General features: G+C 65.0%; 52 protein-coding genes and 1 pseudogene (2 of these 53 only partly in view). 30 read left to right on the forward strand and 23 right to left on the reverse strand.

Annotated features, from left to right (window positions below; all coding sequences use genetic code 11):
- The 6 genes and pseudogenes from ACNJYB_RS11915 to ACNJYB_RS11940 form a co-directional block, all read right to left on the reverse strand.
- Nucleotides 1-931, reverse strand: partial view of a gamma-glutamyltransferase family protein gene (locus tag ACNJYB_RS11915; RefSeq protein ID WP_439374136.1) — the 5' portion only. The gene continues 875 nt to the left of window position 1, outside the view; 931 of the gene's 1806 nt are visible here — the first part of the coding sequence; the start codon lies at nt 929-931; its stop codon lies off the left edge, out of view.
- 87 nt (nt 932-1018) lie between these two features.
- Complete coding sequence (locus ACNJYB_RS11920; RefSeq protein ID WP_439374137.1) at nt 1019-2008, reverse strand: ABC transporter ATP-binding protein; 990 nt, start codon at nt 2006-2008, stop codon at nt 1019-1021.
- On the reverse strand, nt 2005-2991 hold the full coding sequence (locus tag ACNJYB_RS11925) for an ABC transporter ATP-binding protein (RefSeq protein ID WP_439374138.1): 987 nt from the start codon (nt 2989-2991) through the stop codon (nt 2005-2007). The genes ACNJYB_RS11920 and ACNJYB_RS11925 overlap by 4 nt, the downstream gene beginning before the upstream one ends.
- Nucleotides 2992-3004: 13 nt before the next feature.
- Nucleotides 3005-3967 (reverse strand): ABC transporter permease, encoded by a 963-nt coding sequence (locus ACNJYB_RS11930; RefSeq protein WP_439374139.1) that lies wholly within the window; start codon nt 3965-3967, stop codon nt 3005-3007.
- Between the two features lies 1 nt (nt 3968).
- Nucleotides 3969-4949, reverse strand: a complete 981-nt coding sequence (locus ACNJYB_RS11935) for an ABC transporter permease (RefSeq protein ID WP_439374140.1) — start codon at nt 4947-4949, stop codon at nt 3969-3971.
- A gap of 100 nt (nt 4950-5049) precedes the next feature.
- Nucleotides 5050-6647, reverse strand: a pseudogene (locus ACNJYB_RS11940) (ABC transporter substrate-binding protein).
- Nucleotides 6648-7043: 396 nt separating this feature from the next.
- Here ACNJYB_RS11940 and ACNJYB_RS11945 point away from each other — a divergent pair.
- The 6 genes from ACNJYB_RS11945 to ACNJYB_RS11970 all read left to right on the forward strand — a co-directional run bounded on the left by ACNJYB_RS11945 (nt 7044) and on the right by ACNJYB_RS11970 (nt 14771).
- Nucleotides 7044-7301: a DUF6489 family protein gene (locus ACNJYB_RS11945; RefSeq protein ID WP_018648137.1), complete on the forward strand. Its 258-nt coding sequence runs from the start codon at nt 7044-7046 to the stop codon at nt 7299-7301.
- The gene (locus ACNJYB_RS11950; protein ID WP_439374141.1) at nt 7301-8101 is read left to right on the forward strand and encodes an esterase/lipase family protein; all 801 of its coding nucleotides are present in this window, start codon (nt 7301-7303) and stop codon (nt 8099-8101) included. Before ACNJYB_RS11945 ends, ACNJYB_RS11950 begins: the two co-directional genes overlap by 1 nt.
- Nucleotides 8102-8146: 45 nt before the next feature.
- Complete coding sequence (locus ACNJYB_RS11955; protein ID WP_439374142.1) at nt 8147-9697, forward strand: WS/DGAT/MGAT family O-acyltransferase; 1551 nt, start codon at nt 8147-8149, stop codon at nt 9695-9697.
- Between the two features lie 10 nt (nt 9698-9707).
- Nucleotides 9708-10703: an alpha/beta fold hydrolase gene (locus ACNJYB_RS11960; protein WP_439374143.1), complete on the forward strand. Its 996-nt coding sequence runs from the start codon at nt 9708-9710 to the stop codon at nt 10701-10703.
- A gap of 129 nt (nt 10704-10832) precedes the next feature.
- The gene (locus ACNJYB_RS11965; RefSeq protein ID WP_439374144.1) at nt 10833-14066 is read left to right on the forward strand and encodes a bifunctional cytochrome P450/NADPH--P450 reductase; all 3234 of its coding nucleotides are present in this window, start codon (nt 10833-10835) and stop codon (nt 14064-14066) included.
- Nucleotides 14067-14096: 30 nt separating this feature from the next.
- A complete protein-coding gene (locus ACNJYB_RS11970) occupies nt 14097-14771 on the forward strand; it encodes a spermidine synthase (RefSeq protein WP_439375537.1) in 675 nt (224 codons plus the stop codon).
- A gap of 9 nt (nt 14772-14780) precedes the next feature.
- Here the strand turns inward: ACNJYB_RS11970 and ACNJYB_RS11975 are convergent, their stop codons facing one another.
- Nucleotides 14781-15695, reverse strand: coding sequence for an alpha/beta fold hydrolase (locus tag ACNJYB_RS11975; protein ID WP_439374145.1), 915 nt, complete (start codon nt 15693-15695; stop codon nt 14781-14783).
- Between the two features lie 161 nt (nt 15696-15856).
- Between ACNJYB_RS11975 and ACNJYB_RS11980 the strand changes: the two genes are divergently transcribed.
- The 16 genes from ACNJYB_RS11980 (at nt 15857) to ACNJYB_RS12055 (ending at nt 30213) form a co-directional block, all read left to right on the forward strand.
- Nucleotides 15857-16240, forward strand: coding sequence for a hypothetical protein (locus tag ACNJYB_RS11980; RefSeq protein WP_439374146.1), 384 nt, complete (start codon nt 15857-15859; stop codon nt 16238-16240).
- A complete protein-coding gene (locus ACNJYB_RS11985; protein ID WP_439374147.1) occupies nt 16237-17319 on the forward strand; it encodes a PHA/PHB synthase family protein in 1083 nt (360 codons plus the stop codon). The genes ACNJYB_RS11980 and ACNJYB_RS11985 overlap by 4 nt, the downstream gene beginning before the upstream one ends.
- Entirely contained in the window at nt 17316-17909 is a 594-nt protein-coding gene (locus tag ACNJYB_RS11990; protein ID WP_439374148.1) for a GNAT family N-acetyltransferase, read from the forward strand. Before ACNJYB_RS11985 ends, ACNJYB_RS11990 begins: the two co-directional genes overlap by 4 nt.
- A 217-nt stretch (nt 17910-18126) precedes the next feature.
- Nucleotides 18127-18582: a phasin gene (locus ACNJYB_RS11995; RefSeq protein ID WP_183245594.1), complete on the forward strand. Its 456-nt coding sequence runs from the start codon at nt 18127-18129 to the stop codon at nt 18580-18582.
- A gap of 202 nt (nt 18583-18784) precedes the next feature.
- Nucleotides 18785-20071 (forward strand): DUF445 domain-containing protein, encoded by a 1287-nt coding sequence (locus tag ACNJYB_RS12000; RefSeq protein ID WP_439374149.1) that lies wholly within the window; start codon nt 18785-18787, stop codon nt 20069-20071.
- Between the two features lie 187 nt (nt 20072-20258).
- Nucleotides 20259-21029 (forward strand): lipase family alpha/beta hydrolase, encoded by a 771-nt coding sequence (locus ACNJYB_RS12005; protein ID WP_439374150.1) that lies wholly within the window; start codon nt 20259-20261, stop codon nt 21027-21029.
- A 229-nt stretch (nt 21030-21258) separates the two neighbouring features.
- Nucleotides 21259-22125, forward strand: coding sequence for a phenylacetic acid degradation operon negative regulatory protein PaaX (paaX, locus tag ACNJYB_RS12010; protein WP_439374151.1), 867 nt, complete (start codon nt 21259-21261; stop codon nt 22123-22125).
- Nucleotides 22126-22201: 76 nt separating this feature from the next.
- Entirely contained in the window at nt 22202-23194 is a 993-nt protein-coding gene (paaA, locus tag ACNJYB_RS12015; RefSeq protein ID WP_439374152.1) for a 1,2-phenylacetyl-CoA epoxidase subunit PaaA, read from the forward strand.
- 10 nt (nt 23195-23204) lie between these two features.
- Nucleotides 23205-23492 carry a 1,2-phenylacetyl-CoA epoxidase subunit PaaB gene (paaB, locus tag ACNJYB_RS12020; RefSeq protein ID WP_008136594.1) on the forward strand — a complete coding sequence of 96 codons (288 nt, stop codon included), beginning with the start codon at nt 23205-23207 and terminating at the stop codon, nt 23490-23492.
- Nucleotides 23492-24268 carry a 1,2-phenylacetyl-CoA epoxidase subunit PaaC gene (paaC, locus tag ACNJYB_RS12025; RefSeq protein ID WP_439374153.1) on the forward strand — a complete coding sequence of 259 codons (777 nt, stop codon included), beginning with the start codon at nt 23492-23494 and terminating at the stop codon, nt 24266-24268. Before paaB ends, paaC begins: the two co-directional genes overlap by 1 nt.
- Nucleotides 24262-24765 (forward strand): 1,2-phenylacetyl-CoA epoxidase subunit PaaD, encoded by a 504-nt coding sequence (gene paaD, locus ACNJYB_RS12030; RefSeq protein ID WP_439374154.1) that lies wholly within the window; start codon nt 24262-24264, stop codon nt 24763-24765. The genes paaC and paaD overlap by 7 nt, the downstream gene beginning before the upstream one ends.
- Nucleotides 24766-24903: 138 nt before the next feature.
- Nucleotides 24904-25986 (forward strand): 1,2-phenylacetyl-CoA epoxidase subunit PaaE, encoded by a 1083-nt coding sequence (paaE, locus tag ACNJYB_RS12035; RefSeq protein WP_439374155.1) that lies wholly within the window; start codon nt 24904-24906, stop codon nt 25984-25986.
- 51 nt (nt 25987-26037) lie between these two features.
- Nucleotides 26038-26487 carry a hydroxyphenylacetyl-CoA thioesterase PaaI gene (gene paaI, locus ACNJYB_RS12040; protein WP_439374156.1) on the forward strand — a complete coding sequence of 150 codons (450 nt, stop codon included), beginning with the start codon at nt 26038-26040 and terminating at the stop codon, nt 26485-26487.
- 41 nt (nt 26488-26528) lie between these two features.
- On the forward strand, nt 26529-27860 hold the full coding sequence (gene paaK / locus ACNJYB_RS12045; RefSeq protein WP_439374157.1) for a phenylacetate--CoA ligase PaaK: 1332 nt from the start codon (nt 26529-26531) through the stop codon (nt 27858-27860).
- 179 nt (nt 27861-28039) lie between these two features.
- Nucleotides 28040-29044: a quinone oxidoreductase family protein gene (locus ACNJYB_RS12050; protein ID WP_439374158.1), complete on the forward strand. Its 1005-nt coding sequence runs from the start codon at nt 28040-28042 to the stop codon at nt 29042-29044.
- Between the two features lie 113 nt (nt 29045-29157).
- Nucleotides 29158-30213 (forward strand): YeeE/YedE family protein, encoded by a 1056-nt coding sequence (locus ACNJYB_RS12055; protein WP_439374159.1) that lies wholly within the window; start codon nt 29158-29160, stop codon nt 30211-30213.
- Here the strand turns inward: ACNJYB_RS12055 and ACNJYB_RS12060 are convergent.
- Complete coding sequence (locus ACNJYB_RS12060) at nt 30192-31106, reverse strand: DMT family transporter (protein ID WP_439374160.1); 915 nt, start codon at nt 31104-31106, stop codon at nt 30192-30194. The genes ACNJYB_RS12055 and ACNJYB_RS12060 overlap by 22 nt on opposite strands.
- Nucleotides 31107-31207: 101 nt before the next feature.
- Between ACNJYB_RS12060 and ACNJYB_RS12065 the strand changes: the two genes are divergently transcribed.
- Nucleotides 31208-32638: a PLP-dependent aminotransferase family protein gene (locus tag ACNJYB_RS12065; protein WP_439375538.1), complete on the forward strand. Its 1431-nt coding sequence runs from the start codon at nt 31208-31210 to the stop codon at nt 32636-32638.
- A gap of 9 nt (nt 32639-32647) precedes the next feature.
- Here ACNJYB_RS12065 and ACNJYB_RS12070 read toward each other — a convergent pair whose 3' ends face one another.
- The 5 genes from ACNJYB_RS12070 to ACNJYB_RS12090 are packed head-to-tail and all read right to left on the reverse strand — an operon-like array spanning nt 32648 to nt 37407.
- Nucleotides 32648-33871, reverse strand: coding sequence for a bifunctional alpha/beta hydrolase/OsmC family protein (locus tag ACNJYB_RS12070; protein ID WP_439374161.1), 1224 nt, complete (start codon nt 33869-33871; stop codon nt 32648-32650).
- Between the two features lie 25 nt (nt 33872-33896).
- Nucleotides 33897-34556 carry a sulfite oxidase-like oxidoreductase gene (locus ACNJYB_RS12075; protein ID WP_439374162.1) on the reverse strand — a complete coding sequence of 220 codons (660 nt, stop codon included), beginning with the start codon at nt 34554-34556 and terminating at the stop codon, nt 33897-33899.
- Nucleotides 34557-34559: 3 nt separating this feature from the next.
- The gene (locus ACNJYB_RS12080) at nt 34560-35882 is read right to left on the reverse strand and encodes an MFS transporter (RefSeq protein WP_439374163.1); all 1323 of its coding nucleotides are present in this window, start codon (nt 35880-35882) and stop codon (nt 34560-34562) included.
- 34 nt (nt 35883-35916) lie between these two features.
- Complete coding sequence (locus ACNJYB_RS12085) at nt 35917-37137, reverse strand: cytochrome P450 (RefSeq protein WP_439374164.1); 1221 nt, start codon at nt 37135-37137, stop codon at nt 35917-35919.
- Nucleotides 37138-37197: 60 nt separating this feature from the next.
- Nucleotides 37198-37407 (reverse strand): ferredoxin, encoded by a 210-nt coding sequence (locus ACNJYB_RS12090; protein ID WP_063691226.1) that lies wholly within the window; start codon nt 37405-37407, stop codon nt 37198-37200.
- 154 nt (nt 37408-37561) lie between these two features.
- Between ACNJYB_RS12090 and ACNJYB_RS12095 the strand changes: the two genes are divergently transcribed.
- Nucleotides 37562-38209 carry a TetR/AcrR family transcriptional regulator gene (locus ACNJYB_RS12095; RefSeq protein WP_439374165.1) on the forward strand — a complete coding sequence of 216 codons (648 nt, stop codon included), beginning with the start codon at nt 37562-37564 and terminating at the stop codon, nt 38207-38209.
- On the opposite strand, the gene ACNJYB_RS12100 is transcribed toward ACNJYB_RS12095, so the two are convergent.
- The 4 genes from ACNJYB_RS12100 to ACNJYB_RS12115 form a co-directional block, all read right to left on the reverse strand.
- Nucleotides 38206-38844 carry an aspartate/glutamate racemase family protein gene (locus tag ACNJYB_RS12100; RefSeq protein WP_439374166.1) on the reverse strand — a complete coding sequence of 213 codons (639 nt, stop codon included), beginning with the start codon at nt 38842-38844 and terminating at the stop codon, nt 38206-38208. The two genes, ACNJYB_RS12095 and ACNJYB_RS12100, sit on opposite strands and share 4 nt — an antisense overlap.
- Before the next feature lie 161 nt (nt 38845-39005).
- Entirely contained in the window at nt 39006-40016 is a 1011-nt protein-coding gene (locus ACNJYB_RS12105) for an amino acid ABC transporter substrate-binding protein (protein WP_439374167.1), read from the reverse strand.
- Nucleotides 40017-40028: 12 nt separating this feature from the next.
- Nucleotides 40029-41378 (reverse strand): aspartate aminotransferase family protein, encoded by a 1350-nt coding sequence (locus ACNJYB_RS12110; RefSeq protein ID WP_439374168.1) that lies wholly within the window; start codon nt 41376-41378, stop codon nt 40029-40031.
- Between the two features lie 3 nt (nt 41379-41381).
- A complete protein-coding gene (locus tag ACNJYB_RS12115; RefSeq protein ID WP_439374169.1) occupies nt 41382-42251 on the reverse strand; it encodes a MurR/RpiR family transcriptional regulator in 870 nt (289 codons plus the stop codon).
- 87 nt (nt 42252-42338) lie between these two features.
- Between ACNJYB_RS12115 and ACNJYB_RS12120 the strand changes: the two genes are divergently transcribed.
- Together ACNJYB_RS12120 and ACNJYB_RS12125 are read left to right on the forward strand one after the other, a co-directional pair.
- Nucleotides 42339-43523 carry an amino acid ABC transporter permease gene (locus tag ACNJYB_RS12120; protein WP_439374170.1) on the forward strand — a complete coding sequence of 395 codons (1185 nt, stop codon included), beginning with the start codon at nt 42339-42341 and terminating at the stop codon, nt 43521-43523.
- 2 nt (nt 43524-43525) lie between these two features.
- Complete coding sequence (locus ACNJYB_RS12125) at nt 43526-44632, forward strand: amino acid ABC transporter permease (RefSeq protein WP_439374171.1); 1107 nt, start codon at nt 43526-43528, stop codon at nt 44630-44632.
- Nucleotides 44633-44699: 67 nt separating this feature from the next.
- Here the strand turns inward: ACNJYB_RS12125 and ACNJYB_RS12130 are convergent, their stop codons facing one another.
- Together ACNJYB_RS12130 and ACNJYB_RS12135 are read right to left on the reverse strand one after the other, a co-directional pair.
- On the reverse strand, nt 44700-46118 hold the full coding sequence (locus tag ACNJYB_RS12130; protein WP_439374172.1) for an amidase: 1419 nt from the start codon (nt 46116-46118) through the stop codon (nt 44700-44702).
- 116 nt (nt 46119-46234) lie between these two features.
- On the reverse strand, nt 46235-47002 hold the full coding sequence (locus ACNJYB_RS12135) for an SDR family oxidoreductase (protein WP_439374173.1): 768 nt from the start codon (nt 47000-47002) through the stop codon (nt 46235-46237).
- Nucleotides 47003-47160: 158 nt separating this feature from the next.
- Here ACNJYB_RS12135 and ACNJYB_RS12140 point away from each other — a divergent pair, with 158 nt between their 5' ends.
- Entirely contained in the window at nt 47161-48234 is a 1074-nt protein-coding gene (locus tag ACNJYB_RS12140) for a tartrate dehydrogenase (RefSeq protein ID WP_439374174.1), read from the forward strand.
- 81 nt (nt 48235-48315) lie between these two features.
- On the opposite strand, the gene ACNJYB_RS12145 is transcribed toward ACNJYB_RS12140, so the two are convergent.
- The 4 genes from ACNJYB_RS12145 to ACNJYB_RS12160 are packed head-to-tail and all read right to left on the reverse strand — an operon-like array spanning nt 48316 to nt 52525.
- Nucleotides 48316-49389, reverse strand: a complete 1074-nt coding sequence (locus ACNJYB_RS12145) for a malate/lactate/ureidoglycolate dehydrogenase (protein ID WP_439374175.1) — start codon at nt 49387-49389, stop codon at nt 48316-48318.
- A 12-nt stretch (nt 49390-49401) separates the two neighbouring features.
- Nucleotides 49402-50313 (reverse strand): NAD(P)-dependent oxidoreductase, encoded by a 912-nt coding sequence (locus ACNJYB_RS12150; protein WP_439374176.1) that lies wholly within the window; start codon nt 50311-50313, stop codon nt 49402-49404.
- Between the two features lie 12 nt (nt 50314-50325).
- Nucleotides 50326-51576 carry a Zn-dependent hydrolase gene (locus tag ACNJYB_RS12155; protein ID WP_439374177.1) on the reverse strand — a complete coding sequence of 417 codons (1251 nt, stop codon included), beginning with the start codon at nt 51574-51576 and terminating at the stop codon, nt 50326-50328.
- A 31-nt stretch (nt 51577-51607) separates the two neighbouring features.
- Complete coding sequence (locus tag ACNJYB_RS12160; RefSeq protein ID WP_439374178.1) at nt 51608-52525, reverse strand: LysR family transcriptional regulator; 918 nt, start codon at nt 52523-52525, stop codon at nt 51608-51610.
- A 120-nt stretch (nt 52526-52645) separates the two neighbouring features.
- Between ACNJYB_RS12160 and ACNJYB_RS12165 the strand changes: the two genes are divergently transcribed.
- The 3 genes from ACNJYB_RS12165 to ACNJYB_RS12175 all read left to right on the forward strand — a co-directional run.
- The gene (locus ACNJYB_RS12165; protein ID WP_439374179.1) at nt 52646-53461 is read left to right on the forward strand and encodes a putative hydro-lyase; all 816 of its coding nucleotides are present in this window, start codon (nt 52646-52648) and stop codon (nt 53459-53461) included.
- Nucleotides 53462-53553: 92 nt separating this feature from the next.
- Nucleotides 53554-54798, forward strand: a complete 1245-nt coding sequence (locus ACNJYB_RS12170) for an ABC transporter substrate-binding protein (RefSeq protein ID WP_439374180.1) — start codon at nt 53554-53556, stop codon at nt 54796-54798.
- A 77-nt stretch (nt 54799-54875) separates the two neighbouring features.
- A protein-coding gene (locus tag ACNJYB_RS12175) for a branched-chain amino acid ABC transporter permease (protein ID WP_246583944.1) crosses the window boundary here: on the forward strand, nt 54876-55626 show its 5' portion. It continues 83 nt past the right edge of the window; 751 of the gene's 834 nt are visible here — the first part of the coding sequence; the start codon lies at nt 54876-54878; the stop codon falls past the right edge of the window.

Here is a 55626-nt window from a genome sequence, read left to right on the forward strand (position 1 = left end):
TCGGATCGAGCCCGTCGAGCGCAAAGCCCTTCAAGAGTGCGAGCTGCTGCAGCGTCACCGGCCCCTGGCTCCAGACGCCGGCCTTGCAGACGGTGTAGCGCCCGTAATCGTAGGTAAGAGGCGCCTCGACCGTCGGCAGCCAGCGTGCCATGTCATCGGCGGAGAGCACGCCGCGATGTGGCGAGCCGCTGACGTCCATCACCTCCTGGGTGCGGCAGAATTTGTCGATGGCTTCCGCGACGAAGCCTTGCGACCACGCCTTTCGCGCGCGCTCGATTTCGGCATCGCGGCCACCGCCGCCGCTTTCGGCTTCGCTCAGGATCCGCGTGTAGGTCGCAGCCAGCGTCGTGTTGGTGAAGAGCGTGCCGGGTTTCGGCACCTCGCCGTTGGGAAGATAGACCGCGGCCGAGGTCGGCCAGTGCTTGCGGAACAGCTGCTCGACGGTCTTGATCGTCGCGCAGGCGCGCTCGACCAGCGGATAGCCGGCGCGGGCGTAGGAGATCGCGGGCTCCAGCACGTCGCGCACGCGCATCGTGCCGTAGTCGCGCAGCAGCATCATCCAGGATTCGAACGTGCCGGGGACGCAGGCGGCGAGCAGGCCGGTGCCCGGCACCATGTCGAGCCCTTCGCACTTGTAATGCGCGATGGTGGCGCGTGCCGGCGCCGGGCCTTGGCCGCAGATCACCTCGGTGCGGCCGCGCTTGACGTCGTGCACGATGATCGGGACGTCGCCGCCGGGGCCGTTCAGATGCGGCTCGACCACCTGAAGCGTGAAGGCCGTCGCAACGCCGGCATCAAAGGCGTTGCCGCCCTTCTCCAATATGCCCATGCCGACCGCGGTCGCGATCCAGTGCGTGGTGGCGACGACGCCGAACGTGCCCTCGATCTCGGGCCTCGTCGTGAACGGATCGGGATTGATATTGCTGCCCATGGGACTTCACCACCTTAGTTCCGGCGCGCGCAATTGATCACAGGCGATGCCGCGCCGCCAATGCGCAGGCTGCATGGCACGCGCGCATCACGCCGGGACCGGCGCGGTGTTGACTGCGTGGCAGGCGACGCCGTCGATAAGTTCCGGAGTTTTCTTGCGGCAGAGATCGAACGCCAGCGGGCAGCGCGGATTGAAGGCGCAGCCGGCGGGCGGATTGATCGGGTTCGGGATCTCGCCCTTGACCGGGATGCGCTGGCGGCCGCTCATCGCGAGGTCAGGCACGGCCCCAAGCAGCATCTTGGTGTAGGGCATGCGCGGGCGGGAAAACAGCTCGCGTCCCTCCGCGATCTCGACGATGCGGCCGAGATACATCACGCCGACGCGGCTCGCCATGTGGCGCACCACGGCGAGGTTGTGGCTGATGAACATGTAGGTCAGGCCGAACTTGTCCTGGAGGTCGCGCATCAAATTGAGGATCTGGGCCTGCACGGAGACGTCGAGCGCCGAGGTCGGCTCGTCGCAGACGATGAATTCGGCGTCGGATGCGAGCGCGCGCGCAATTGCGATACGTTGGCGCTGGCCGCCGGAGAACTCGTGTGGAAATTTCAGCCGGTCATCCGGATGCAGGCCGACGAGGCTGAGCAGCTCGCCGACGCGGGCCTGGATGTCGCGCTCGCCCTGGATCAGGTCGAAGGCGCGGATCGGCTCGGAGATGATGGCATCGACGCGGAATCGCGGGTTCAGGCTCGCATAGGGGTCCTGGAAGATCATCTGGATGCGGCGGCGCAGCTTGCGCCGTGCCGGCGCCTGCCTGGGGTCGCCCATCGAGACGCCGTCGATCAGCACGTCGCCGGAGCTCGGTGGCAGAAGGCCGACCACCATGCGAGCGACCGTCGTCTTGCCCGAACCGGACTCGCCGACCAGCGCAAAGGTCTCGCCCTTCCGGATGTCGAAGGTGACGCCATCGACGGCCTTGAGGTATTCGAGATGGCCGCCTTCGAGCACGCGGTTGAGCCAGGGTTTTGAGACGTCGAAGACGCGGCGCAGATTTGTCGCCTGGACGAAGGGTGTGCTCATGCCGCGCTCTCCGCCGGCACAGTGTCATAGAGATGGCAGGCGACCGATTGTGCGCCGCGGGGCAGCGGCTCCGGCCGCTCGACACGGCAACGATCGAAGGCGAAAGCGCAGCGAGGGTTGAACGAGCAGCCGCGCGGAATCGCCGACAGGCGCGGCATCGAGCCCGGGATCTGCACCAGGCGCTTGTCCTCGCCGGCAAGCGTCGGGATCGCGCCCATCAGGCCCTTGGCGTAGGGGTGCAACGGGTTCTTCACGACGTCCTGCACCGGTCCGATCTCGGCGACGCGGCCGGCATACATCACCGCGACGCGGTCCGAGGTCTCGGCGATCACGCCCATGTCGTGCGTCACCAGCATCACGGCGGTGCCGTGGTCGCGGCCGAGCCGCTTGATCAGCGAGATGATCTGGGCCTGCACCGAGACGTCGAGCGCGGTGGTCGGCTCGTCCGCGATGATCAGCTCCGGCTCGGCGCAGATTGCGAGCGCGATCACCACGCGCTGGCGCATGCCGCCGGAGAATTCGTGGGGATAGCCGTCGATGCGCTTTTCCGGCGCAGGGATGCCGACCTCCGCGAGCAGGTCGATGGCGCGGCGGCGGGCAGCGGACTCGGAGAGATTAAGGTGGGTCCGGATCGTCTCGACGATCTGGTCGCCGACCTTGTACAGCGGATTGAGCGATGTCAGGGGATCCTGGAAGATCATGCCGATGCGCTTGCCGCGGACGCGGCGCATCCCCTCCGGGGGCAGATTGTCGATCCGCATTCCGGCGAGGCGGATTTCGCCGCCGGCGATGCGGCCGGGGGGATCGATCAGGCCGATCACCGCGAGGCCGGTGACGGACTTGCCGGCGCCGGATTCGCCGACCACCCCGAGCACCTCGCCCTTGGCAATGTCGAAGGACACGTCGTCGATGGCGCGCAGCGTGCCGCGGCGGGAGGCGAACTCGACCTTGAGATTGCGGACGGAGAGAACGGGTTCGGTCATAAACGCTGCATACTCATCGAAGTTTGGGGTTGAGCGCGTCGCGCAGCCAGTCGCCGAGCAGGTTGATCGACAGGATCAACGCCGCGAGTGCGATTCCGGGAAAGGCGACGATCCACCATTCGCCTGCGAACAGATAGCCGTTGCCGATGCGGATCAGCGTGCCAAGCGACGGCATGGTCTCTGGCATGCCCGAGCCGAGGAACGACAGCGTCGCCTCGGTGATGATGGCGAGCGCGAGATTGATGGTGGCGATCACGAGGATCGGCCCCGTGGTGTTCGGCAGCACATGGCGCAGCATGATCACGGGCGCGGGCAGGCCGATCAACTCCGCGGCGGCGACATAATCCTTGTTCTTCTCGACCAGGACAGAACCTCGCACCGTGCGCGCATACTGCACCCAAAAGCTCAGGCCGATCGCGAAGACCAGCACCGCCAGCATGCTCATCTCGTCGAGCTTGTTACCGAAGACCGATTTGGCGATGCCGTTGATCAGAAGCGCGATCAGGATCGCCGGAAACGAAAGCTGCACGTCGGCGATCCGCATGATCAATCCATCGACTGCGCCGCCGAAATAGCCGGCCGTCAGCCCAAGCAGAATGCCGATCGCGCCTGACAAGACCACGCCGAGCACGCCGACCAGCAGCGAGATGCGCAGGCCGTAGAGGATCGCGGACAGCACATCGCGGCCCTGCTCGTCGGTACCGAGCAGGAACGGGCTTTGACCGTCGGCGGTCCAGAGCGGCGAGATGCGCGAATTCATCAGCTGGAGCTGCGCGGGGTCGAACGGATTCTGCACTGACAGTACCGAAGCGAAGATCGCGACCAGGAAGAACAGCAACGTCACCCCCGCCGCGATCATCGTGATCCTGGAGCGGCGGAACGAGTAGAACAGGTCGCTGTCGAGCGCGCGCCTGAACCAGCCAGGCGGCGCCGCAGGGCGCTTCTCGGGTGTGTGCGGAACGACGGCTTCGCTCATGTCAGTGTGCCCGGCTGACCGTCGAGCGCAGCCGCGGATCGACGATGGTGTAGAGGATATCAACCACGAGATTGATGGTGACGAAGATCAGGGACACCATCATCAAATAGGCTGCCATGATCGGGATGTCGACGTTCTGAACGGCTTGCACGAACAGCAGCCCCATGCCCGGCCACTGGAACACGGTCTCGGTGATGATCGCGAAAGCAATGACCGAGCCAAATTGCAGGCCGGCCACCGTGATCACGGGAACCAGCGTGTTGCGCAGGGCGTGACCGAAATGGATCGCACGTGTGGTCAGGCCACGGGCGCGGGCGAAACGGATGTAATCAGTCCGCATCACTTCCAGCATTTCGGCGCGGACGAGCCGCATGATCAGCGTCATCTGAAACAGGCCAAGCGTGATCGCGGGCATGATCAGCGCCTTCAATCCTGATAGCGTCAGCAGGCCCGTGGTCCACCAGCCGATATGCACGACGTCACCCCGCCCGAACGAGGGTAGCCAGCCGAGCGTCACCGAGAACAGGTAGATCATGAGGACGCCGATCAGGAAGGTCGGCAGCGAGATACCGATCAGCGAGACGGCCTGGAAGACATGCGCGAGCCAGCTGTCGCGTCGCAGCGCGGAATAGACGCCCATAAGGATGCCACTGAGCATCGCGAAGATCGTAGCAACGATGGCCAGCTCGAGTGTCGCCGGCATCCGCTCAATCAGCAGATTGGTGACGGGCAGGCGGAACTGGTAGGACACCCCGAACTTGAATTGTGCGGCGTTGCCGATATAGCGGCCGAACTGCACGAGCACGGGATCGTCGAGGCCGAGCGATTTGCGGATCGCGGCGCGTTCGGCGCCGGAAGTATCCATCCCGACCATCTGGTTCACGGGATCGCCGGCGAAGCGGAACATCGAGAACGCGATGATTCCGACGACGATCATGACGCCGATGGCTTGGATTGCCCGGCGTAGTGTGAAAGCGAGCATCTGGTCCTTTCACATCTCTACAGCAGCACGCATCATTGCGTTAGCTCGAATAGCAAGTCCCGGAAGCCAAGGCTTCCGGGACTTCACAAGTTGTCGACACTTACTCTTCCTGCTTGGTCGCCCAGTAGAGCCTGACCATGTTGTCCGCACCCTGGGTCAGCTTCACCTTCTTGGACACGCCCCAGGCGAGCGCCTGCTGGTGCAGCGGGACATAGGCCCAGTCCTTCATCGAGATCTCGAAAGCCTGCTTGATCAGCTGATCGCGTTTGGTCGCATCGGATTCCACGAGAATCTTGTCGGCGAGATCGTCGAACTGCTTGTTGCAATAGCCTGCGAGATTGGCCTCACCGCGGTTGGGATCCTTCGGGTCATCCCGGCAGCCCAGGATGTCGTGCAGCACATTCTGGGAATCGAGCGTATCCGGGGTCCAGCCCAGCATGAACAGCGAGGTCTTGTAGCCGCCAGGCTTGAGCACCTTGGCGAAATACTGGGCCTTGGGCTGCGCCAGCAGATCCACCTTGATGTTGATGCGGGCGAGCATCCCGACGATGGCCTGGCAGATCGCGGCGTCATTGACGTAGCGATCGTTCGGGCAGTCCATCGTCACCTCGAAACCATCAGCATAGCCGGCATCGGCCAGAAGCTTCTTGGCGGCGTCGGGATCGAACTTCGGTCGGGTGAAGTCTTTCGAGGGAAAGATCTCTGGTGCGACCATCAATGCGGACGGCGTGGACAATCCGCGCATAACGCGATTCTTGATCAGGTCGATGTCGATCGCCCGGTAGACGGCTTCGCGGACGCGAACGTCCTTGAACGGGTTCTTGCCCTTGACGTTGGAGTACAGCAGCTCATCACGCGCTTGATCCATGCCGACGAAGAGGGTGCGGAGCTCGGGTCCCGTCAGCACCGTGGCGTTGGGGCTTGCTTTGACACGCTCGATGTCCTGGACCGGAACCGGCTCGATCACGTCGACCTCGCCCGACAACAGCGCTGCGACACGCGTGGCCGGGTTCGCAATCGGCGTGAAGACGATCTCCTTCAGATTATGCTCCGGCTTGCGCCACCACTCCGGATTGGGCTTGAAGACGGTCTTCACGCCCGGCTGATGGCTCTCGATGATGAAAGGCCCGGTGCCGTTTTCATGGAGCGAGGCATAGCTCGGGTCGTAGCGGCGGCCGGCGTCGGTGCCACCGCATCGTTCGCCTCTGCCCATTTCTTGTCCATGATGTACCAGGTCGCCCACAACGCCGTCAGGATGGGATTGGGCGAAGTCAGGATGAAATCGACGGTGTAATCGTCGATCTTGACGACCTTGGCATCGGCCGGGACGCGGCTGAGGAAGTTTGAACCTTTTGCTCGCACGCGCTCGGCCGAGAACACCACGTCATCAGCGGTGAAGGGGTCACCGTTGTGAAATTTCACGCCTTTGCGCAGGTGAAAGCGCCAGCGCGTCGGCTCTGGCGTCTCCCAGCTTTCGGCGAGCGCCGGGATGATCTTCAGGTCCTTGCCGCGGGCGACAAGGCCCTCATAGACGTGGCCGAGATGCGCACTGGTGGTCGACTCGTTCAGCGTGTAGGGATCGAGCGACTTGAGCTCACCCTGGTTGGCGTAGCGCAGCGTCTGGCTCGACGCCGGCGACACCGCCAACGCAAGCGCACCGGCGAGCGTCGCCGCATATAGACTTCGTCCGACTGACATTCTTGACCCTCTTCACACGCCCCGACCGTCATTTTTGATTGTTCGGCGGGGCTGATCGATCCATGTTGCCCAGAGTTCACGACCCGTGCAAGCGCCATTCCAGCAAGGAACGCGCCAAGTTGCACCGCTGTGCAGCAATGCTGCCCGGCAATCTAGGGGAGGCTGGTGCGAACGACATTCGACTTTCGACCTGTGAAGTCGCCGGACGAAGGGAGATTGGCCCTGCCGTTCCACGGCATTTCAGCCCGTCCGCTACGGTCGCGGCCGGGCGATTTGATTGACCATACCCGTCGATTGCGGAAGCAGGTCCTAGCGGCTTCCCCTCAGGTCGCTTGCGTTGCACGCCGTGTCGCGGTGATACTGCCGGCAGGCTGCTCGAATCTCATCGGAGGGGACATGAAGGTTAACATCGAAATCGACTGCACGCCCCTCGAGGCCCGCCAGTTCTTCGGATTGCCCGATGTGGCGCCGATGCAGACGGCGGTGATGGACAAGCTGCAGCAGCAGGTCCTCAGCAATATCGAGAAGGTCTCCCCGGAATCGCTGATCCAGAGCTGGTTCACCTTCGATCCCAAGATCGCCGAGCGGTTTCAGGACATGTTCGTCACCATGGCTGGTCTCGGCAGCCCGCGCAGCAGCGACAAGAAGAAATAGTGCAGTCCGGGCGGGACGGCGAGGAGGATCCAGGCCGGCTTCGTCCGCCGGCTCTCGGCCTGCTGCTGGCCGAAGGCCGCGGACTGTTCGAGCTCAATGCGAGCCTGTTGCTCTCGCCGCTCCTGATGCGGGCGCCGAGGGGCGACGGCCATCCGGTGCTGGCATTGCCGGGCTTCCTCGCCAGCGACCTTTCGATGGTGCCGCTGCGGCGGTATCTCAACGAGCTCGGCTATGAGGCGCAGGCCTTGCGGATGGGCCGCAATCTCGGCGGGCTGGAGCGGATGCGGGATTCGCTGCGCGCCCGTCTCGCCGAAATCCATGCCGCGAGCGGGCGCAAGGTCAGTCTGGTCGGATGGAGCCTCGGCGGCGTCTATGCCCGCGATCTCGCGCTCCGGGCGCCCGACATGGTTCGATACGTCGTCACGCTCGGCAGTCCTTTTGCCAACGATGTGCGCGCGACCAATGCCACGCGGCTTTACGAGGCGCTGTCCGGCGAGCGGGTCGAGGACCTGGCGGAAGCGCGCCAAGCGATCGCCGGCGACCTGCCGGTGCCGGCGACGTCGATCTATTCGCGTGCCGACGGTATCGTGAACTGGCGGACATGCCTGCTCCGCCCCTCCGACCGTGCCGAGAACATCGAGGTGCACCTGGCGAGCCATATCGGGCTCGGTGTGAACCCCGCGGTGCTGTGGGCCGTGGCGGACCGCCTGGCGCAACCGGAGGGAGAGTTCTGGCCATTTGACCGCGTGGGGCCCTTTGCCATTGCATATGCCCCGCCGGAGCGGGCAGTATCGGCCTGACGAGAAGTGCCGCCAAGGCGCCCGTCGAATACTCGGGAGGGAACCATGGCTGACGGTAAGAAGCTGTCGTCGCTTGACGCGTCGTTTCTCTATCTGGAAACGCCGGAAATGCCGATGCATGTCGGGAGCATGGCGATCTTCCGCCTGCCCGACGATTACAAGGGCGACTTCTTCGAAGACTTCAAGGCGATGATCGTCTCGCGCCTGCACATCGCGCCGATCCTGAAGGCACGGCTGGAGAAGGCGCCGCTCGACATCGACCATCCCTCCTGGGTCGAGGACGACCAGTTCGACATCGATCGTCACATCTTCCGCGCCAGCCTGCCGCAGCCGCGCGACCGCGCCACGCTGGAGCGCATCGTCGGCTGGATGCATGCCAAGCTCTTGAACCGCGCCCGCCCGCTCTGGGAGTTCTACGTGTTCGAGGGCATGAAGGACAACGAGGTCGGGCTCTATTCCAAGATGCACCATGCCGCGATCGACGGCGGCGCCGGCGCGGCGCTGACCAACATGATCTACGACATCTCTCCGATCCCGCGGAAAGTCGAGCCGCCGACGGGAGGAACCAGGCCCGGCCAGGAGCCGCGCGACATCGCCGCGAACCTGCTAGATTCCTATCAGCAGCTGTTCAGCCAGCCGCTCGATGCTTCGCAGGCGGCGAAGAACCTGCAGCTGCCGCGCACCGGCAAGAGCGACATCGGCTCGATCCTGTTCGACAATGCGATGTACCAGATCGAGAGCGCGGTCCGTTTCGCCGGCAACATCCCGACCGTTCTCAAGAGCGTGTCAGACGTGCTCGGCAAGATCGCCGATCCGAAGTCGCGCGAGAGCCTTGCCAGCATGGTGTCGCCGCCGACCATGCTGAACAAGACGATCTCGTCGGAGCGGAGCTTTGCCGGCGTGTCGATCTCGCTGTCGCGGGCGAAGACGCTGGCCAAGCAGGCCGGCGGTAAGCTCAACGACGTCGTGCTCGCGCTCGCCTCCGGCGTGGTCCGGCGTTATCTCCTGCAATATGGCACCTTGCCGGCGAAATCCCTGACTGCTGCGGTGCCGATCTCGCTCCGCGAGGAGGGCAACACCGAGGCCAACAACCAGGTGTTCGGCATGATCTGCTCGATCGCGACCAACATCGAGGATCCCAAGGCGCGGCTCGAGGCGATCATCGCGCAATCGACCAAGTCCAAGGAAATGTCGCATCCGCTGCGCGCGCTGATGCCCCAGGTCTCCAACATCTCGATGTTGGGCGCGCCGATCATGGTGCAGATCCTGGCGCTGCTCTACAGCCGCTCGAATCTCTCCGACGTGCTGCCGCCGGCCGCGAACATCACGGTCTCCAACGTGCCCGGGCCGCGGCAGACGCTCTACGCCGCCGGTGCCGAGCTCTTGCACATCTTTCCGGTGTCGATCTCGACGCATGGGCAGGCGCTCAACATCACCGTGCAGAGCTATCGCGACCAGCTCGACTTCGGCTTCATCGTCGGCGCCAACATCATTCCGCACGTGCAGGTGATGTGCGACATGCTCCCGGAGGAGTTTGCCGCGCTGGAGGCGGCCTACATGCCGCCGTCGGCGGACATCAAGGGCGCTGCTGAGTAGGAATAGTGCGATGATTGAAATGCCTCCGCTCAAGTTCGCGACGACGAACGGAATCCGCATGGGCTATTACGAGGCTGGCCCGGCCGACGACAAGCCGCCGGTCGTGCTGTGCCACGGCTGGCCCGAGCTCGCCTTCTCCTGGCGCCACCAGATCAAGGCGCTGAGCGAAGCCGGCATCCGCGTGATCGCACCGGACCAGCGCGGCTATGGCGCGACCGACGGGCCCGAGCCGGTCGAGGACTACGACATGGAGCATCTGACCGGTGACCTCGTCGGGCTGCTCGATCACCTCAGCATCGACAAGGCGATCTTCGTCGGCCACGATTGGGGCGGCTTCGTCGTCTGGCAGATGCCGCTGCGCCATCCTTCGCGCGTCGCCGGCGTCGTCGGGGTCAACACCCCACATTGGGACCGCGCGCCGGTCGACCCGATCGCGCTGTTCCGCCAGCGCTTCGGCGACCACATGTACATCGTCCAGTTCCAGGATCCCGCGCGCGAGCCGGACAGGATTTTCGGCAGCCGCGTCGAAGAGACCTTCGATGCCTTCATGCGCAAGCCGGCCGCGCGCCCTCCGGGCGCGCCCGAGGAGCAGCCGATTGCCGGCATCGGTGCTTCGCCACGCATCAACCTGGCGTTCCCGCAGATGATCGCGAATTACGACGCCAGACATGATCCGCGCACGCCGATCCTGTCGGCGGAGGAGAAGAAGGTGTTCGTCGACACGTTTACGAAGACCGGCTTCACCGGCGGCATCAACTGGTATCGCAATTTCACGCGCAATTGGGAACGCTCGAAGGGGCTCGACCATCACATCCACGTTCCGTCACTCATGATCATGGCCGAGAACGACGCCGTGCTGCCGCCGTCGGCGGCCGACGGCATGGAGAAGCTGATCGCCGACCTCGAGAAGTATCTCGTGAAGGACAGCGGCCATTGGACGCAGCAGGAGAAGCCGGAAGAGGTCAGCGCCAAGCTGATCGAATGGCGTAGACGGCGGTTTGGCTAGCTCGTCATTGCGAACTCGTCATTGCGAGGAGCGAAGCGACGAAGCGATCCAGACTGTCGCCGCGGATATATTTCCGGATTGCTTCGCTTCGCCCGCAATGACGACATTGAGGCAGGGGGCTACATTTCGATGTCATCGAAGAACCGTCTGGACCCGATCCCGCAGCCGCCGACAAAGCCGGTGGTCGGCAACATGCTGTCGCTGGATTCGGCGGCGCCCGTGCAGCATTTGACCCGGCTGGCCAAGGAGCTCGGCCCGATCTTCTGGCTCGACATGATGGGCTCGCCGATCGTCGTCGTCTCCGGCCATGATCTCGTCGACGAGCTCTCCGACGAGAAGCGTTTCGACAAGACGGTGCGCGGCGCGCTGCGGCGCGTGCGTGCAGTCGGTGGCGACGGCCTGTTCACCGCGGATACCAGGGAGCCGAACTGGAGCAAGGCGCACAACATCCTGCTGCAGCCGTTCGGCAACCGCGCCATGCAGTCCTATCATCCGAGCATGGTCGACATCGCCGAGCAGCTCGTCCAGAAATGGGAGCGGCTCAACGCCGACGACGAGATCGACGTCGTCCATGACATGACGGCGCTCACGCTGGACACGATCGGCCTGTGCGGCTTCGACTACCGCTTCAATTCGTTCTACCGGCGCGATTACCACCCTTTCGTCGAGTCGCTGGTGCGTTCGCTCGAAACCATCATGATGACGCGCGGCCTGCCGTTCGAGCAGCTTTGGATGCAGAAACGCCGCAAGACGCTCACTGAGGACGTCGCCTTCATGAACAGGATGGTCGACGAGATCATCGCCGAGCGCCGCAAGAGCGCGGAGGGGATCGACGACAAGAAGGACATGCTCGCGGCGATGATGACCGGCGTCGACCGCTCGACCGGCGAGCAGCTCGACGACGTCAACATCCGCTACCAGATCAACACCTTCCTGATCGCGGGCCACGAGACCACCAGCGGCCTGCTGTCCTACACGCTCTACGCGCTGCTCAAGCATCCGGACATCCTCAAGAAGGCCTATGACGAGGTCGACCGCGTCTTCGGTCCCGACCTCAATGCGAAGCCGACCTACCAGCAGGTGACGCAGCTCACCTACATCACGCAGATCCTGAAAGAGGCGCTGCGGCTGTGGCCGCCGGCGCCGGCCTATGGCATCTCGCCGCTCGCGGACGAGACCATCGGCGGCGGCAGGTACAAGCTCAGGAAGGGCACGTTCGTCACCATCCTGGTGACAGCGCTGCATCGCGATCCCTCGGTGTGGGGACCCAATCCCGATGCCTTCGATCCCGAGAATTTCACCCGCGAGGCGGAAGCGAAACGGCCTATCAATGCCTGGAAGCCGTTCGGCAACGGTCAGCGCGCCTGCATAGGCCGCGGCTTTGCCATGCACGAGGCGGCGCTTGCGCTCGGCATGATCCTGCAGCGCTTCAGGCTGATCGACCACCAGCGCTACCAGATGCACCTGAAGGAAACCCTGACGATCAAGCCGGAAGGCTTCAAGATCAAGGTGCGTCCGCGCGCCGATCGCGAGCGCGGCGCCTATGGCGGGCCTGTCGCGGCTCTTTCGGCGCCGAAGGCGCAGCGCCTGTCCACCACGCGACCTGGCCACAACACGCCGATGCTGGTGCTCTACGGCTCCAATCTCGGTACCGCCGAGGAGCTCGCGACGCGCATGGCGGACCTCGCCGAGATCAACGGCTTTGCCGTGCATCTCGGCCCGCTCGACGAGTATGTCGGCAAGCTGCCGCAGGAGGGCGGCGTGCTGATCATCTGCGCGTCCTACAACGGCGCGCCGCCCGACAATGCCACGCAGTTCGTCAAATGGCTCGGCGAGGATCTGCCGAAGGATGCTTTCGCCGGCGTGCGCTACGCGGTGTTCGGCTGCGGCAACAGCGACTGGGCGGCGACCTATCAATCGGTGCCGCGCTTCATCGACGAGCAATTGTCGAAGCACGGCGCCCGCGCGGTCTATCCGCGCGGCGAGGGCGATGCGCGCAGCGATCTCGATGGCCAGTTCCAGAAATGGTTCCCGGCGGCCGCGCAAGTCGCGACCAAGGAGTTCGGCATCGACTGGAATTTTACCCGCACGGCGGAGGACGATCCCCTTTACGCGATCGAGCCTGTCGCGGTGACCGCCGTCAACACCATCGTCGCCCAGGGTGGTGCGGTGGCGATGAAGGTGCTGGTCAATGACGAGCTCCAGAACAAGAGCGGTCCCAACCCGTCGGAGCGTTCGACGCGTCACATCGAGGTGCAGCTACCGTCCAACGTGACCTACCGTGTCGGCGATCACTTAAGCGTCGTCCCGCGCAACGATCCTACGCTGGTGGACTCGGTCGCCCGCCGTTTCGGCTTCCTGCCGGCCGACCAGATCAGGCTTCAGGTCGCCGAGGGCCGCCGTGCGCAATTGCCGGTCGGCGAAGCGGTGTCGGTCGGCCGCCTGCTCAGCGAGTTCGTCGAGCTGCAGCAGGTCGCGACCCGCAAGCAGATCCAGATCATGGCCGATCACACCCGCTGCCCGATGACCAAGCCGAAGCTGCTGGGCTTCGTCGGCGAGGAGCCTGAGACGCTCGAGCGCTACCGTAGCGAGATCCTGGCGAGACGCAAATCGGTGTTCGACCTGCTGCTGGAATATCCCGCCTGCGAACTGCCGTTCCACGCTTATCTGGAAATGCTCTCTCTGCTGGCACCGCGATATTACTCGATCTCGTCCTCGCCGTCGGTCGACCCGGCACGATGCAGCGTCACGGTCGGCGTGGTCGAGGGTCCGGCCGCCTCCGGCCGCGGCATCTACAAAGGCATCTGCTCGAACTATCTCGCCAATCGCCGCGCGGGCGATACGATCTACGCCACCGTGCGCGAGACCAAGGCCGGCTTCCGCTTGCCGGACGATCCGTCCGTGCCGATCATCATGATCGGCCCGGGCACGGGACTTGCGCCATTCCGCGGCTTCCTCCAGGAGCGCGCGGCGCGCAAGGCGAAGGGGGCCACGCTCGGCCCGGCCATGCTGTTCTTCGGCTGCCGCCATCCCGATCAGGATTTTCTCTACGCGGACGAGCTGAAAGCGCTGGCGTCGGCTGGCATCACCGAGCTGTTCACTGCATTCTCGCGTGCGGATGGACCAAAGACCTATGTGCAGAATGTACTCGCCGCACAACAGGACAGGGTCTGGCCGCTGATCGAGCGGGGCGCGATCATCTATGTCTGCGGCGATGGCGGGAAAATGGAGCCAGACGTGAAGGCCGCGCTGGTTGCGATCCATCGTGAGAAAAGCGGCAGCGAGGCCGCCGCCAGCGCCCGCTGGATCGAGGAGATGGGCGCGAAGAACCGTTATGTGCTCGACGTCTGGGCGGATGGGTGATTGTTCGTCCGATCGTGCTACAGCTTGCGCATGATTCCCTGGGAAAAGATCGACACCGCCGAAATCCCCGGCTCCGACGAAGAGCTCCGCCTGATGCGGCGCGGCAAGGAGTTTTCCATCAAGCTCGGCAGCAACGAGCTGATGAACAGCCGTCTGTCGGGCTCGGAGGCCGCGCTGGCAACGCTCGCGGCAAAGCAGATCGAGAAGGTCGCAAAGCCGGTCGTCCTCATCGGCGGCCTCGGCATGGGCTTTACGTTGCGTGCGGCGCTCGCCGTGCTCGGGGATAAGGCGAAGATCGTGGTCTCCGAGCTCGTCCCGTCGGTCGTCGCCTGGGCGCGGGGCCCGATGGCAGAGGTCTTCGGCGGCAGCCTCGATGATGCCAGGGTCAGCATCCGGGAGATCGATGTTGGCGAAATCATCCGCGCGCACCGGTCAGCGTTCGACGCCATTCTGCTCGACGTCGACAACGGGCCGGAAGGACTGACACGCAAGGGCAACGATGCGCTCTACAATGCGAGCGGGTTGACGGCGGCCATGGCTGCGCTGCGGCCGGGCGGCGTGCTCGGTGTGTGGTCGTCAGGACCGAACCCGACATTCACCAGGCGCCTTCGCACCGCCGGATTCGATGTGAACGAAGTCAACGTCCGCGCGACCGGCAGAGGCGGCGGCGCGCGCCACGTGATCTGGATCGCGAAGAAAGCTTAGGCCACCGTTTTAAGCCGCCCGCGCGGCTGCGCCATGCGCGTGCTTGTCGATGGCGCCGATGATCTCCGGCCAGAAGCGCATCGGCAGCGCGTGGCCCATGCCCGGGATCATCAGCAGCTTCGCGTTCGGAATTGACGCCGCGGTGTCCTTGCCGCCTTCAGGATGGACCAGCGGATCGACGGTGCCGTGGATGACGAGCGTCGGAGTCCTCACGGCGTGCAGCCGCTCCTTGCGGCTGCCGGAGGCAAGCACGGCGCGAAGCTGGCGGCCGACGCCGGCAGGATTGAGCCCGCGCGCGAACACGCGCTCGGCGCGGCCGGGATCGAGCGCTTCCTCTTCCGGAAACGACCCGGCGCGCAGCACCTTCCAGGTCTGGCCGAAGCGGACCATGAACTCCTCCTTGCTGCGTGGCGGCGGCGCCATCAGCATCGCCGCGGCCTCGCGGGTCGGCGGCGGTATGCGCGGATTCCCCGTGGTCGACATGATCGAGGTCAGCGAGCGCACGCGCTGCGGAAACGACAGCGTCACCTCCTGCGCGATCATGCCGCCCATGGAGGCCCCGACCAGATGCGCCGACTTGATGCCGAGCGCATCCATCAGGCCGACCGTGTCCCTGGCCATGTCGATCAGCTTGTAGGTTGCGGCCACGGGAATCCGGAGGAAGCGCAGCTTCAGCAGCTCGAGCGGCGTCAGCCGCTTGCCGCCCGTCAGATGGCTGGACTTGCCGATGTCGCGATTGTCGAAGCGGATCACGCGGAAGCCGCGCGCGGCGAGCTGCTCGCAGAACGCATCGTCCCAATGGATCATCTGGGCGCCCAGACCCATGATCAGCAGCAGCGGCTCGGCATTGTCGTTCCCGAAGATCTCGTAACAGATGTCGATGCCGTTGGCGCGGACGGTCTGGGGCGGCTGATGGGCGGTCACGGGTCCCTCCTGCTGATCGCTGCTGTATCGCACGGTTTGCCGCCGCAAAGAAGCGCCTGCGCGACGACGGGGCCGCCGCTTGCCGGTTGACCGGCCCCGCGCAACGGTGTGGTATGGCGAAAAAGAAGAGCATCGCAGCTCTCGATACCAGGAGGACGCCGATGACCGACAAGACCAACGACCCGGTCGCCATGTGGCAGAAGATGATGGGTGAGATGGAGAAGGGGTTCAACTCCTTCGCCAACCAGGCCATGTCCTCGCCGGAGTTTTCTCAAGCCCTGAACCGCGCGGGCGGCGTTGCTGCAGGTGCTCAGAAACAGGTCGGCGAGCTCATGGAGAAATATCTCGTTGCGATGAATCTGCCGAGCCGCGAGCAGGTGACGGGGCTTGCGGAGCGGCTGCAGTCGATCGAGGCCCAGGTCAGCGAGATGAAGTCGATGCTGAGCCAGATCGCGGCAAGTTCCGGAATCTCGCAAAGCTTCGATGCTGCGCCGCGGCCGCCGCGCACCAAGCGTCCGCCCGACGAAAACGGAGGACAGACATGAACGCGCAGGCGGGACTTGATTTCGCGTCCATCCCGGAGCGCATCCAGTCCGAGGTGCAGCGCGCGATCCAGCGCAGCATCAAGGGCGTCGAATATTTCTCGACCTCTGGCCCTTCGCTCGGCTCGACGCCCAAGGACGTGCTGCATTCGCGCGGCACCATGAGTCTCTATCACTACCGGCCGATGTCCGACGAGATCTACCGCGTGCCGGTGCTGATCGTGATGGCGACCACCAACCGCGGCTACATCCTCGACCTCGTGCCCGGCCAGAGCTTCATCGAGTTCTTGCTGAAGCGTGGCTACGACGTCTACATGCTCGACTGGAGCGCGCCGCGGCCGGAGGAGAAGAGCCTGCGGATGGAGGACTATGTCCTCGACTTCATCCCGGATTGCATCCGCCGCGTGCAGCAGGATTCGGGCGAGAAGGATGTCTCCGTCATCGGCTATTGCTTCGGCGGCGTGCTGTCGCTGCTCTACGGCTCGATCCACAAGGACGGGCCGATGAAGAACTTGATCTGCTTCACCACGCCGATCGATTTTCGCGAGATGAAGCTGTTCTCGAATTTCTCCGACCGCCGCTATTTCGACGTCGACCACCTCGTCGACAGCGTCGGCAACGTGCCGCCGGAGATGATCCTGTCCTCGTTCGAGATGCTGCGGCCGGCCTCACGCACGGTGAGCCAGATCCAGCTCTGGGAGAACATCTGGAACGACGAGTTCGTGAAGTCGTATCGGATGTTCGACCGCTGGGCGACCGACACGCTGCCGCTGGCCGGCGAATATTTCCGCACCATCACCAAGGACCTGATGTGGGACAACAAGCTGTTCAACGACCACATGTCGGTCGGTGGCCGCGAGGCGAAGCTCGAGAACATCAAGGTGCCGATCCTGCATGCCGTCGCAGAGCACGACCACATCGTGCCCTATCACGCCGCCAAGCACCTGATCGCCAAGATCGGCTCGGCGGACAAGGAAGAAGTGATGCTGAAGGGCGGTCACGTCTCGCTGGTCGCCGGCGCCAACGCCGTGAAGCGGCTGTGGCCGAAACTGGATTCCTGGCTGGGGAAGAGATCGACATGAGCGAGCAGCGTTTCTATCCGCGCCACGTCAAGACCGACGCCGGCGATATCGAGATCCGTTTGATGTCGCCAGCGGACGAGGCCGCGGTGCTGGCGTTCGGCAAGGGCCTGCCGACCCACGACCTGCTGTTCCTGCCGCGCAACATCAGCGAGCCCAAGGTGCTGTCGGCCTGGGTCAAGGAGATCGAGAGGGGGGCGATCACGAGCCTGCTCGCGGTCAGGGACGGCAAGGTCGTCGGCTGCGGCACGCTGGTCCGCGATCCGCACTCCTGGTCGCCCCATGTCGGCGAGATCCGGATGGTCATTTCGCCCGAGGTCCGCGGCCAGGGCGTGGGCAAGGCGCTCTCGCAGGAGACCTTTGCCCTCGCGCTTGGGGCGGGCCTGGAAAAGCTCTCGGTTCAGATGACCGTTGATCAGCAGGCGGCGATCGCCCTGTTCGAAAGCCTCGGCTTCAAGGCGGAGGCGCTGCTGCGGGACCATGTCCGGGACGTCGACGGAAAGACCCATGACATGGTCGTGCTCGGCCACAACATCGCGCAGGTCCAGGCCCAGATGGAGGCCTATGGGCTACCAGGCGCCGTCCAGGATTAAGAGCGCGTCCGCATTAGGTCCGGAACGGGCTGATCGCGGGGCTGGTTGGCTAGAGAGGCACCACGATGCCTTCCGCTGAGGCTGTTCACGATTTCGTGATATCGCAGTGCAATGCGAATATTGCGTTGCACAATTAGCGGTGCCATATAAGCCGTGCCCCGGGCCATGCGGACGGGGTGAGCCCATAGCTCAGACCAATGAGGATGGAGAGAACCCCATGACCACTGAAACCAACACCGCTTTCGAGGGCTTCAAGGACGCTTTCAAGAACATCCAGAACCTGGAAGTTCCCGAGGCCGCCCGCGAATTCGTCAAGAAGACTGCCAACACCGCCAAGGACCGTGCGGCCGAGGTGTTCGCTGGCTCCGAGCGCGTGACCGCCGCCGTCGAGAACGCGGTGACCGAGTCCGTCACTGAAGCCGGCAAGATCAGCCGCAACATCCAGCAGGCGATCTACGAGGACGCCGAGGCGTTCTTCTCGGGCATCGACAAGCTCGCGTCCGCCAAGTCGGTCAGCGAAGCCGTCGAGATCCAGTCGAGCCTGCTCCGCGCCCGGGGCGAAGCTTTCGTCTCGCGCGCCAAGGCGACCGCCGACTATCTCGGCAAGCTCGCCGCCAACGGCGCGAAGTCCGCTCAGGACAACTTCGCCAAGGTCTACAACAAGACCGCCTGATCCGGCGCCCTGAGTAGAAACTGAATTTGAGGCCCGCTTCGGCGGGCCTTTGTTTTTTGTTTTGCGCCGCCGTCATTGCGACGAGCGCGCGACAAAATTGCGGAGCAATTTTTTTGCTGCCGACGAAGCAACCAGAGTCTTTTGACGGAGGCAGTCTGGATTGCTTCGCTTCGCTCGCAATGACGAGTACTGTGACGCAGCCATGAACGCACCCGCGACCTTCTCCTTCGACACCCCCGGCGACGCCGAACGTGCGGCCGAGCTGCGCCGCGTGAAGGCGCTGGCGACGCTGGTGCTGGCCTCGACGCTTCTGCTCTTCATCGTCGCGAAATGGCTGCTTCCCGTGCATCCCGTGTTCGGCTTCATCGCGGCCTTCGCGGAAGCCGCGACCATCGGTGGCCTCGCCGACTGGTATGCGGTCGTCGCGCTGTTCAAACGTCCGCTCGGCCTGCCGATCCCGCACACCGCGATCATCCAGAGCAACCAGGCCCGCATCGCCGACAAGCTCGGCGAATTCATCCAGGTGCATTTCCTCGAGGCCGGTCCCGTCGAGGCCAAGCTGAAGGAGATCGATTTCGGCTCCTTCGTCGCCGACTGGCTGCGCGACCGCAAGCGCAGCGATGACCTCGCGCGCTTCGCGCTGCGTCTGTTGCCGGAGGCCGTCTCCGCGACGGAAAGCTCCGGCCTGATGACCTTCATCATCCGCCGCATGTCCTCGCAGCTCGAGGCGATCGACCTCGCCCCGCTCGCGGCCGGTACGCTGCGTGGCTTCGTTGCGGAGGGGCGGCATCAGATCCTGTTCGACGATCTCCTGCGCGTGATGCACGAGACGCTGAACCAGAAAGAGACGATGGCGATGATCCGCGAGAAGGTGCGCGCGGAGTTGCCGACGCTGCTCAATCTCTATCGCGCCGACAAGTTTCTGGTGAACAAGATCGTGGCCTCGGCCACGGCTTTCTTCAACGAGGTGCGCAGCGATCCCAGGCATCCGTTCCGCGGCGAGTTCGACCGCATGGTGCTGAGCTTCGTCGACCGGCTCGGCACCGACCAGGTCTATATCGACCGCATCGACGGCTTGAAGCGCGATCTGCTGGCGCGGCCGGAGCTTGCCGATCTCGCCCGCACCGTCTGGGCCAACACGCGCGCCTTCATCGAGCGCAGCGCGAGCGGCGAGACGCAGGTCCTGCAGCATCATCTCGCCGCCATGTTCGTCTCGGCAGGCGAGGCGCTTGCCGGCGATGCCGAGCTGCGGGGCGAGATCAACAAGGGCCTGGTGACGGTGCTGCGCAGCTTCGTCGCCGACCAGAAGAGCGGCGTCTCGACCTTCATCTCCGACCAGGTCAAGGCGTGGAATATGTCGCAGCTGATTTCGCTGATCGAAATCAACATCGGGCGTGACCTGCAATACATCCGTTTCAACGGGTCGTTGATCGGCGGGCTCGCCGGGCTCGCGCTCTACTCCGTAGAATTCCTGCTTCGATGGCTGTGACTTTTGCGTCACGCCGGTAGCATTAACGCGCGAGCCTATTGCCGGCCTTCGTCCCTACCGCTTGAATATGCGGAACCGGCCGCCTAGCTGATTCATGTTGCGCTGCGGAACGTTTGCGAAGCCGGCGTATTGGAATTCATGCCCATTTGCCGGCATCGCGGCCGGCGCCTTCTCAGGGGAAATGTTCATGACCACTACTGCCCAGACGCTGCGTCCGCCGTCCCGTACCCTGATGTTTCTGGAAGGGCGCGCGATCCACGAGTTCGGCGCATTCCTCGGCGCACTGCCGCTGCTGAGCCTCGCGCCGCGCGGGGACGGGCATCCGGTGCTGGTGCTGCCCGGCCTCGTCGCTTCCGATGCCTCCACGCGCGCGCTGCGCTCGTTCCTGACCAGCAAGGGCTATGCGGTGAGCGGCTGGCGTCAGGGCCGCAATTACGGCCTGCGCCCGGGCGTACAGCATGCGATGGTCGATCTGGTCGAGGAGCTCAGCGACACCCACGGCCGCAAGATCAGCCTGGTCGGCTGGAGCCTCGGCGGCGTCTATGCGCGCCAGCTCGCCAAGATGATGCCCGAGCGCGTGCGCCAGGTCATCACCCTCGGCAGCCCCTTCGCCGGTAATCCTCGTTCGACCAATGCTTGGCGTGTCTATGAATGGGCGAGCGGCCGCAAGGCCGACGAGGTCGATCCGCGCATTGGCGGCGAGCTCGCCGTCCCGCCGCCGGTGCCGACCACCGCCATCTTCAGCCGTACCGACGGCGTCTGTGCCTGGCAGGGCTGTATGGAGAAGTCGGGCGCGCAGGCTGAGAGCATCGAGATCGAGAGCAGCCATTGCGGCATGGGCCATCATCCCGCGGCGGTGTACGCGGTCGCCGATCGGCTTGCCCAGAAGGAAGGCCAATGGCGGCCCTTCGACCGTAGCGGCTGGCGCAGCCTGGTTTATCCCGATCCGCACAGGTGATGTTCTTTCTTCACCTCTCCCCGCCTGCGGGGAGAGGTCGGATCGCACTTCCGATCCGGGTGAGGGGGACAGGTCTCACGTTCTTCTCATTCGCGGGAGAAGCCCCTCCCCAACCCTCTCGGCGCGAGCGAAGCTCGTCGCGGCGCCCGTAAGAACGGGGAGAGGGAGAGTAGGACACCGTCGCTCCCGTCCATTGTCGCAGCCGCACCAAACGCGCTATGCCTCGCGCATGGCGCATCCGCTCTCCCGCATCATCGACCAGCTCAAGCGCGAACCTTCGCGCACAGGCTCCATCGTCATCACCGTGTTTGGCGACGCCATCGTGCCGCGCGGCGGCTCGGTGTGGCTCGGCACGCTGTTGGAGTTCTTCGAAAGCCTCGATATCGACAGTGGCGTCGTGCGCACCGCGATGTCGCGCCTTGCGGCCGACGGCTGGCTGACGCGCGAAAAGGTTGGCCGCAACAGTTTCTATCGCTTGGCCGACAAGGGCCGGCAGACGTTCGAAGCTGCCACGCGCCACATCTACGATCCGCCGCCATCCGACTGGACCGGCCGCTTCGAGCTGCTCCTGATCGGCAATGGCGAGGACCGCGACGTCTCGCGCGAGGCGCTGCGCAATGCCGGCTTCGGCAGTCCGCTACCGGGCGTCTGGGTTGCACCATCAGGCGTGCCGGTGCCGGAGGAGGCCGCGGGTGCGATCCGCCTCGAAGTCTCCGCGGAGGACGACAGTGGCCGCCGCCTGCTCAGCGCGAGCTGGCCGCTGGACCGCACCGCGGATGCCTATCTGAAATTCATGAAGACGTTCGAGCCGCTGCGCGCCGCGATCGGGCGCGGCACCGATCTGTCCGAGGCCGAGGCCTTCACCGCGCGCATCCTGCTGATCCATTATTACCGCCGCGTCGTGCTGCGCGATCCGCTGCTGCCCGAAAGCCTGCTGCCGGCGGATTGGCCGGGCAGGGCGGCGCGCGCGCTTTGCGGCGAGATCTATCGCGCGCTGCTTGCGCCGTCCGAGCAATGGCTTGACGGCCATGGAACCAATGAAAAAGGGCCGTTGCCCGCGGCCCGAAAACTCCTGGAACGACGGTTCGGCGCCTGATCATTATGTTACAGAAATATCTTGCATGGCGTAATTTTTGTTATATATTGCCTCGCAATAAAACGGGAGGACGCGCATGTACACCCAGGCGCTGAACACGGCCGAGACCGACGATCGCGGTCTCGAGGACACAGGCCGAGCTGCGCAATTCCAGGCCCGCATCGATGCCGAGGAGCGCATCGAGCCGAACGACTGGATGCCGACGGCCTATCGCAAGACGCTCACCCGCCAGATCTCCCAGCACGCCCATTCCGAAATCGTCGGCATGCTGCCCGAGGGCAACTGGATCACGCGCGCCCCGACCTTGCGCCGCAAGGCCGCGCTGCTCGCCAAGGTGCAGGACGAGTGCGGCCACGGGCTCTATCTCTATGCCGCCGCCGAGACACTCGGCTCCTCGCGCGAGGAACTGGTCGACGCGATGCTCGCAGGCAAGGCCAAGTATTCCTCGATCTTCAACTATCCGACGCTGACCTGGGCCGACATCGGCACGATCGGCTGGCTGGTCGATGGCGCCGCGATCATGAATCAGATCCCCCTGTGCCGCTGCTCCTACGGGCCCTACGCCCGCGCGATGATCCGCGTCTGCAAGGAGGAGTCCTTCCACCAACGCCAGGGATACGAGATCATGCTGACGCTGTGCCGCGGCTCGGACGAACAGAAGGCGATGGCGCAGGATGCGCTGAACCGCTGGTGGTGGCCGGTGCTGATGATGTTCGGTCCGCCCGACGCCACCAGCCAGCATAGCGACACCTCGACCAAGTGGAAGATCAAGCGCTTCTCCAATGACGAGCTGCGCCAGAAGTTCGTCGATGCCACCGTGCCGCAGGCGCAATATCTCGGTCTCACCATTCCCGATCCCGGCATGACGCGGGATGCCGACGGACACTGGCGCTATAGCGAGATCGACTGGGCGGAATTCAAGCAAGTGCTCGCCGGCAATGGCCCCTGCAATCGCGACCGCATCGCGGCCCGTCGCAAGGCACACGAGGACGGCGCCTGGGTGCGCGAGGCCGCCGCCGCTTATGCGGCGAAGCGTCAGCACCGCCGGACCGCGCAAGCCGCCGAATAGGGAGATCGATATGGCCACGCCGAACACGCCGCTGTGGGAAGTCTTCATTCGCAGCCGCAACGGGCTCGCGCACAAGCATGTGGGATCGCTGCATGCGAGCGACGCGACGATGGCGCTGCAGGCTGCCCGCGACATCTACACCCGCCGTGGCGAGGGCCTGTCGATCTGGGTCGTGCCGTCTACCGCGATCACAGCGAGCGATCCCGCCGAAAAGGGCATGATGTTCGAGCCGGCCGAATCGAAGATCTACCGGCACCCGACGTTCTACGAAGTGCCGGAAGAAGTGGGGCACATGTGATGCCGACTGCCAACATCCAGGTCTCCGAAACGCCGCTGGTCCTCTACGCGCTGCGTCGCGCCGACGATGCGCTGATCCTCGGTCACAGGCTGTCGGAATGGTGCGGGCATGCGCCGATGCTGGAGGAGGACATGGCTCTTTCCAACATCGCGCTCGACCTCATCGGCCAGGCGCGCGAGCTCTACACCTATGCCGCCACGGCCGAAGGCAAGGAGAACGACGAGGACAAGCTCGCTTACTTGCGCGACGTGCGCCAGTACCGCAACCTGTTGCTGGTCGAGCAGCCCAATGGCGACTTCGCGCAGACCGTGGTGCGGCAATTCTTCTATTCCGCTTTCGCTGACCTCTATTGGCGCGCGATGATGACATCGCGCGATGCGACGCTGGCGGCGATTGCCGCCAAGTCGGAGAAGGAGAGCGCCTATCACCTGCGTCACGCCGCGGAATGGATCATCCGGCTCGGCGACGGCACCGCCGAGAGCCACCGACGGGCGCAGGCCGCGATCGATCATCTCTGGGCCTTTACCGGCGAGATGTTTGCCGTCGATGACGGCGAGCGCGCGCTGATCCATGCGGGCATTGTCGTCGATCCCGGGAGCTTGCGCGGTCGCTGGCTGACGACGCTCTCGGACGTCGCCCGCGAGGCAACGCTCGCGCTGCCGCAGAACGACTGGATGCAGCAGGGCGGCCGCTCCGGCCGCCACAGCGAGCATCTCGGCCATCTCCTGTCGGAGCTGCAGTCGATGCAGCGGACTTTTCCGGGGCTGACATGGTGACGGCGGTCGATGACAACGCGGCGCTGCGCCGGCGCGCCTGGGATGCCGCCGCGAGCGTGGTCGATCCGGAAATCCCGGTGTTGAGCATTGCCGATCTCGGTGTGCTGCGTGATGTCGTTCTCGACGGCGATCATGTCGAAGTCGCGATCACGCCGACCTACTCGGGCTGCCCGGCCATGAACATGATCGCGCTCGAAATCGAGGTCGCGCTGGAGCGCGCCGGTTTCCATCATCCGAAAGTGCGCACCGTGCTGTCGCCGGCCTGGACCACCGACTGGATTAGCGAGGAGGGCCGCGAGAAGCTGCGCGCCTACGGCATCGCCCCGCCGCAAGGCTCGAGCTCGCGCCGCGCCCTGTTCGGCGAACAGGCGGTCGCGTGCCCGCAATGCGGCTCGGACAAGACCGAGCTGCTGTCCGAATTCGGCTCGACCTCCTGCAAGGCGCTGTGGCGCTGCAAGGCCTGCCGCGAACCTTTTGACTATTTCAAGTGCCATTGAGAGACGCACGATGCCAACGCCATCGTCATTGCGAGCGCAGCGAAGCAATCCAGACCGTCTCCGCAGTGACAGTCTGGATTGCTTCGTCGCAGGGGCTCCTCGCAATGACGGCGGTGAGACCAATGTAGGACGCCTGTAATGTCAGCAGCCGCACCGCGCTTCCATCGCCTCGTCGTCAGCGATCTCCGCCGCGAGGCCTCCGACGCCGTCTCGATGACGTTTGCCATTCCCGGCGAACTCGCCGACGACTACGCCTTCACGCCCGGCCAGTACCTCACGCTCCGCACCATGCTGGACGGCGAAGAGGTGCGCCGCTCCTACTCCATCTGTTCCGGTCCCGACGATGGCGAGATCCGCATCGCCGTGAAGAAGGTCGATGGCGGCGCGTTTTCGAACTGGGCGGCCGAAGATCTCAAATGCGGCGACGAACTCGATGTGATGACGCCGACCGGGCGCTTTGGTGTGGTCCCGCCCGCCAACGCCGGCCGCATTCATGTCGGCTTCGCCGCAGGCTCCGGCATCACGCCGATCTTGTCGATCGTGAAGGGTGTGCTCGCGCGCGAGCCGGAGAGCCGCTTCTTCCTGTTCTACGGCAACCGCACCACCGACAACATCATGTTCCTCGAAGCGCTCGAGGAGCTGAAGGACCGCTTCATCGATCGCCTCTCGATCTTCCACGTCATCTCCGGCGAGCAGCAGGACATCCCGATCCTGCATGGCCGGCTCGATGGCGAGAAGGTGAGGGTGCTGCTCCGCTCGCTGGTGCCGGCGGGAAGCGTCGATCACGTCTTCATCTGCGGTCCATCAGGCATGAGCGAGGAGATCGAGGCGACCTGCCGCGATCTCGACATCGCGGACGAGCGCATTCACGTCGAGCGTTTCGTCTCGGAGTTCGGCGGCAAGCCGCGGCCGAAGAAGGCCGTTGCGCCCGACGCGCCGCCAAAGGCGATCGCTTCGCTGATCATTGACGGCAAGCGCCGCGACGTGCCGGTCGCCGAGGACGAGGCCATCCTCGATGCCGCACTGCGGGCGGGGGTCGATCTGCCCTTCGCCTGCAAGGGCGGCATGTGCTCGACCTGCCGCGCCAAGCTGGTCGCGGGCGAGGCGCCGATGGATATCAACTATTCGCTGGAACCCTGGGAGCTGAGGGCCGGCTTCGTCCTGACCTGCCAGGCCAAGCCGTCCACGGAGCGGGTCGTCGTCGATTACGACCATGTTTGACAGTGTTGTCCAACCAGCAGAACATTGCGTGCAAACAGCCGGGAGAAGCGCGTGAACGTCAAAGCCGCCCTGTCGCCTGAGGATATCGCCCGGGCCTGCGCCGACGCGATGTGGGCCGAGGACGATGCCTCCAAAGGTCTCGGCATGGAGATCGTCGAGATCGGCCCGGGCTTTGCGACGCTCGCGATGACGGTGCGGCCGGACATGGTCAACGGCCAGCGCATCGCCCATGGCGGCTTCATCTTCACCCTCGCCGATTCCGCCTTCGCCTTTGCCTGCAACTCGCACAATGAACGCGTGGTGGCGGCGCAGGGGCAGATCACCTTCATCAAGCCAGGCAGGCTCGGCGACCTCCTCGTAGCGAAGGCGCGGGAGATCACCCGTGGTGGCCGCTCAGGCATCTACGACGTGCGTGTCACGGCGGGCGACGCCGTCATCGCCGAATTCCGCGGGCACTCGCGCGTCATTCCCGGCACGTGGCTGCCGGCGCAAGATCAATAAGACCAAAAAAGAAAAGATCAAACCAATGTGGGGAAACGAAGATGGCTCTGACGAGGCGCAAGGAAGGTGCCAGCAGCTATAGTGCCGAGATGGATGCGCATGAGCGCGCATCGCGCGACGAGATCATGGCGCTGCAGACGCAGCGGCTGGCCTGGTCGCTGAAGCACGCCTACGACAACGTCGCGCATTACCGCAAGGCGTTCGACAAAGCCGGTGTTCATCCGTCCGACTTTCGCGAGCTCTCCGATCTCGCAAAATTTCCCTTCACGGTGAAGACGGACCTGCGCGACAACTATCCCTTCAACATGTTCGCCGTGCCGCGCGAGAAGCTGGTGCGGGTGCATGCCTCCTCCGGCACGACCGGCAAGCCGATCGTGGTCGGCTACACGCAACGCGACATCGACACCTGGTCCGAGGTGATGGCGCGCTCGATCCGCGCCGCCGGCGGCCGCACCGGCATGATCATCCACAATGCCTACGGCTACGGGCTCTTCACCGGCGGGTTAGGGGTGCACTACGGTGCCGAAAGACTCGGCTGTACGGTGGTGCCGATCTCCGGCGGCATGACCGAGCGGCAGGTCCAGCTGATCAACGATTTCCGGCCCGACATCATCACGGTGACGCCGAGCTACATGCTCGCGATTCTCGACGAATTCAAGCGCCAGAAGCTGGATCCGCGCCAGTGCTCGCTCAAGGTCGGCATTTTCGGCGCCGAGCCCTGGACCAATGCGATGCGCGGCGAGATCGAGGACGCCTTCGACATGGACGCGACCGACATCTATGGCCTCTCCGAGGTGATCGGACCCGGTGTCGCGCAGGAGTGCATCGAGGGCAAGGACGGCCTGCACATCTGGGAGGATCATTTCTACCCCGAAGTGATCGATCCGCAGACGGGTGCGGTGCTGCCGGACGGTGAGAAGGGCGAGCTGGTCTTCACCTCGCTCACCAAGGAAGCCTTTCCGGTGATCCGCTATCGCACCCGCGACCTGACGCGGCTGCTGCCGGGCACGGCGCGGCCGGGCATGCGGCGCATGGAGAAGGTCACTGGACGCTCGGACGACATGATCATCCTGCGCGGCGTCAACCTGTTCCCGACCCAGATCGAGGAGGTGCTGCTCGCGACCGATTGGTGCGGCGGGCACTTCATTCTGGAACTCACTCGCGAGGGCCGGATGGACGAGCTGACCATCATCGCCGAGGCACGGCCCGAGAGCTGGGATGGCCGTGGGCTCGTCGATCATGCGGACCGGATCGCGACCCACATCAAGAACACGATCGGTGTCAGTTCGAAGGTTCAGGTGGTTGCGCCGGCCACGCTGGAGCGCTCGCTCGGCAAGGCCAAGCGGCTCTACGACAAGCGGCCAAAGGATTAGCTCTCACCCCCTCATGGTGAGGAGCGCCGAAGGCGCGTCTCGAACCATGAAGGGCCAGGATGTTGCAGTGGGAGCCTTCATCCTTCGAGACGCCGCTTCCGCGGCTCCTCAGGATGAGGGGAGGTTGACTTGGCCGGCCCCAAAGGCGACAAGGCCCGCGAGAAATCGCGGGTCTTTTCATGTCGCCAGCCGATGCCAAAACCGTCGAAGCGCGCTGTGTGCGCCTCAACGCTAAGGCTGAAAACGCCGCGGCGCTTGCACCTGGCGTCGAGCGCCAGACGCTCACGCGCGGTCCGAACGATCTCCTGATCGAGGTGAAGGCGGCCGCCGTCAATCCCTCCGACGTCAAGGCCGCGACCGGCCTGATGCCCTATGCCGTGTTCCCCCGGACCCCCGGCCGCGACTACGCCGGCGTGGTGATCGACGGGCCCGCGGGCACAATAGGGCGCGAAGTGTTCGGCTCCTCGGGCGATCTCGGCATACGCCGCGACGGCACCCACGCAACCCATCTCGTCGTCGAAGCCGATGCGGTCGTGGAGAAGCCCAACACGGTCTCCTGGGAGGAGGCTGCCGGTATCGGCGTGCCCTTCGTCACCGCGATGGAAGGCTTTCGCCGCGCCGGCGTGCCGGAGAGCGGCCAGACCGTGCTGGTGTTCGGCGTCAATGGCAAGGTTGGCCAGGCCGCGGTGCAGATCGCGACCTGGCAGGGCGCGCGCGTCATCGGCGTGGTGCGCAAAGCGGAAGCTTATGAAGGCCACGCCAATGCTCCCATTGAGGTGATCGACGCGTCCGACGTCGACGTCGCGACGCGCGTGCGCGAATTGACCGGCGGCAAGGGCGCCGACATCGTTTTCAACACTGTCGGCGATCCCTATTTCCAGGCTGCGCACAAGTCGCTCGCCTTGCGCGGCCGCCAGATCCTGATCGCCGCGATCGACCGCATCGTCCAGTTCACCATCCTCGAATTCTACCGGGGCCAGCACACCTATGTCGGCATCGATACGCTCGGCCTGTCCTCCGCCGCGACGGGCGCGGTGCTGCGCGACCTCGGGCCGGGCTTTGCGAGCGGGCATCTCGAGCCGTTTCCGATCAAGGCGAATGCCGTCTATCCGCTCGAGCGCGCCAAGGAGGCGTACGTCGCCGTCGCTGGCTCCTCGCGCGACAGGGTGATCCTGAAACCATGAAGCTCGTCATTGCGAGCGCAGCGAACCAATCCAGAGTCTTTCCGCGGAGGCAGACTGGTTTGCTTCGCTGCGCTCGCAATGACGGAGAATGGCGAGAGGTCTGAGAACAACCGATGGAATCCACCCAGCTCGTCATTCTCGCGGGTCTCGCCATCGGCCTCGTCTACGGCGCCGTGGGGCTGCTCAGCGGCTTCTGCCTGATGAGCAGCATGCGCGGCTTTCTGGCGGAGGGCGACGGGCGGCTGGTGCGCACCTATGCGCTGGCAATCGCGGTCGCGATCGCCGCGAGCCAGTTGCTTGCCGGCATTGGCATGGTCGATCTCGGCAAGTCGATCTACCTGCAGCCGTCGTTTTCGCCGGCGGTGCTGTTCCTCGGCGGCCTGCTGTTCGGCTACGGCATGGTGCTGTCGAACGGCTGCGGCTCGCGCGCGCTGGTGCTGCTCGGGCGCGGCAATCTTCGCTCGTTCGTCGTCGTGATCGTGCTGGCGATTGCTGCGCAGATGACGCTCAAGGGCCTGATCGCACCGGCGCGCATTGCGCTGGTCCAGGCCTCGCAAACCACCCTCAGCGGAAATTCGCTGCCGTCCGTCCTGGCGACACTCGGTCTGACGGACGTGCTTTCGCGCGCGCTTGCCGCTGCGGCGATTGTCGTCGCGCTCGTCCTGTTCGCTTTCGCCCATCCGGCGTTCCGCCGCTCGCCCGGCCAGATCGCAGCGGGCATCATCGTGGGCCTCCTCGTCGCCGGCGGCTGGTACGTCACCGGCTGTCTCGGTGCCGACGACTTCAACCCGGTCCCGGTGACCTCACTTACGTTCATCGCGCCGATCGCGGACGCGCTGCAATACGCCATGCTCTCGACCGGCCTGACGCTGAATTTCGGCATTGCGACCGTTGCCGGTGTCTTCGCCGGCAGTCTGGTGACGGCGCTTGCGACGGGCCGCTTCAAGCTCGAAGGTTATTCATCGCCACGCCACATGCTGCGCTCGGGCATCGGGGCTGCGCTGATGGGGATCGGCGGCGTGATGGCGTTCGGCTGCTCGATCGGGCAGGGGCTCACCGGCGTGTCGACGCTCGCGCTTGGTTCGTTCGTTGCGCTCGCCGGTATCCTGCTCGGCACGGCGGCGGGTCTGCGCGGTGCGTTGCGGGTTCAGCCGCTCGCAGTGGCCTGACCGCGCAGCAACCGGTCGCCGAGCGTCGCAAGACCGATGCCGGTGACGATCAGCCCGGCCGCGACGGCGAGGCTCATGTCGATCGGCTCGCCGAGCAGGATCGCCGCGCTGGCGATGCCGATGAGCGGGGTTCCGGTGGTGCCGAGCGAGGTCGTCAGGGCCGAGATGCTCTTGTTCACCATCGACATCGCCCAATAGGCCAGCGCTGTCCCGATCAGGCCGGAGTACAGGAACAGCAGCGCGAGCCTCCACGACCATTCCGCCTGCGGCAGGCCGTCCGTGACCACCGCCAATCCTGTCAGCACGACCGTGGCGACGAGCACCTGCCAGATCAGGAGCTGGAGCGGGGAGCCGATCCAGCGGTGCGCGCGGATGTAGATGATGTTGGCGGCCCAGGAGATCGCGGCGAGGATGACCATTCCGGCGCCGAGCACGACGTTCGCATTGGTCCAGTCGATGGACGCAGGGTTCAGGATCACGAAAAGGCCGATCAGCCCGAGCAGGGCGCCGCCGAGCTTTGGTGAGGTCAGCGTATCCTTCCCCAGCAGGGGCGCGGCGATCGCGACCCAGAGCGGCGTGGTGTAGCCGAGCACGATCGCCTTGCTCGCGGGCAGGAAGCGCACACCAGCCGCGACCAGGACCGAGAATATCGTCATGTGCAGCAGCGCCACGCTCAGGACCACGGGAATGTCGCGCCGCTCCGGGATCACCAGGTTCTTGCTGAGTCCGAGGATCACGAACAATCCGGCCAGCGCGATCCAGCTCCGGATCGCTGACGTCCACAATGGCGGAAGGAACTGGACGATCTGCTTCGTCACCGACCAGTTCACACCCCAGGCCAGCACGACGATGAGGAACAGGCCGACGGCCGCGCGGGGGGACAGGGAGTTCATCGCGGAGGTCCTTGAAGCAGTTCGGTGCGGCGGATAGCATCCCGCCTGGCACCTGAAAAAGTGCCAGATCGGAGAAGAACAAGGTGCCAGTTTCCGAGGCCATGCTCGCGGGTCTGATCGAACTGAAGCGGGCCGACGAGGAGGGGCTGGCGGCGCAGCTGACAGCGCAGCTCCGACGGTTGATTGCGAGCGGTCGCCTCGGCAGAGGCCGTGCGCTGCCGTCGAGCCGCCGGCTCGCGAGCGATCTCGGCGTGTCCCGCAACACTGTTACTTATGCCTTCGAGCAACTTGCCGCAGAGGGATATCTCGAAGCGTCGCACGGGCGGCGCCCTGTGGTGACGATCGACGGCGGCGACCGCATCGAAGGGGCGGGCGCAGTCACATCGAGCCCACGCTCCGCCATGCCGAGGCTCTCGCCCTGGGCCTCAAAGCTCCGGCAGACCGACTGGCCGATGTCCTATCAGGCACCGCTAAAGCCCTTGCGTCCGGGGCATGGCGATGCGAGGGAGTTTCCGAACGAAATCTGGGGACGCTGCCTGCGCCGCAGCGCCATAGGGGCAGCCAGGCGCGAGCTCGGACCGGTCAACCGGCCGCGCCTGCGCGAGGCGCTGGCGCATTACCTCGCGACCAGCCGAGGCGTTCGCGCCGCGGCGGAGCAGATCCTGATCCTGCCGAGCGCGCAGGCCGCGCTCATGTTGATCGCGGCTGTCGCCCTCACGCCCGGCGACGAGGTCTGGGTCGAGGATCCCGGCTATCCCGGTGCCGCGGCCGCCTACCGCGCGTCAGGCGCGCGCGTGAGCGGCATCAGGCTGGACGAGCAGGGAATGCAGCGGATGCCGGAGCCCGCAGCGCCAAAACTGATCTTCATGACGCCATCGCACCAGCATCCGACTGGGCGGCTGATGTCGCTGGCCCGCCGCACCGAGTTTCTCAGGGCAAGCATGCCCGGCAGGACCTGGATCGTGGAAGACGACTACGATGGCGAGTTCCACTACGACAGCCGGCCGGTGCCGGCGTTGCAGGGCCTCGATTCCCACGGCCGCGTGCTCTATGTCGGCACCTTCTCGAAGGCGATGACGTCGGATATCCGGCTCGGCTATCTCGTCGCGCCGCCGGCATTGGTCAGTATTTTGGAGATCGCACAGCGCCATATCGGGCTGATCGCGTCTAGCCATATCCAGGAGGCGCTGGCCGAGTTCATCGCGGATGGCCATTTCCTCGCGCATCTGCGCCGGATGCGCCGGCTCTATCACGCGCGCCGCGATCATCTCGTGGAGGGGCTGGAGCGCCATCTCGGCGAAGTGCTCTCGGTCGAGGTGCCCTCCGGCGGCATCCAGCTCGTGGCGCGCCTCAAGCGCGGTCGTGCCGATCAGGCGGCGGTCAAACGGCTGGTCGAGGCGGGCGTTGTCACGCGAGCCCTGTCCAGCCTGGCGGTCGGCAAGCCGCGCGATCACGGCCTGCTGCTCGGCTTTGCCGCGTGGCGCGAGAGCGAGATCAGCGCGGCGGTGCGGACGATGGCATCGTGTTTCTAGGGCGCCTCTTCAGTCCACCGCCTTGGTCACGATGCGGATCTCCGATGTCAGTGTCCGGTGCACCGGGCACTTGTCGGCGATCTCCATCAGCTTCTTGCGCTGCTCGGCATCGAGTGCGCCGTCGATCGCGATGTCGCGCTCGATCTGGTCGAGCATGCCCTCGCGGGTTTCGCACTCCGCGCAGTCCTTGGCGTAGATCTTCGAGTGCTTCAGCGTGACCGTGACGCGGTCGAGCGGCAGCGACTTGCGGTCGGCATAAAGGCGCATGGTCATCGAGGTGCAGGCCCCGAGGCCAGCAAGCAGGAAGTCATAGGGGCCGGGGCCGGCATCCTCGCCGCCGGCCGCCTTCGGCTCGTCCGCCACCAGATGATGCGGGCCGACGGTGACAAGCTGGTTGAATTTGCTCTTGCGGGTCTCCTGCACCAGGACCTTCCGCGGTTCCTCGGGGAGATCCCTCGCTCTTGCGGGTTTTGCGGTGTCGATGTAGCGGCTCGCCCAGGCCGCCATCACGTCGGTCGCGTAGAGCGCATCGGCTGGCCTGGTCAGGAGATGATCGGCGTGGTCGAGCGAGACGAAGCTCTTGGGGTGCTTGGCCGCAACGAAAAGCTTGGTCGCGTTGTCGATGCCGACGGTGTCGTCGACAGGCGAGTGCATCACCAGCAGCGCCCTGTGCAGGCCCGCGATATCCTTCATCAGCTGGTGCTCGACGATGTCGTCGAGGAATTCGCGCCTGATCCGGAACGGACGCCCTGCGAGCGAGACTTCGACCTCGCCCTGCGTGCGGATGTTGTCGATGTGCTCCTTGAACAGGCCGGTGACGTGGGCGGGATCAGAGGGCGCCGCGATGGTGGCCACCGCTCTTGCCTCGGGAATCATTCCGGCAGCGGCAAGGACAGCGGCGCCGCCGAGGCTGTGGCCGATCAGGAGCGACGGCGCCTTGCGCACGCTCCGCAGATGATCGGCCGCGTGCACGAGATCGGCTACGTTGGAGGAAAAGGTCGAATTGGCGAAATCACCCTCGCTGGAGCCGAGCCCGGTGAAATCGAAGCGCAGCACCGCGATGCCCCTGGCCGCGAGGGCGACCGAGATGCGCTTGGCCGCAAGCGTATCCTTGCCGCAGGTGAAACAGTGCGCGAACAGCGCGTAGGCGGCGGGCTCGCCGTCGGGCAGCTCGAGCGCGGCCGCAAGCTGATGGCCGCCTTCGCCGGTGAACTGAAAGCGTTCCGTGGGCATGGGTTTCCCCCGTTCTGTTCGAAGTCTAGTCGCCCGAATAGCGCTGCTCGGCCCAAGGATCGCCGCGGTTATGATAACCGCGGACTTCCCAGAAGCCCGGCGCGTCCTCGGTCAGGAATTCGATGGCCTGGAGCCATTTGGCGCTCTTCCAAAAATAAAGATGCGGCACCACCAGCCGCACCGGGCCGCCATGCTCCTCCGTCAGCGGCTGACCGGACCAGCGATGCGCGAGCAGGGCATCTTCGGCGGCGAAGTCTTCCAGCGCGAGGTTGGTCGTGTAGCCGTCGTAGGAATGCAGCACCACGAAGCGGGCATCCTCGCGCGGCCGGCAGAGGGCGAGCAGCTCGCGCGTGGCGAGGCCTTCCCATTCATTGTCGTAGCGGGACCAGGTCGTCACGCAGTGGATGTCGGAGGTGAACTGGACCTGCTTCTGCGCCGTGAACTCGGCGAAGGACCAGAACACGGGAGCGTCGACCGCGCCGTAGACGTCCAGCCGCCAGCGCTCGCGTGATACCGGCGGCATGACCCCGAGATCGAGCACCGGCCAGTCCTTGATGAGGTGCTGGCCAGGCGGCAGGCGCTGGTCTTCCGGCCGCGTCACCTTGCCGGTGAGGAAGCGGCCTTCGCGCGCCCATTTCTCCTTGGTGCGCGTCAGCTTGCTGTCGGGCGGCTCGTCGTCGGTCATGGGCTACTCGTGGCGATGCATTGCGGAAGCGTGCTTGGTGTCGCGCATGGTGGAATAGATGATCAGGGACAGGCAGATGATGCCGGCAAGATAGTAATAGAACCAGTCCTCGTGCCCGATGCTCTTGAAGTAGAGCGCGATCGCCGGCGCTGTGCCGCCGAAGATCGAGACCGTGATCGCATAGGGCAGGCCGACGCCGAGCGCGCGGACATTGGTCGGGAATAGCTCGGCCTTCACCACGGCGTTGATCGAGGTATAGCCGGCGACGAACAGCCAGGCGCAGCAGATCAGGATGAACACCATGAAGGGCGATTTGGTCTCCTTCAGCGCCGTCAACAGCGGAACGGTTGCGAGCGTGCCGGCGACACCGAAGAAGATCAGCAGCGGCTTGCGCCCGATCCTGTCCGAGATCGCCCCGTAGATCGGCTGCAGGATGGTGGCGAAGATCAGCGTGCCGAAGATCACGAGCGTGGTCTGGTCCTCGGTCAGCCCGACCGAGAGTTTTACGAAGGTCTGCATGTAGGTGGTGAAGGTGTAGAACGCCGCGGTGCCGCCGGCGGTGAGGCCGACCACCAGCAGCAGCTCGCGTGGATAGCGCAGCAAATTGGTGATCGAGCCGGTCGGCTTCACCACCTTCTTGGCTTCCTCGAACGCCTCTGTCTCGTGCAGGCCGCGCCGCATCACCGCGGCAAAGATCGCGAGCGCCGCACCGATCGCGAATGGGATGCGCCAGCCCCAGGCCTTCAGCTCCTCCGGCGTCAGGAACACCTTCTGCAGGAGCAGCAGCACAATGATCGCGGTGAGCTGGCCCCCGATCAACGTGACGTACTGGAAGCTGGAATAGAAGCCGCGATGCCGGGGATCGGCAACTTCACTCAAGTAAGTGGCGCTGGCTCCGTATTCGCCGCCAAGGCTTAAGCCCTCGATCACGCGCGCGACCGCCAGGATGGCCGGGGCGGCAAGACCGATCGAGGCATAGGTCGGCGTCACCGCGATGATCAGTGAACCGAAGCACATGAAGACGACGGACAGCGTCAGCGAGATCCGGCGCCCGAAATGGTCGGCGAGATAGCCGAAGAACCAGCCGCCCAGCGGACGCATCAGGAAGGTCGCCGCGAACACCACGGCGACGTTCAGTTGCTGGACGACGGGATCGTTGCCGGGGAAGAAGGCGGGGGCGAAGTACAGCGCGAACGCGGTGTAGGCGTAGAAATCATACCATTCGACGAGATTGCCGATCGAGCCGATGAAGATCGCCTTGATGCGGCGTTCGGCGTCGGCAATGTCGAAGTGCTCGGAGGCCGGCTTGATTGCTTGGTCTGTCATCGCCAGCCTCCCGGGACATTTGCTTGTCTGCAGGCTACATCGCCTTTCCCAGCAGAAATGGCAACTGCCGGGGGCCTCTGACCGTGCCTTGCGACCAGGTCACGGTGCCTGCCGGATCGAGGCGGAAATCGGGAATCCGCTTCAGCCACTCCTCCAGCGCAACCTGCATCTCCATTCGCGCAAGATTGGAACCGACGCAGCGGTGGATGCCGAGGCCGAAGGCGGCGTGGCGGTTCTCCCGGCGGTCGATCACGACTTTGTCAGCGTCGGGAAACATCTTGGGATCGCGGTTGGCGGCCGGGAAGGACAGCAGCACCATGTTGCCCGCCTTGACCGGGCAGCCCGAGATCGTGGTTTCCTTGACCACCTCGCGGGCCATGGTCACCGGCGAATAGGCGCGCAGTAGCTCCTCCACGGCGGTGGGGATCAGGGCGGGCTCTGCGATCAAGCGCTCGCGGTCGGCCGGTGTCCGGGCGAGGTGCCAGAGCGAGGAGCCGATCGCGCTCCAGGTGGTGTCGATGCCGGCGATCAGCAGCAGGCGCAACGATCCCAGCACGTGGGCCTCCTCCAGCGGCTGGCCTTCCTTGTCCTTGGCGTTCATCAGATAGGAGATGAGATCGTCGGTTGGCCTGGATCTGCGCTCCTCGACATGCGTCCTGAAGTAGTCACTCATCTCGTGCACAGCCTGGAGCAGCATATTTTCGTCCTTGATGCCGAGCTCGAGGATCATGTGGATCCAGTTGATGAAGAGTTCGCTGTCGCTCTCTGGAATGCCGAGCATGTGCGCGATGGCCTGGACCGGGATGTATTTGCTGTAGCGCGCGGCGGCGTCGACCTTGCCGTCGGCGATGAACCCGTCGATCAGCTCGTTGCAGATCGCGCGCATCCGTGGTTCCAGCTTGTTCATCGCATCCGGCGTGAACGGCGGCAGCAGGAGCTGCTTGGCCGGCTTGTGCACGGGCGGATCGGAGGTGATCGGAGGGGCGGCGTTCCTGGCAATCTCCGGCCGCACGTCGCGGACGATGATGCGGCGCGAGGAGAAATGCTCGGTGTCGTTGGCAATCTCGCGCACCGCCTCGTAGGTCGTCGGCATGTAGCAGCCGAGGAATCGCTCGGTGTGCACGACCGGGCTTGCGGCGCGGAGCTCATCCCAGATCGGAAACGGATCGTCCGTCCATTGCGGGTCGGTGTGGTCGAAATCATTGACCCAGTCGGTGACGGGGGGATGGGCGACAGGCTGGCTGACGTCGGACATCTCGAAAGATCCCTTGGGGTTCGTGTTCGCTGAATGCAGGTGCGACTGCCGGATGCCGCCCTATTCCTCGATCACATCGATTGCGATTTCCGGGCAGTTGGATTTGGCGAGCCACGCCTTGTCTTCGAGGCCGGGCGGGACCGTGCCGTCGCCGGCTTCGCGGGCATTGCCGTATTCGTCGAGCTCGAACAGCTCCGGCGCCAGCGCCTTGCAGCGGGCGTGGCCCTGGCATTTGTCGGGATCGACGTGAACCTTCAGTCGCTCTGCCATCGCGGCGTCCTCGGTCGTTTGCGCGAGCGCGAAGGCGGCCCGCGTTCCTCATGTCAATTTTATCGGCGGCACTAGCTGCTCGCCTTAAGTTATACGCTATTACATTCGCGGCAGGCTTCCCCTGTCAAGCGCAAACTTATAGGTTTGGCGCAGGATGCGTTCCCAACTCGTTCGTAAACCGGAGAAGACCTACCACCATGGCGACCTCCGCGACGCCCTGATAAAGGCCGCGTTGCGCGAGGCGGAACTGGGCGGTGCGGAAGCGATCAGCATCAAGGCATTGGCGAAACAGCTCGGCGTCTCGCAGCCGGCGCCGTATCGGCACTTTGCCGACCGTGAGGCCTTGCTTGCGGCGGTGACGGCGGAGGCGTTCCGGCAGCTCACTGCGATCCTGCGCGAGGCGATGGCAAAGCCGTCGAAGCAATCAAAGCTGTCGCGGCTGGCGAAGGCAATGCTCGATTTCGGCCTGCGCCGCAACGGCATCTACCGCCTGATGTTCGCATCCCGCACCCTCTCCCGCGCGGCCAAGGGCAGCGAGTTGCACGCGGCGACGCGCGAGACGTTTGGGCTCGTGATCGAGGCCCTGGAGGCGCCGGCGGTCGGCTATTTGCGCGAACGGCAGGCACTCAAGATCTGGGCGGCGCTGCATGGCGTGGTGATGCTGGCCGAGCAGGGCCTGTTCACCGGCGAAGCCGCGCATGCCACGCGCGAGGAGCTGGTCGAGGATTTTGTCAATGAGACGAAGACGGCACTGACCGCTGCGATCAAGGACGCGCGGCGGCAAAAAAAGGCCGGCGCTTAAGCCTTCGCCTGCAGCAGTTTGATCAGCTTGTCGACAGCGCTATCGGGCGTGGTCACGACGGGGCGACCGGTGGCTTCCGCGACCAGCGGCGCCGTCGCCGCGATGCTGAACTGCGCCAGGGCGACGACGTCGCAATCGCGTAAGTCGCGCGCGGCTTCCGCGATCAGCCGGTCGTGGGTGGCGCGATCGCCGCGGTCGAGCGCGGCCAGCGCGCCTTCGGCGAGTTTCGGCACGACCTGGACCGAGGCGGGGAATTCCGGCGGCATCGAGACCAGCGTCGGCGGGAAGGTCGAGAGCAGGCCGATCCGCTTGCCCATCGTCACCGCGCGCTCGATCATGGCTTCGTTCGGCTTCAGGACCGGCATCGGCGCATGCGCGCGCGCCACCGCCTCGATGCAAGGACCGAACGCGGAGCAGGTGAACAGGATCCCATTGGCTCCCGTTGCCGCAGCGTAGTCGCCGAGCGCGAGGAAACGCTCGGTCATGGCATCGGTGAGCTGGCCGTCGCGCGCGAGATCCGCAGACAGGCTGTCGTCGAGCAGGTTCATCAGCCGCACCTCGGGCCACGCCGTCGCGAATGCCGCCTCGATCGGGGCGATGGAGTGCTTGAGGGCGTGGATGAGGGCGATGCGCATGTGTTCGATGCTTCTTCTCCCACTCCCCGTTCTTACGGGGAGGGTCGGGGTGAGGGGCTCTATCCGCACAAAAGGTGAGAATTGGACTCGCGGAGAGTACCTCTCACCCGACCGCTGCGTGGTGGACCTCTCCCCGCGAGCGGGGAGAGGTGAAGCACCGTCTACTTGAACGGCACCGCGTACATCAAGCCGCCCTTGTTCCAGAGGCCGTTGAGCCCACGGTCGAGCTTGAGCGGGCTCGCCTTGCCGACGTTGCGCTCGTAGATCTCGCCGTAATTGCCGGTGGCCTTGATCGCCGTGACCAGCCATTTGTTGTCGAGCCCGAGCCGCGAGCCGAGGTCGCCGGTGGCGCCCAAGAGGCGCTGGATCGCCGGCGTCTGCGACTTCGTCATCTCCTCGACATTGGCTTGCGTGACGCCAAGCTCCTCGGCCTCGATCAGGCCGTAATGAAGCCAGGTGATGATGTCGCTCCAGACCTCGTCGCCGTTGCGGGTGAAGGGCCCGAGCGGCTCCTTGCTGATGGTTTGCGGCAGCACGACGTAGTCGGCCGGGTTCGGCGCCGCGGTCGTAACCGCGCCGGCGAGCGCGGAGGCGTCCTGGGTCATGGCATCGCAGCGGCCGCCGAAGAAGGTCTGGTACATGGTGTCGACGCGGTCGAACACCAGCGGCTTCCAGTCGATGCCGTTGGCGCGGCCGTAATCGCCGAGCGTGACCTCGTGCGTGGTGCCCTGCGCGACGCAGACGGTGGCGCCCTTGAGGTCCTTCAGCTCCTTCACGCCGAGGTCTTTCTTCACGACGAAGCCCTGGCCGTCGTAGAAGTTGATCGGGCCCTGCCGCAGGCCCAGCGTCACGCCGCGCAAGTATGTCTGCGTCGAGTTGCGGTAGAGCACGTCGATCTCGCCCGATTGCAGCGCGGTGAAGCGGTTCTGCGCCGTCAGCGAGACGTAGCGCACCTTGCTGGGATCGCCGAGCACGCCGGCTGCGAGTGCGCGACAATAGTCGACGTCGAGGCCTTTGTAGTTGCCCTGCGAGTCCGGCGCGGAAAAGCCGGCAAAGCCGGCGCTGACGCCGCACACCAGCATGCCGCGGCTCTTCACCGTGTCGAGCGTCGCCGCGTGTGCAACAACCGTCGATGCTGCGAGCACGCCCGCTGCGATAACCACGTTCCTCATACTACTCTCCCCTCAATGATTGACACTACGCAACACGTTGTCGACGGCCGTGCCGAGCTTGTCGACGATCTGATCGATCTCATCCGCCGAGGCGATATAGGGTGGTGCCAGCAGCACGTGATCGCCGCGGATGCCATCCACGGTGCCGCCGCCAGGATAACACCCGAGCCCGTTGGCGAAGGCTTCGGCCTTGATCTTCTGATGCAGCTTGAGCGCGGGATCGAACGAAGCGCGGCTCGCACGATCGGCGACCAGCTCGATCGCCCAGAACAGCCCGCGGCCCCTGATGTCGCCGACATGGCGGTGGTTGCCGAAGCGCTCAGTCAGGCGCTGCTCGAGCTGCCGGCCGCGTTCCTTGACGCGGTCGAGCAGGCCGTCCTCGCGGATCACATCCTGCACTGCGAGTGCGGCGGCGCAGGCTAGCGGGTGGGCGAGGTAAGTATGGCCGTGCTGGAATGCGCCCGAGCCGGAGCGGATGATGTCGATGATCTTGCCGCTCGCGAGCATCGCGCCGATCGGCTGGTAGCCGCCGCCGAGCCCCTTTGCGATCGCCTGGATGTCCGGCGCGACGCCTTCCTGTTCCCAGGCGTGCGTCGTGCCGGTGCGGCCCATGCCGCTCATGACCTCGTCGAGGATCAGCAGCGCGCCATGGCGGTCGCAGATCTCGCGTATCGCTTTGAAGTAACCGTCCGGTGCGGTCACCGCGCCGGCCGTGGCGCCGACGACGGGCTCGGCGAGGAACGCCGCAACGGTATCAGGACCAAGCCGCTGGAACTCGGCTTCGAGCTCCGCGGCCAGCCGCGCCACGAACTGCGCGTCGGATTCATGCTCGTGCTTCTCGTGATAGGCGAAGGCCGGCGTCACATGGCTGAACGCGGCCGAGAGCAGCGGCGCGTAGGGCGCACGGCGCCAGGCATTGCCGCCGGCGGCGAGCGCGCCGAGCGTATTGCCGTGGTAGCTCTGCCGCCGGGCGATGAAATGCTGCCGTTGCGGCTCGCCGCACTCGATGAAATATTGCCGCGCCAGCTTGATGCTGGCCTCGATCGCTTCCGACCCGCCGCTGACGAAATAGGCGTAGGCGAGGCCACCCGGCTCGTGCCCGACCAGCCTCTCGGCCAGCGCCTCGGCCGGGCCGGAGGAGAAGAAGGCGGTGTGGGCATAGGCGAGCGTCGAGGCCTGTTTCGCCATCGCCGCGATCACGCGCGGATGCTGGTGGCCGAGGCAGGAGACTGCGGCCCCGCCGGAGGCGTCGATCACGCGGCGGCCGTCCTCCGCAAACAGATAGACGCCTTCGCCGCCGATCGCCGTGGGGGGCTTTTCGCGCAGCGAGCGATGCAGCACGCGGCTGGTGCAAGTGGTCATGGGTCAACCTTTCTCCGAGACGTAGGTGGAGGTCGCGGCAAGCCGTGCCTCGGTATTTTCCAGACGTTTCTTGGCGGCGACGCCGCCGAGCGAGAATGTCACCGCCGCGAGCGATTGCGCGATCGCGATGGCGCCCGTCAGGCTCGGGAAGAAGCCGGGCGAGGAGGCCGCCTCGAACAGCAGCACGTGGTCGGCGCCCTCGGCCATCGGCGCCGCGAGGCTGTCGGCGATCGCGATCAGCGTTGCGCCGCTGCGATGAGCGGCCTGCGCGACACGAACGCTCGCATGCGTGTAAGGCAGGAAGCCGATGACGATGACGGCTCCGCCGGGACGGAACGCGCCGAGATCGAGATCGTCGGGACCGGATGCACCGACGAGCTGCACCTGCTCGGGGCGGAACAGGCGCAGCTCGTAATTCAAGAGCTCCGCCACGCTGCGGCAGCTGCGATAGCCTGCGATCCATATCCGCTTCGCATCGTGCAGCGCGCGGGCGGCTTCTGCAATGGGATGTGCCGGAATGCGTGGAAGGCCGGCGGCCTCGGCTTCGAGCTTGTGGATGACGAGCGCGACATCGGCTTTGGGGCCGTGGCGGCTCTTCGCCCGGCCAGAGAAGGGCGAGGTCTGCGACGGCCGCCGCGCCTCGGTCAACGCCGCGCGCAGCTCGTCCCAACCTGAATAGCCGATGGCCTTGGCGAGCCGGGTGAACGCCGCGGGATCGGCGCCGGCTTTGGCCGCGAGATCGCGCATCGAACGGGTGGTGGCATCGTAATCATTGGCCGCCACGAAACGGCCGACCTCCTGCAACCGCAGGGGGAGCGATGGCAATGCGATGCGCAGTTCGCTCAGGGGCGAGGATTTCGTGGGCTCGGCCATGAAACATTTGTTGCATGAAACGAGGTTTGGTGCAACAGTTGACGTGCGTCGCCGGAAATCGCTGCACTTGAGAAGGAATTTTGCGCTGTGACCGCCGATGATCCCAGACCGCCCCCGCCGCGCCGCTTCTTCGCGCTCGGGCGCAACGAATTGAAGGGCCTGTTCTGGCAGGTGCTGGTGGTCGGGATGGCGGTCGGGGTGATCGCCTTCCTCTGGTCCAACACCGTCGCCAACCTGTCGGCCCGCCGTATCACCACGGGCTTCGCCTTCCTCGGCCGCGAGGCAGGCATGCCCATTGCCGACAGCCTGCTCGCCTACAATCCGAGGGATACCTACCTCTGGGCCTTCGTCGTCGGGATCGCCAACACGCTGCGGGTCGCGGTGATCGGCATCGTGCTCTCGACCGTCCTCGGCACACTGATCGGCATCTCCAGGCTGTCGGCCAATTGGCTGCTGTCGCGGCTCGCCGCGGTCTATGTCGAAACCCTCCGCGACATCCCGCTGCTGCTGCAACTGCTGTTCTGGTACGTGCTGATGCAGGCGTTGCCGGCCGCGCGCGCGGCGTGGCGGCCCGTCGAGGGCGTGTTCCTCTCCAATCGCGGCCTGATCCTGCCGGCGATCCCGATCGGCTCGCCTCACCTCTGGGTGCTCGGCACGGCGGTGCTGGGCTTGATCGTGTTCTATGTCATCCGGCGACGGCTGATCGCCAAGCAGATGCGCGACGGCAGGCCCCGGCCGGGCTGGCCCTTTGCGCTCGGCCTCATTGTCGCGCTGCCGGCGGTCGTCTCGCTGGTGCTCGGCGTGCCCTGGACGATCGAATGGCCGCAATTGCGCGGCTTCAACTTCGTCGGCGGGATGACGCTCGCACCGGAATATTTCGCGCTGCTGATCGCGCTCGTGACCTACACCTCGGCCTTCATCGCCGAGATCGTGCGCAGCGGCATCCAGTCCGTGCCGCGCGGCCAGTGGGACGCCGCCAACGCGCTCGGCCTGCGCCGCAGCTTCATGCTGCGGCAGATTATCCTGCCGCAGGCGCTGCGCGTGATCGTGCCGCCGATGACGAGCCAGTATCTCAACCTGACCAAGAACTCCTCGCTCGCGGTCGCGATCGGTTATCAGGACGTGGTCTCGGTTGCCAACACCACGCTGAACCAGACCGGGCAGGCGATCGAGGCCATCGCGCTGATCATGGCAGTGTTCCTGACCATCAGCCTTTCCATCAGTTTCTTCATGAACTGGTACAACGCGCGCATCGCGCTGGTTGAGCGCTGAGCATGACCGCGATCACCGACACCCCCGATACCCCCCGCGCCGCTCGCCGGCCGCAGATGGGCAATCCGGTGCTGCGTTGGCTGCGCAAGAATCTGTTCTCGTCGATCCCGAATGGGATTATCACGGTCGTGCTGCTGGCGATCCTCGCCAAGGCCATTTTCAGCATCGTGCAATGGGGCATCGCCAACGCGGTGTGGCTGACGCCGGCGAACGATTCCAGCGCCTGCCGCGCCGTGCGTGGCGTCGGTGCCTGCTGGGCGATCATCCCGGAAAAGTACCGCTTCATCCTGTTCGGCACCTATCCTTTCGACCAGCAGTGGCGGCCGGCGCTGTCGGTCGTGCTATTCATCGCGCTCTATTACCTCTCCACCCGCCGCGCCCTATGGCGGCGTGAGCTGGTCTATCTCTGGATCGGCGCGCTGGCGATGATCAGCGTGCTGATGTGGGGCGGCGTGTTCGGCCTGTCCTTCGTCTCCCAGGACCGCTGGGGCGGACTGCCGGTGACGCTGATCCTAGCGACGTTCGGTCTCGCCTTCGGCTTTCCGCTCGGTATCCTGGTCGCGCTCGGCCGCCGCTCGAAACTGCCGGCGATCCGATCGCTCAGCGTGCTCTATGTCGAGCTGATCCGCGGCGTGCCGCTGGTCAGCCTGCTGTTCATGGCAAGCGTGATGTTTCCGCTGTTCATGCCCGCCGGATTCAACATCGACAAGCTCTTGCGCGCCCAGATCGCGATCATCCTGTTCGCCGGTGCCTATCTTGCCGAAGTCATCCGTGGCGGTCTCCAGGCGGTACCGCGCGGACAGTATGAAGCGGCGGATGCGCTGGGATTGTCCTACTGGCGTAAGCACCGGCTGATCGTGTTGCCGCAGGCGATCCGCCACGTCATCCCGCCGCTGGTCAACACCTTCATCGCGTTCTTCAAGGACACCAGCCTCGTGCTGATCATCGGCATCTTCGATCTGCTGACGACGGCCAAGACCGCGATCATCGATCCGGCCTGGCAGCAATTTTCGGTCGAGGTCTACATCTTCGTCGCCGCGATCTACTTCATGTTCTGCTTTGCGATGTCGCGCTACAGCCGCGGTCTCGAGGCGACGAGCGGAAGGTGAGGGGCTCGTACCCTGGACAAGAAGCAACTCCTTGGCGCTGCGTCGTGTCCGGGGGGCGCGATGGAAGTTACTTCTTCCCCTTCGGATCGATCGGCGTCGTCCCGCGCAGGCCCAAAATATCCTCCAGCACCTTGGCGCCGGCAATCACCTGCGCGTCGGCGCGCGGGGCGCCAACGACCTGCACGCCGACCGGCAGGCCCGACGCCGTGAAGCCGCAGGGCAGCGACAGCGACGGGCAGCAGGCGAGCGTGATGGCGTAGACGATGCCGAGCCATTCGATGTAGTTCTCGAACTTCTTGCCCGCGCACTCCGCGACGTAGCGGTTTTCGATCGGGAAGGGCGGCACGATCGTCGTCGGTGTCAGCAGCAGATCATAGGTCTTGAAGAACTCGACCGCACGGGCGGTCATGTCGACGCGCTGCGCCTCGGCGCGCGCGAGCTGCTCGACCGTGAGCTTGAGGCCTTCCTCGATATTCCAGATCACCTCGGGCTTGAGCAGGTCGCGCTTGGTGCGGAGCAGATTGGCCTTGGTGATCGCGAAATCGAAGGCGCGCAGCACGTGGAAGCATTCATGCGCCTCGCGCCAGTCCGGATGCGCCTCCTCGACGATGGCGCCGGCTTCCGCAAAACGTTCGGCGGCCTTGCGCGTGATCGCCTTCACTTCGGGATCGACGGGGGTGATGCCGAGATCGGGCGAATAGGCGATGCGCTTCGGCCTCTTGCCCCCCTGGGCCGCCGACAGGAACGAGGTTGCCGGGGCTGGCAGCGACAGCGGATCGTCCGCATAGTCGCCGCTCATGGCATCCAGCAGCAGCGCGAGATCCTCGACGTTGCGCGCCATCGGGCCGACCACGCCGAGATTGCGGTCGATGCCCGATTTGGGGGTATGCGCGACACGGCCGATGCTCGGCCGCATGCCGACGACGCCGCAGAACGCCGCGGGGCTGCGCAAGCTGCCGCCCATGTCGGAGCCCTGCGCGAGCCAGGCCATGCCGGTCGCAAGCGCCACGGCCGCGCCGCCCGACGAGCCCGCTGCCGATTTCGTTGTATCCCAGGGATTGAGCGTCGCGCCGAAGACCTCGTTGAAGGTGTTGGCGCCGGCGCCGAACTCCGGCGTGTTCGATTTGGCGTAGACCACCGCGCCGTTGGCTTCGAGATTTTCGACCATGAGGTCGGACTTCGCGGGGATGTTGTCCCTGAAGATCGGTGAGCCCTGCGTGTTCAGCACGCCCGCGACGTCGGTCAGGTCCTTGATCGGCACTGGCAGGCCCGCGAGCAGCCCACGCGCACCGGCCGGCTTCTGCATCATGGCTTTGGCATTGGTCCGCGCGCGATCGAAGCACAGGATCGGCAGCGCGTTCACCTCGCCGTCGACATCACCGATGCGCTTCTCCAGCACTTCCAGCAGCTCGAGTGGCGAGACGTCGCCGGAGCGCAGCTTGTCGACGACGGTGCAGGCGGATTCGCGGATCAGGTCTTGAGACAACTATTTTACTCCTGTGCTTGTTCATTCGCCGTTGCGAGCGCAGCGAAGCAATCCAGAATCTTACCACGGAGACAGTCTGGGATTGCTTCGCTGCGCTCGCAATGACGAGGATAGAGTCAGCTCCACCCGGCGCTGATGCCGCCGTCGACCGTGTAGATCACGCCTGAGGTGTAGCCGGCGCGATCCGACGCCAGGAATGCCATGAGATCGCCGATCTCGCGCGCATGCGCGGGGCGGCCGAGCGGCAGGCTCTTCTGGAATTCCTTGTAGCGGCTCTCGTCGCCGAACTGGTGCTTTGCCCGTGTCTTGAGCAGGGTGACGTGGCGGTCGGTGCCGACCGGGCCGGGATTGATGCCGACCACGCGGATGTTGTCGGCGAGGCTCTTGCCGCCGAGCGCGCGGGTGAAAGCCATCAGCGCGGCGTTCCCGGCGCTGCCGCAGATGTAGTTGGCGTCGAACTTCTCGCCGGCCGCGCCGATGTCGTTGACAATGACCCCGCCGCCCTTCGCCTTCATTTGGGCGTAGATGTGCCGCGTCAGGTTGATATAGCCGAACACCTTCAATTCCCAGGCGTGCCGCCAGGCCGCCTCGTCGATCGAGCCGCCGGGAATGTCGCCGGCGTTGTTGACGAGCACGTCGATGTGGGCGGCTTCCTTGGCGAGCCGCGCCACGTCCTCTTCCTTGCGCAGGTCGACAATGCTCGTCGTGGCGTCGATCTGGTGCGCGGCCCGCAGGCGATCCGCCAACGCCTTGAGCTGGTCGCCGCTGCGGGCTGCCAGCAGGAGATGCGCGCCTTCCTCGGCAAAAGCCTCGGCGGCGGCGGCGCCGATGCCCTTGGACGCGCCGGTGATCAGGACGCGCTTGCCGCGCAGGTGCAGATCCATGGGGAGTGACTCGCGAGGATGGGAACAGGATGAAATCAGTAGGCGCCTCGCTGCACCATGGTCAACATTGCAGTGCAGCGTTGCACTGCCGCCGACTTTGGTCCATTGCAGTGCGGTCAAAAAGACGGCGGCTGCCGGACCAACCAAGGACGTTTTCGATGAGCAAGAAACAATACCGGATCGCGGTCATTCCCGGCGACGGCATCGGCAAGGAAGTGATGCCGGAAGGCCTGCGCGTCCTGGAGGCGGCCGCGAAAAAGCATGGCGTCTCCGTGCAGTTCGACCATTTCGACTTCTCGTCCTACGACTATTACGAGAAGCACGGCCAGATGATGCCCGATGACTGGAAGGAGAAGATCGGCAAGCACGATGCGATCTATTTCGGCGCGGTCGGCTGGCCGGCGAAGATTCCGGATCACGTCTCGCTGTGGGGCTCGCTGATCAAGTTCCGCCGCGAGTTCGATCAGTACGTGAACCTGCGACCGGTGCGGCTGATGCCCGGCGTGCCGTCGCCGCTGACGGGTCGCAAGCCCGGCGACATCGATTTCTGGGTGGTGCGCGAGAACACCGAAGGCGAATATTCCTCCGTAGGTGGCCGCATGTTCCCCGATACGGACCGCGAATTCGTCACCCAGCAGACGGTGATGACCCGCACCGGCGTCGATCGCATTCTCAAGTTCGCCTTCGAGCTCGCCCAGTCGCGGCCGAAGAAGCACCTGACCTCGGCGACCAAGTCCAACGGCATCTCCATCACCATGCCCTATTGGGACGAGCGCGTGGAGGCGATGGCCAAGAAGTTTCCGGGCGTGAAGTGGGACAAGTACCACATCGACATTCTCACGGCGAACTTCGTGCTGCATCCGGACTGGTTCGACGTCGTGGTCGGCTCGAACCTGTTCGGTGACATCCTCTCCGATCTCGGCCCCGCCTGCACCGGCACGATCGGCATCGCGCCGTCAGGCAACATCAACCCCGAGCGCGATTTCCCCTCGGTGTTCGAGCCGGTGCACGGCTCGGCGCCCGACATCGCAGGTCAGGGCATCGCCAATCCGATCGGCATGATCTGGTCGGGCGCGATGATGTTCGAGCATCTCGGCGAGAAGGAAGCCGGCAAATCGATCGTCGAGGCGATCGAGCGCACGCTCGCCGAGCGCACGCTCCGCACCAAGGACCTCGGCGGCAACGCCGACACCACCGCGTGCGGCAAGGCGGTTGCGGATATGGTGGATTGAGGCGCGCTGCTAACCAAGGGGTCGTCCGAGCCCGGTGCGCAATTGCGCACCAGGCCGGAACGACATCGTTGCTATCGTCGACTAACCCACGAGCTTCTCGATCGCCGCCTGATCCAGCCCGAACTTCTTCCCGGCCTCCAGAATCTCCTGCCAGGTGGTCGGATCGACCGGAATGCCCTCGGCGAGGCGCTTCTTCTTGGTCTCGCGCTCGGGATCGCCGGCGATCTTGACCTTGTCGACGCCGGGGCCGGGCGGTGAGCCGGTGTGCCAGGCCACAAAACTCTCGACTTCGCGTGCGAGATTTTCGGCGGTGCCGAGCTTGCCCGGGTCGATGACGATCGAGAGCATGCCGTTGAGGACGTTGTACTTGCCGTCGGACGGGCCCTTGACGACCTGCCCGCCGGAGAGCGCGCCGCCGAGGATTTCGCACACGAGCGCGAGCCCCGAGCCCTTGTGCTCGCCGAACGGCAGGATCGCGCCGTACGGCGGGATCACGGTGTAGCGCGGATTAACTGTGGGCTTGCCTTCATTGTCGATGATGGTGCCGGGCTCCAGCTCGACGCCCTTGTTGTGGGCGACGCGGGTCTTGCCCTGCGCGATCCTGCTGGTGGCGAAGTCGAGCACGATCGGGTCCTTGCTCCTGCGCGGGATGCCGACGCAGAACGGGTTGGTGCCGTGGCGCGCATCGCTGCCGCCCCAGGGCGCCACGATCGGACGCGAGATCACGTTGACGAAGTGGATCGAGACCAGCCCATGGTCGATGCACTGCTCGGCCCAGTGTCCGATGCGGCCGATGTGGTGCGAGTTGGAGAGGCCGACGAGACACACGCCGTTGCGCTTGGCGCGCTCGGCCGCCAGCTCCATCGCTTCATGGCCGATCACCTGGCCATAGCCGGTGAGGCCGTCGAGGGTGAGCAGTGGACCGGTGTCGAGCACGATCTTGACGTGCTGGTTCACGGCGAGGCCGCCATTGGTGACGCTCTGGACATAGCGCGGGATCATGCCGACGCCGTGCGAGTCATGCCCCCTGAGATTGGCCTCGACGAGATTGGTGGAGACGAGCTCGGCCTCGCGGTCCGAGGAGCCGCCGGCCTTGACGATGGCGCGGACGGCCTTGGTGAGCGCTTCGGCCTTGATGGTGCGATAGTCAGCCATTTGTTGTTGCTCTTATCCCTTCACGATCCGGCGGCAGTGGACCCATGCCGCTTCAATCAGGTTCTCGCTGGCCTCAGGCGTCCGGAACGCCGAATGCGCAGACAGCGTCACGTTCGGAATCCTCGTCAGCGGATGATCCACCGGCAGCGGCTCGACATTGAAGACATCGAGGCCGGCATGGCGGATATGGCCGGACTTCAGTGCATCGATCATCGCGGCTTCGTCGACGATCGCGGCGCGGGCGGTGTTGACGAGGATGACGCCGGGTTTCATCGCAAGGATCTTCTCGCGGTTGATCATGCCGCGCGTCTCGTCGTTGAGCAGCAGATGCAGCGACACGACGTCGCTCTTCGCCAGCACCGTATCGAGATCGGTGAATTCGACGCCGGGATAGCTCTTCGGCGAGCGGTTCCAGGCGATCACCTTCATGCCCGAGCCGGAAGCGATGCGCGCGACCTCCGCGGCGATGCCGCCGAAGCCGATCAGACCGAGTGTCTTGCCGGTGAGCTGCATGCCGTCCTCGCGCAGCCAGGTTCCGGCGCGCATCTCGCGGTCCATCATCGCGATGACGCGCGCCGAGGCCCACATCAGCGCGATCGCGGATTCTGCCACAGCGGTGTCGCCATAGCCTTTGATCAGGTGCACGGAGATGCCGAGCTCGGCGAGCTCCTCCGGGTTCATGTAGCTGCGCGCGCCGGTGCCGAGGAACACGACGTGCTTGAGGCCGGTGCACTTCTTCGCCACCTCGGTCGGCAGCGCCGTGTGGTCGACGATCGCGATCTCGGCGCCGTCAAGGATCTCAGGATATTGCTCGGGCTTGATATCGGGATCCCTGTGGATCCGCACCTTGGGATCACCGGGCCTCGTTAGCCGCTCCATGACCAGGGCGAGGGCTTCGTTGGCGTCGACGAAAACTCCGCGCATGGTTCTCTCCGGTCAGGACGCGACGCCGGCGATCGCCAGCACGGTATGCATCAGAACGTTGGTGCCCGCGGCGCAGTCGGATTGCGTGGCGTCCTCCAGCTCGTTGTGGCTGATGCCGTCCTTGCAGGGCACGAACACCATTGCCGCCGGCATCACGGTGTTGAGATTGCACGCATCGTGGCCAGCGCCGGAGGTGATGCGACGGGAGGAATAGCCGAGCGTCTTGGCCGCGTTCTCGACCGCCGCAATCAGCCTCGGATCGAAATGCGTCGGCGCCTTGCGCCACACCAGATCGATCTTGACCTCGACCTTGCGGCGCGCGGCGATCTCGGCGATCGTGGCACGCAGATCGCGATCGAGCGCATCCATGATGGCGCTGTCGGCGCTACGGCAGTCCATGGTGAAGGCAATCTCGCCGGGAATGACGTTGCGCGAGGGGTTTGCGATCACGGCCTCGCCGATGGTGCCGACTGCGTTCGGCCCATGCTTGTTCGCGATCGCCTCCATTGCCAGCACGATCTCCGACAATGTCGCCAGCGCATCGCGCCGCAGCGGCATCGGGGTCGAACCCGCATGGCTCTCGAAGCCGGATATCTTGCCGTCGAACCAGAGCACGCCCTGGCCGGAATCGACCACGCCGATGGTCTTGCCCTCGGCCTCCAAAATCGGACCCTGTTCGATATGCAGCTCGACGAAGCAGCCGAGCTTCTGGAAGCCGACCGGCTTGTTGCCGCGATAGCCGATGCTGTCGAGCGCCTCGCCGACGGTCGTGCCATCGATGTCCTTGCGCGACAGGATGTCATCGGTGGTGAAATCGCCGACATAGGCGGCGGAGGCCATCATCGCAGGTGCGAAGCGCGAGCCTTCCTCGTTGGTCCAGTTGACGACGCAGATCGGCGCCTCGGTCTCGATGCCGGCGTCGTTCAGCGTGCGGATCACTTCCAGCGCGCCAAGCGTTCCCAAAATGCCATCATACTTGCCGCCGGTCGGCTGGGTGTCGAGATGCGAGCCGATGCCGACGGGCAGCTTCGACATGTCGCGGCCCTTGCGCAGGCCGAACATCGAGCCGAGTGCATCGACATGCACCTCGAGACCGGCATCCTCGCAGGCCTTGCGGAACCAGTCGCGCACCTGCTTGTCTTCGCCGCTCAGCGTCAGCCGCCGCACGCCGCCCTTGGCCGTCGCGCCGAACTGCGCGGTCTCGTGAATGGAGCCCCAGAGGCGGGCGGAATCGATTTGCAGGTTCGTGGCGGCTCGGCTCATGCGGTCGTTCTCTCTTTTGTCCGGCGCCTTTTCAATGGCCCGCCAGCGCGGGCGCGTCAACCGCGAGGCTGCTCTGCGCGATCTGCCGTGCAAGCTCGGCGACGCGCTCGACGGCAACGACGTCGGGAGAGGCGAGCCAGCTTGCGGTGAAGGTCAGCGGTGCGATCGCGAGATCGGTGTCGAGCAGCTGCAGGCGCCCGTCGGCGAGCTCGTTCTCGACGATGGCATCGGGGATCACGGCGATGCCGAGCCCCTCGACCGCCATGTGGATCGCGGTCGCCAGCGAAGCGGACGCGTGCAGGCGGATCGGCGGCAGCTCCGGCCGGTCGAACACCTCCCGCACGACCTCGTAAGGCTTGGTCTTGCGCGGGAAGGTGATGATCGGAAACCGCGCGAGCTCCGCCGGCGTGACTGGACCCTTGCCGAGCCCGAGCGAGGGGCTTGCGAGAAATCCGATCGGGTAGTCGGCGAGCACGCGGTTGTGCACGCCGGAGGCCGACAGCGGCCCCACCACGAAGGCGAGCTCGATCTCCTGCGCGAGCAGGCGCGCGGTAAGGTTCGGCGTGATGTCGACCTCGATCTCCAGCGACAGATTCGGATAGATCTCGTTCACGCTCTTCACGAGGCGCGGCAGCCAGGTGTGCACGATGGTTTCGGCGACGCCGAGCCGCATCACGCCGCGCATTGCGGAACGATCGCCGATCTCTGCCATCATCTCCGCGCGCAGGCCGATCAGTTTCTCCGCGTAGACCATCATCTGCCGGCCGCTCGGGGTCGGCGAGGCCACGCGATGGTCGCGGTTCAGGAGCTTCACGCCCATCTCGCGCTCGAGCTGGGCGATACGCTGGGAGATCGCCGGCTGGGTGGTGTTGAGCCGTGCGGCGGCGCCCCGAAAGCTGCCGAGCTTCACAACCCAGAGGAACGTCTCGAGCGACCTGAAGTCCAGCATTGGAAGGATTTTCCCAATCGATAAATTCGATTTATCGATATTGATTAGAAAGGAAGATTAGACTTTATAGCATGCTTGGTGTTGGCTTGTCTTTGTCGAGTTTATAGGCAGGTCGATCTCATGACTGTTTTGGTGGCAGCGCAGCAAACTGAAACACCCGACACCCTTCCGAGCCGCCAGGCGCGGCTCGCGTATCGCGCCGGCGAGGTGGGGTCGACCGCAGGGGTCGCCCCCGGCTTCGTCCAGGGCAATCTGGCGATCCTGCCGGCCGAATATGCCGGCGCCTTTCACCGCTTCTGCCAGCTCAATCCGAAACCGTGCCCGATCATCGGCATGTCCGACGTCGGCAGCCCGTATATCCCCGCGCTGGGCGCCGATCTCGACATCCGCACCGACGTTCCCCGCTACCGCGTCTGGCGCGACGGCGAAGTCGTCGCCGAGCCGACCGACGTCAAGAGCTACTGGCGCGACGATCTCGTGACTTTCGTGCTGGGCTGCTCGTTCTCGTTCGAAGAGGCGCTGCTCGACGAGGGCATGCCGATCCGCCACATCGAGCAGAACGTGCGCGTGCCGATGTACCGCACCAACATCGCCTGCGGCGAGGCTGGTCCGTTCGCCGGCCCCATGGTGGTGTCGATGCGCCCGTTCAAGCCGGCCGATGCGATCCGCGCGGTGCAGATCACCTCGCGCTATCCCGCAGTGCATGGTGCGCCCGTGCATCTCGGCCATCCGCACCTGATCGGCATCAAGGACATCGCCAAGCCCGACTACGGCGATCCCGTACCTGTCGCCGACGACGAGATTCCGGTATTCTGGGCCTGCGGCGTGACGCCGCAATCGGTGATCAACGCCGCGAAGCTGCCGTTCGCGATCACGCATTCGCCCGGCCTGATGCTGGTGACGGATCTGAAGAACAGGACCATGGCCGTGATTTAATGGGCAGCGTTTGCTGCTTCTTCAGGCTTTACGCTATCTGCCAATCGCTTCATTCGATACGCGCAAAATTCGGATAACAGGGGACTTTGCCAATGACGATCACTCGCCGCGACGTTTTGCTCGGAGCTACCGCCGCCGCAGCGCTGCTGCCGCTGGCTGCGCGTGCGCAAACTTCTGAAGTGGTGATCGGCGCAACCTATCCGCTGTCGGGCTCCGGCGCCCAGGTGGGCGTCGATGCGCAGCGTGCGTTCGAGACCGCGATCGACATCATCAACAACGATCAGGACTTCGAGCTTCCGCTGGCAAAGGGCGTGGGCTTGCCGGGGCTTGGCGGTACCAAGATCCGTATTGTCTACGCCGACACCCAGGGCGATCCGCAGAAGGGACGCGCCGAAGCCGAGCGACTGATCACGCAGGAGAAGGTCTGCGCCATCCTCGGTTCCTATCAAAGCGCGGTCGCGGTGACGATCAGCCAGATTTGCGAACGCTACCAGATTCCGTTCATGTCGGCGGACAACTCCTCGCCGAGCCTGCATCGTCGCGGTCTGAAGTATTATTTCCGCGCCTCGCCGCATGACGAGATGTTTTCGTCCGGGATGTTCGACTTCCTCGATGCGATGAGGAAGAAGGGCGCCAAGGCCCAGACCCTGGCGCTGTTCCACGAAGACACCATCTTCGGCACCGATTCCGCCAACGCCCAGACCAGGCTCGCGACCGACCGCGGCTACAAGATCGTCGCCGACATCAAGTACCGCGCCAACTCGCCGTCGCTGTCGGCCGAGGTGCAGCAGCTCAAGGCGGCCAATGCCGACGTGCTGATGCCGTCGAGCTACACCACGGACGGCATCCTGCTGGTCAAGACCATGGCCGAGCTCGGTTACAAGCCGAACGCGATCGTGGCCCAGGCGGCCGGCTTCTCCGAGAAAGCGCTCTACGACGCCGTCGGCGACAAACTCGAGGGCGCGATCACCCGCGGCAGCTTCTCGCTCGATCTCGCCGCCAAGCGGCCGATGGTCGGCAAGATCAACGACCTGTTCAAGGCGAAGTCGGGCAAGGACCTCAACGACAACACGTCGCGACAGTTCATGGCCATGATCATCATGGCGGACGCCATCAACCGCGCCAAATCGACCGACGGCGAGAAGATCCGTGATGCGCTGGCCGCGACGGAAATGCCCGGGGAGCAGACCATCATGCCCTGGAAGCGCGTCAAGTTCGACGAGTCGGGCCAAAACAACGATGCCGATCCGGTCCTGCTGCAGTATGTCGGTGGCAAGTTCGTCACCATCTTCCCGGCGCAGGCGGCGGTGGCCGACGCAATCTGGCCGATGAAGTAAGCGATCAGGTTGCGGGCGGGGGACGAAGCGACGTGACAGCTGAAACGATTATCCAGAGTCTTGCGAGCGGCCTGCTGATGGGGCTGCTTTACGGACTGATCGCCGTCGGCCTGGCGTTGATCTTTGGCCTGATGGACGTCGTCAACTTCGCCCATGGCGAATTCCTGATGCTGGCCATGTACGTGACGTTCTTCCTGTTCACGTTCTTCGCGATCGATCCACTGCTGTCGGCGCCGCTGGCTGCCGCCGCCCTGTTTGTCCTGGGGGCGGCGGTCTATCTCGTGATCGTGCGGTTTGCGATGCGTGCCAAGGCCAATGTCGGCATGGTGCAGATTTTCGCGACCTTCGGCCTCGCGATCGTGATGCGGGGCCTCGCGCAACTGTTCTTCACGGCCGACTACCGCAGCGTTCCCAACTCATGGCTCGGCGGCAAGACGGTATCGGTGGCCGGGATCTACCTGCCGCAGCCGCAGCTGTTCGGCGCGCTGGTCGCGATCGCGGCGTTCGGCGGGCTCTATCTCTTCATCAACCGCACCGATTTCGGCCGCGCGCTGGAAGCGACGCGCGAGGATCCCGGTGCGGTGGCCCTCGTCGGCATCGACAAGAACCGCGTGTTCGCGCTCGGCTGGGGTCTCGGCGGTGCGCTGGTCGGGCTTGCAGGCGCCATCATGGCGACCTTCTTCTACATCTATCCCGACGTCGGCGCGTCCTTTGCGCTGATCGCCTATGTCACGGTGGCGCTCGGCGGGTTCGGTAGCGTGTTCGGCGCCTTTGCCGGCGGTATCGTCGTCGGCCTTGTCGAAGCCACCACTGCGCTGATCCTGCCGC

The sequence above is a fragment of the Bradyrhizobium sp. SMVTL-02 genome (assembly GCF_051853005.1).
Classification (GTDB): Bacteria; Pseudomonadota; Alphaproteobacteria; order Rhizobiales; family Xanthobacteraceae; genus Bradyrhizobium.

What these genes read in the sequence shown, in the direction of transcription:
- ACNJYB_RS11920 (WP_439374137.1), bottom strand. Translation starts at nt 2,008, where the DNA reads ATGAGCACACCCTTCGTCCAGGCGACAAATCTGCGCCGCGTCTTCGAC.
- ACNJYB_RS11925 (WP_439374138.1), bottom strand. Translation starts at nt 2,991, where the DNA reads ATGACCGAACCCGTTCTCTCCGTCCGCAATCTCAAGGTCGAGTTCGCC.
- ACNJYB_RS11930 (WP_439374139.1), bottom strand. Translation starts at nt 3,967, where the DNA reads ATGAGCGAAGCCGTCGTTCCGCACACACCCGAGAAGCGCCCTGCGGCG.
- ACNJYB_RS11935 (WP_439374140.1), bottom strand. Translation starts at nt 4,949, where the DNA reads ATGCTCGCTTTCACACTACGCCGGGCAATCCAAGCCATCGGCGTCATG.
- ACNJYB_RS11945 (WP_018648137.1), top strand. Translation starts at nt 7,044, where the DNA reads ATGAAGGTTAACATCGAAATCGACTGCACGCCCCTCGAGGCCCGCCAG.
- ACNJYB_RS11955 (WP_439374142.1), top strand. Translation starts at nt 8,147, where the DNA reads ATGGCTGACGGTAAGAAGCTGTCGTCGCTTGACGCGTCGTTTCTCTAT.
- ACNJYB_RS11960 (WP_439374143.1), top strand. Translation starts at nt 9,708, where the DNA reads ATGATTGAAATGCCTCCGCTCAAGTTCGCGACGACGAACGGAATCCGC.
- ACNJYB_RS11965 (WP_439374144.1), top strand. Translation starts at nt 10,833, where the DNA reads ATGTCATCGAAGAACCGTCTGGACCCGATCCCGCAGCCGCCGACAAAG.
- ACNJYB_RS11970 (WP_439375537.1), top strand. Translation starts at nt 14,097, where the DNA reads ATGATTCCCTGGGAAAAGATCGACACCGCCGAAATCCCCGGCTCCGAC.
- ACNJYB_RS11980 (WP_439374146.1), top strand. Translation starts at nt 15,857, where the DNA reads ATGACCGACAAGACCAACGACCCGGTCGCCATGTGGCAGAAGATGATG.
- ACNJYB_RS11985 (WP_439374147.1), top strand. Translation starts at nt 16,237, where the DNA reads ATGAACGCGCAGGCGGGACTTGATTTCGCGTCCATCCCGGAGCGCATC.
- ACNJYB_RS11990 (WP_439374148.1), top strand. Translation starts at nt 17,316, where the DNA reads ATGAGCGAGCAGCGTTTCTATCCGCGCCACGTCAAGACCGACGCCGGC.
- ACNJYB_RS11995 (WP_183245594.1), top strand. Translation starts at nt 18,127, where the DNA reads ATGACCACTGAAACCAACACCGCTTTCGAGGGCTTCAAGGACGCTTTC.
- ACNJYB_RS12000 (WP_439374149.1), top strand. Translation starts at nt 18,785, where the DNA reads ATGAACGCACCCGCGACCTTCTCCTTCGACACCCCCGGCGACGCCGAA.
- ACNJYB_RS12005 (WP_439374150.1), top strand. Translation starts at nt 20,259, where the DNA reads ATGACCACTACTGCCCAGACGCTGCGTCCGCCGTCCCGTACCCTGATG.
- paaX (WP_439374151.1), top strand. Translation starts at nt 21,259, where the DNA reads ATGGCGCATCCGCTCTCCCGCATCATCGACCAGCTCAAGCGCGAACCT.
- paaA (WP_439374152.1), top strand. Translation starts at nt 22,202, where the DNA reads ATGTACACCCAGGCGCTGAACACGGCCGAGACCGACGATCGCGGTCTC.
- paaB (WP_008136594.1), top strand. Translation starts at nt 23,205, where the DNA reads ATGGCCACGCCGAACACGCCGCTGTGGGAAGTCTTCATTCGCAGCCGC.
- paaC (WP_439374153.1), top strand. Translation starts at nt 23,492, where the DNA reads ATGCCGACTGCCAACATCCAGGTCTCCGAAACGCCGCTGGTCCTCTAC.
- paaD (WP_439374154.1), top strand. Translation starts at nt 24,262, where the DNA reads ATGGTGACGGCGGTCGATGACAACGCGGCGCTGCGCCGGCGCGCCTGG.
- paaE (WP_439374155.1), top strand. Translation starts at nt 24,904, where the DNA reads ATGTCAGCAGCCGCACCGCGCTTCCATCGCCTCGTCGTCAGCGATCTC.
- paaK (WP_439374157.1), top strand. Translation starts at nt 26,529, where the DNA reads ATGGCTCTGACGAGGCGCAAGGAAGGTGCCAGCAGCTATAGTGCCGAG.
- ACNJYB_RS12050 (WP_439374158.1), top strand. Translation starts at nt 28,040, where the DNA reads ATGTCGCCAGCCGATGCCAAAACCGTCGAAGCGCGCTGTGTGCGCCTC.
- ACNJYB_RS12055 (WP_439374159.1), top strand. Translation starts at nt 29,158, where the DNA reads ATGGAATCCACCCAGCTCGTCATTCTCGCGGGTCTCGCCATCGGCCTC.
- ACNJYB_RS12060 (WP_439374160.1), bottom strand. Translation starts at nt 31,106, where the DNA reads ATGAACTCCCTGTCCCCCCGCGCGGCCGTCGGCCTGTTCCTCATCGTC.
- ACNJYB_RS12065 (WP_439375538.1), top strand. Translation starts at nt 31,208, where the DNA reads ATGCTCGCGGGTCTGATCGAACTGAAGCGGGCCGACGAGGAGGGGCTG.
- ACNJYB_RS12070 (WP_439374161.1), bottom strand. Translation starts at nt 33,871, where the DNA reads ATGCCCACGGAACGCTTTCAGTTCACCGGCGAAGGCGGCCATCAGCTT.
- ACNJYB_RS12075 (WP_439374162.1), bottom strand. Translation starts at nt 34,556, where the DNA reads ATGACCGACGACGAGCCGCCCGACAGCAAGCTGACGCGCACCAAGGAG.
- ACNJYB_RS12080 (WP_439374163.1), bottom strand. Translation starts at nt 35,882, where the DNA reads ATGACAGACCAAGCAATCAAGCCGGCCTCCGAGCACTTCGACATTGCC.
- ACNJYB_RS12085 (WP_439374164.1), bottom strand. Translation starts at nt 37,137, where the DNA reads ATGTCCGACGTCAGCCAGCCTGTCGCCCATCCCCCCGTCACCGACTGG.
- ACNJYB_RS12090 (WP_063691226.1), bottom strand. Translation starts at nt 37,407, where the DNA reads ATGGCAGAGCGACTGAAGGTTCACGTCGATCCCGACAAATGCCAGGGC.
- ACNJYB_RS12095 (WP_439374165.1), top strand. Translation starts at nt 37,562, where the DNA reads ATGCGTTCCCAACTCGTTCGTAAACCGGAGAAGACCTACCACCATGGC.
- ACNJYB_RS12100 (WP_439374166.1), bottom strand. Translation starts at nt 38,844, where the DNA reads ATGCGCATCGCCCTCATCCACGCCCTCAAGCACTCCATCGCCCCGATC.
- ACNJYB_RS12105 (WP_439374167.1), bottom strand. Translation starts at nt 40,016, where the DNA reads ATGAGGAACGTGGTTATCGCAGCGGGCGTGCTCGCAGCATCGACGGTT.
- ACNJYB_RS12110 (WP_439374168.1), bottom strand. Translation starts at nt 41,378, where the DNA reads ATGACCACTTGCACCAGCCGCGTGCTGCATCGCTCGCTGCGCGAAAAG.
- ACNJYB_RS12115 (WP_439374169.1), bottom strand. Translation starts at nt 42,251, where the DNA reads ATGGCCGAGCCCACGAAATCCTCGCCCCTGAGCGAACTGCGCATCGCA.
- ACNJYB_RS12125 (WP_439374171.1), top strand. Translation starts at nt 43,526, where the DNA reads ATGACCGCGATCACCGACACCCCCGATACCCCCCGCGCCGCTCGCCGG.
- ACNJYB_RS12135 (WP_439374173.1), bottom strand. Translation starts at nt 47,002, where the DNA reads ATGGATCTGCACCTGCGCGGCAAGCGCGTCCTGATCACCGGCGCGTCC.
- ACNJYB_RS12140 (WP_439374174.1), top strand. Translation starts at nt 47,161, where the DNA reads ATGAGCAAGAAACAATACCGGATCGCGGTCATTCCCGGCGACGGCATC.
- ACNJYB_RS12145 (WP_439374175.1), bottom strand. Translation starts at nt 49,389, where the DNA reads ATGGCTGACTATCGCACCATCAAGGCCGAAGCGCTCACCAAGGCCGTC.
- ACNJYB_RS12150 (WP_439374176.1), bottom strand. Translation starts at nt 50,313, where the DNA reads ATGCGCGGAGTTTTCGTCGACGCCAACGAAGCCCTCGCCCTGGTCATG.
- ACNJYB_RS12155 (WP_439374177.1), bottom strand. Translation starts at nt 51,576, where the DNA reads ATGAGCCGAGCCGCCACGAACCTGCAAATCGATTCCGCCCGCCTCTGG.
- ACNJYB_RS12160 (WP_439374178.1), bottom strand. Translation starts at nt 52,525, where the DNA reads ATGCTGGACTTCAGGTCGCTCGAGACGTTCCTCTGGGTTGTGAAGCTC.
- ACNJYB_RS12165 (WP_439374179.1), top strand. Translation starts at nt 52,646, where the DNA reads ATGACTGTTTTGGTGGCAGCGCAGCAAACTGAAACACCCGACACCCTT.
- ACNJYB_RS12170 (WP_439374180.1), top strand. Translation starts at nt 53,554, where the DNA reads ATGACGATCACTCGCCGCGACGTTTTGCTCGGAGCTACCGCCGCCGCA.